Origin of the sequence: Halomonas sp. HG01 (assembly GCF_000968715.2) — a bacterium.
GTDB lineage: Bacteria > Pseudomonadota > Gammaproteobacteria > Pseudomonadales > Halomonadaceae > Halomonas > Halomonas halophila.
Map to the genome: position 1 here is coordinate 1,569,180 of NZ_CP022134.1, position 54,730 is coordinate 1,623,909.

Genomic DNA, 54,730 nt, shown 5'->3' on the forward strand with positions numbered 1-54,730 from the left:
TACAGTGTCGAGAGCCTGCTGCGCCTGGAGCTGCACCTCAACGAGGGTGGCGCCGACCTGGTGATCAAGAACGACCGCCAGCTGCTGGAGTCCTCCAGCCACGGCATGGCCTACCTGATCCTGTGCAAGTTCCTGCTGGCCTTCACCCGGCTGCTGCGCGGCCCGGCCGAGGTGGCCGTGCACTGGCCCATCGACGAGATCGGCACCCTGGCGTATCACAACGTCGAGAAGCTGTTCGACGCCTGCGACAACAACCGCATCCATATCGTCGGCGCCTTCCCCAACCCGGAGTCGGACGTGCTGATGCTGTTCCAGCACCGTTATCTGATCGACCGCGACGAAACCGCGCCCGACAAGCGCCGGCTCAAGCGCATCGAGCCGCGACTGAGCCGCCTGGCCCAGCGTCTGGAGGAGCGCCAGAGCGACTGTCAGGAGGCATCGGCATGAGCGAGGACATGATGTCAGAGCATTCGACCGCAGAGCGTTCCATGGTGGAACTGGGTCCGCTGCTGGAGCGCCTGCTGGCCGGGGATTTCCTGTGCGCGGTCAGCGACGATACGGCCTTCCGCCGCCTGCAGGACGAGGCGACCCGCGAGCGCCTCGACGCCTACCTGCGTCCGCTCAACCGGCGCCTGGCGAGCAACGAGGAGGGCAGCGTCTACTTCCTGGCCTGGCGCCAGCTGGACGACACCGCCCGCGACCAGCTCTCCCGCCAGCTGGCGGAGACCGTCGGCAGCCTGCTGCCGATGCTCGAATGGCTGCAGCTGGTGCAGGAGGCGCTCGGCCGCGACGGCCCGGTGTCGCCCGGCGACGTGCTCAAGCCGGCCGACTTCAGCTCGCGCTGCGAGGACAACCAGGGGCTGCGCGAGCGCCTCGAGCGCCTGGCCACGGATCCGTTCTTCGGCTCACAGAGCGAGCAGCTCGATGCCCAGATCAAGCAGGTCTTCAAGCGCCTGCGCGAGCGCGGCTACCTGAGCCAGCCCCATGCCGACCGCCACTATTTCATTGCCACCGCCAAGATCGACTACCTGATCGAGCTGGTGCGCTTCATCCGCGACGAGGAGCAGCTGCCCGTCGACGACCAGGCCCCGGAGGCCCAGGAGCGGCTGCTGTGAGCGCGAGCGACTCAGACGCCCTGGACAACCGCCTGCTCGGCACCGGCGCCGAGCGGCTGGCGCTGCTGGGCAAGCACGCCGAGGCGCTGATGGCCGGCTACGTGCGCGACGAGGTGCCGCTGGAGGGGCTTTCCACTACCGCGCTGAATCGGCTGCTGTCGGCGCGCATCCTGTGGCGGCCCGACGAGCAGGCCGGGGTGAAGCTCGCGCCCAAGGTGCGCGAGCTGATCGCCGAGATGCTGGCCGACGAGACCCGCCGCCACGTCAACGCCGACGTGGCCGAGACGCTTGAGCTGATGCGCGGCCTGGTGCAGAGCTATCGCGAGGCTCGTGACGGCGCCGAGTACTGGCGTCAGGAGCAGCAGCTGCTGCGCCTGCGCCAGGCGGTGGACGACCTCGACGGCCGCTTCGCCGACGCCATCGACAGCCTCTGGCGGCGCCTCAACAGCGATTTCGGCTTCGTCAGCCGGCTGGCCGACAAGATCCGCGAGAACGACCGCGCCCAGAAGCAGATCGTGCGCCTGCTCGACGGCCTGGCGCTGATCGACTTCGACGAGCTGATCGACCTGGTGGGCGCCGACGGGGCGCTGCGCAAGCTGCTGGTCAGCCAGCTCCAGCATCGCCTCAGCCAGCACTACACCAGCCTGCGCGAGGTGCAGCGCCGGCTGATCGAGCTGATGGCGCGCTTCCGCCAGCAGCAGTCGCGCAGCCGCCTGGTGGCGGGCATGGCCGCCTTCCTGCGCGAGCATCCCGGCTTCGTGCCCGGCAACTACGCCCGGCGCAGCGAGGTGCCGGCGCTGGTCAACCGCGCCGCGCCGCTGACCGCCGCCGGCGCGGTGGCGCTCGATCAGGCCCCGGATGCCCGGGTCGTCACCGAGCTGCTCCACGACCTGCCGCGGCCCGCCGCGGCGCCGGAGCCCGTCGCCGCCGCCGTGGCCGCCGAGCGTCACGAGGATTCGATGGTCGCCGCCCGCCAGCAGGCCTTGAGGGAGGACGTCGAACGCTTCTACCTGTCGGTGGTCGAGGGCGAGCCGCTGAGCGCGCTCGAGTACCTCGAGGCCGGCGGACTCGACTGGGGCCCCGAAATCTGGCTGTTCCAGGTGCTCGCTGAGTTCCAGGGCCTGCCAAGGCGCGAGCAGGCTGCGTTCCGGCTGCGACAGCAGGAGACCCGGGCGGCCGCCTTCAACGACGTGCGGCTGATTCACGACCTGCGCCTCGAACTCCGGGATAACGCATGACGACATCTCTCCATGGGGGTGAGGCCGCGCCGCGTGCCTGTTTTAATGGCAACAACGATGGAAAAAGAGACGACGCGCATGCGCAAACTGCTGCTGAACGCCGACATGGGCGAGAGCTTCGGCGCCTGGACCATGGGCATGGACGCCGAGGTGATGCCCCACGTGGACCTGGCCAACGTGGCCTGCGGCTTCCACGCCTCGGATCCCGATGTGATCCGCATGACGGTGCGCCTGGCGCGCAAGCACGGCGTCACCGTGGGCGCGCATCCGGCCTATCCGGACATGGTGGGCTTCGGGCGGCGGCACATGGCCTGCACGCCGGAGGAGATCGAGAATCTGGTGCTCTACCAGCTCGGGGCGCTGGCCGGCGTGTGCCGCGCCGAGGGCCTGTCGGTGGGCTACGTGAAGCCCCACGGGGCGCTCTACAACGACATGATGCGCGATCCCGAGATCCTGGCCGGGGTGATGCGCGCGCTCGTGGCCTTCGACGCCGAGCTGCCGCTGATGGTGATGGCCACCCGCGACGATTCCGCCGCCCGCGAGCTGGCCGAGCGCTTCGGCGTCACCCTGTGGTTCGAGGCCTTCGCCGACCGTGCCTACGACGGCGAGGGACGGCTGGTGTCGCGGCGCGAGCCCGGCAGCGTGCACCATGACCAGGCCACGATCGTCGACCAGGCGCGGCGCATCGCCCGCGGCGAGCCACTCGTCGCCCGCGATGGAAGCGCGCTGATCCTCGCGGCCGACACCCTCTGCGTGCACGGCGACAATGCCGAGTCGATCGCCGCCATCCAGGCCATTCGCCGTGCCCTCGACGAGGACGACGACGGCGATGAGGGGAACGCATGAGCGTCCCCGGCCTGCCGCGACTGGAGTCGGCGGGGATCGACGGCTGGCTGGTACGGCTGTTCGATGCCATCGACGAGGCCAACCTGCCCTGGATCACCGCCCTGGTGCGCGACTGCGAGGCGGCCTTCGGCAATGCCCTGGTGGACCTGGTGCCGTCCTATACCACTCTGCTGGTGATCTTCGATCCGATGCGGATGACGCCCGACGAGGCGCGAGAGCGGCTCGCCGAGACACTGGCCGCGCTGGCGCCCGACGACGAGGCCGCCACGGGCGAGGTCCACGAGCTTCCGACCTGGTACCACGAGAGCGTCGGCCCGGAGCTGCCGCACCTGGCCGAGCGGGCGGGGCTCGACGTGGCGGAGACCATCGCACGGCACGCCGAGGTGACCTATCGCGTCTATGCCCTGGGCTTCGCGCCGGGATTCGCCTTCATGGGCAGTGTCGACGAGCGCCTCGAGACGCCGCGCCTGGAGACGCCGCGCAAGCGGGTGCCCGCCGGCAGCGTGGGCATCGCCGGACGCCAGACCGCCGCCTATCCCGCCGTCTCGCCGGGGGGCTGGAACCTGATCGGCCGCACCGCCGCGCGGCTCTTCGATCGCGACCGTGACGGCTTCAGCCTGCTCAGGGTGGGTGACCGGGTGCGCTTCGTGCCGGTCTCGAAGGAGGAACTGGTGCGACGGGGCGCCGATGTCACGTATATGGAGGACACGCGATGACGGCGGCGATAGAGGATGCCGTGTCGGGTCTGCGGGTGACGCGCCCGGGGCCGCTGGCGCTGCTGCAGGATGCCGGGCGCTTCGGCGTGCGCCGGCTGGGCGTGACCCAGGGCGGCCCCGCCGATCTGCACGCCTGGGCCTGGGCCAACCGGCTGGCCGGCAACGCCTGGGGGGCGGCGGCGCTGGAAGTGACGCTCGGCGGCCTGGCACTGGAGGCCGAGCGTGAGTTGACGCTGGCGCTGGCCGGCGCGGATCTCGGGGCGACCCTCGACGACGCGCCGCTCTCGCCCTGGCAGCGGTTTCGCCTGCGACCCGGCCAGGTGCTGCGCTTCGCCCAGCCGGTCGGCGGGCTGCGCGCCTATCTGGCCGTGGCCGGCGGTTTTCGTGCCGAGCCGGTGCTCGGCAGCCTGGCCAGCGTGGTGCGCGAAGGGCTCGGCGGCCACGATGGCCATGGCCACGCGCTGGCCGAGTGCGATGTCCTCCACGTCGGCACCGAGGCGGGGGAGCACCCGATCGGCGACGAGCGGGAGGCGCCCGCGGAGGCGCGCCTGGACTACACGGCGATGCCGCGGCTGTCGCTGCTGCCGGGCGCCCAGATCGCCGAGTTCGAGGGCGCGAGCCTGGCCGTGGCGTTCAATACGGCCTGGCGGGTCGACGACCGCGCCGACCGCATGGGCGTGCGACTGCGGGGGCCGACGCTGCGCTGTCGGCTGACCAGCATGATCTCCGAGGGGCTCGGCCTCGGTGCCGTGCAGGTGCCGCCGGACGGCCAGCCCATCGCGCTGCTCAACGACCGTCAGACCATCGGCGGCTATCCGCGGCTGGGGGCACTGACGCCGCTCTCCTGCGCGCGGCTGGCGCAGTGCCTGCCGGGCCAGGAGGTGCGGCTCGCGGCGGTATCGGCCGAGCGGGCGCTGGCCGACTATCGTCGTTTTCGCCGTGCGTTCGCTTGACCCGGTTCAGATGCCGAGGCCGCTTTCGCGCAGCAACTGGTCGATGCTGCGCTCGGCCTTGCGCAGGCCGGCACCTTCGACCATCAGCTCGCTTTCGAGGTTGGCGATGCCTTCGCCGACGAGGCGGTTGAGCAACTCGTTGACGGGCAGGTCGCAGCGTTCGGCCAGGTGCTCGAGGCGCAGTGACTGGTCGCGGGTCAGGTGAAGCAGATGAGGTCGCGGCATGGTGAAGACTCCTCCGTGGGCTCGTGAGGAGTATCCCGCATGGGTCGTGACAGCACGATGACCGGGATCAAGGCGATCCTGCCGCCTCGGCTCATGCCAGGCCGTGGTTCATGCCAGGCCGCGGCGCTGCATCGCGTCGAGGATGATCGGCACCGGCGTCATCAGATGCTCACGCATCATCGTGCGGGCGCGCTCCACGTCGCGGGCCAGGGTGGCGTCGACCAGGGCGGCGTGTTCCTGGCGCTTGCGCGCCAGGGCCTCGTCGGAGAGCACGGTTTCCTGCAGCCACAGGTGGCGATAGCGCTCGACCTGGTCGAACAGCCCCTGGCGCGCCTGCATCAGGTGGGGGGAGTTGCAGCCGGCGACGATGGCCGTGTGGAAGGCCTGATGACGGGTGTCCCAGACGTCGAGCATCTCCTCGGGACTGTGCACCTCCATGACCTTGGCCAGGGTGTGCGCCTTGGCCAGCACGTCGGCTTCCCAGGCGTCGTCACCGCGCTGGATGGCCAGCTCCAGCATCAGTCCCTCCAGCTGGGCACGGGCATCGTAGAGGTCGGCCAGTTCCTCGCGCGACATCGGCGCGACCCGGTAGCCGCGCTGGCTGATCGCCACCACCAGTCGCTCGGCGACCAGCTGGGACAGGGCCTCGCGCAGCGGACCGATGCCGAGGTCGTAGCGTTCCTTGAGCCGGCTCATCAGCAGCTTCTCCCCGGGCGGATAAACGCCGCGGATGATGTCCTGCTTGAGCCAGCGGTAGGCGCTGATGCCGAGGTTCTGCTTGGGAGTGCTGTCCATGGTGCTGCCGTTCCCTGTGATGGTCGGCCATGATACCCGATCGGCGCCGCCGTCGAGAATCCGCCCTGGCCGGGTTCAGCAGCGATAGCCGGTCAGGAAACGCTCGTCCAGCCGGCGCTTCCAGTACCAGGCCAGCCGTCCGCCCCACCAGGCGCCGCCGCGCATTGCCAACGCCTGACGACGGCCCAGGTCGAGGATCGACAGCGCCCGGGACTGCGGGCGATAAGGGCGCAGCGCCTCGCCGTGCCACCAGGCGGCGAGGTTGTCGAGCAGCACCGGCGCCTGGCGCACGCCGTAGACGCCGAGCCGTGGCAGCTCGTGGTCGATCATGGCGGCGCAGTCGCCGGCGGCGAAGACCCAGGGGAGCGCCGGGCTCTGCAGGGTGTCGGTGACCGCCAGGCCCCGCCCGGGGATGATCGGCAGACCGAGCCGCTCGAGCAGCGTCGGTGGCGCCAGGCCGACGGCATGGATGACGTGATCGGCGGGTATGAAATGGGCGTTGTCCTCACTCGGCGGCTGATTCGGTGGCGTCGCCATGCTGCCACCGGGCAGATGGCCGACCAGCGCGAGCCCGGTCTCGACCGCGATGCGGCGTTGGACGAGCCGCCGATGCAGCCAGCGCACCGCGCCTCGCGGGGCGCCCGGCAGCAGGTCCGATGACCGGGTCAGCAGGCGAATGGTCGGATCGACGCCGTGGCGATCGGCCAGGGCCCGCAGCTGGCAGGCCACTTCGACGCCACTGGCGCCGCCGCCGGCCACCAGCAGGCGTGGGCACTTTCCCGCGGCGAAGTCGTGCGCCAGCCGATGTCGCAGCGCCACCAGTCGGGGAATCGGCTTGACCGGCCAGATATCGGGGCCCTCGGGATGAGCGGGCGGCGTGTTCACCGTTGAGCCCAGGTTGAGCGAGACGGCCGACACCGCCAGACGCCGGCCGTCGTCCAGCAGCGCCTCGTACCGGTCGGGATCGAGCCCGGCCAGACGGCCGCGCAGGCCCTCGAGCCCATGGCGGCGGGCCAGCGCCATGGGCTCCAGGCGGTCCGCGGCGGGCGAATGCTGGCCGCCCAGCACGCCGCCGGCCATGCCGGAGTACCAGAAGCCGCCGGGGTCGAGCAGCATTACCCGGGGCATGGGCAGACGGGCGCGCTGGCTGACCAGATGCAGGTGCGCATGCCCGGCCCCCACCAGCAGCAGCGGGGCGTCGGCGAGCGGAGTCGGTATCGACGCGGGCATGGAAAGGTCGGGGGATGCGTTGGTCGCCATGGAGCGCCGTCGGGTGGCCAGGGTACCGTCATCTTGGGCTGGTGAGCCCGCGTGCGCCACTCCTCTCGCGTACGCCATGTCGGAGAACCGGCACCAGGGCAGGCGGTGAGAATGAGACCGTCCGACACCGTGCGTTAGCACTTTCGGTTGACGTTTGGCATGACAAGGTCTCAGATAAAGCATTGAACAACAATGAGTCGGATGAACCCGATGTGGGTGCGAGCGCGGAGACCATACCTTACGTCATGCCTTGGGGCCTGCCTCGCAGGACTCGCCCTCTTGGCCGCCTCGCTTAGCTCCGCCGAGTCCGATCGCGGTGAAACGACGGAACGCCCTGACAATGTGGTGCCGCGCATTCAGGTGCTGGCGTCCTATCACCGCGGCAACCTGTGGACCGACGAGCTGCTGGCCCGCCTCGACGAGGCGGCCGAGCGGCTCGGCGTGCCGTCGCTCGACGTGGACTACCTGGATGCCCGGCGTCTGGGCCGCGAGCGGGCCTTCATGCTGCAGCGGGAGCGCCTGGAAGGGCGACAGGCGGTGACGCCCAGCGATCGCCTGCTGTTGATCGATGATGCGGCCCTGGCCTTCTACCTGGCCCGGCCCGAGGACTGGCAGTCGCCCTCCCGGGTGGTGGCGATCGGCATCAACGATCCCGACCTTCAGCGCCAGGCCCGGGCGCATGGCATCAAGCGCATCATGACCACCGGGGTGGCCGAGTCGTCGTTGGCTTTCCTCGGTGAGGCGTTCGGCGCGCCGGTGCCCTGGCTGGTGCTGGGGGACGAGACCGCCGTCGGCGAGGATCTGACCCGGGGCTTCGTGTCGCGCCTGCGGGCGTCGGCGTCGGGGCGCCTGGCCGGTGTGCTGTGGGACTGGACGCCCGAAGAGGTGGTCCGCACGCTGCAAACCCTGCCGGTCGACACCCGGGTGTACCTGGTCGAGGGGCAGACCACCGGCAGCGGCGACCTGGACCCGAGGCAGCGTCTTTGGCTCGAGACGCTGGAGGACCAGGGCGTGCCGGTGTTCTGCCATCTGCCGTACCAGCTGGACCTGGGCTGTGCCGGTGGCGTTCTGCTCGACACCCGGCGTGTGGCCACCCTGGCCATCGAGACGCTGCTGAGTCCGGTGTTCGAGCGCCAGCCCGAGCGCCAGGTCGTCATGGCGGGCCGTCGGGTGCTGGACGCCCGCTGGCATGCCCGGGTGCCGACGCCGTTGGCCGCCACCATCGAGTGGGTCGGCGTCGACGCTGCCATGCAGCAGGTCGAGGGGCAGCGCTCGTTGTTGCTGTGGGTTGGGATCGGCGTCAGTGGTGTGCTGGGCGCGGGCCTGCTGTTGCTGAGCCGGTCGCGGCGACGCATCGCGCGTCGCCAGCGCCGGCTGATGGTCGACCATGCGACCGGTCTGCCCAGCCAGCAGCTTTGGGAAGTCGAGGCGCCGCGTCGGGACGGCTGCCTGTTCGAACTTGCTTCTCCGCAGCTGCGTGAGGCCCGCGAACGCTTCGGGCTGGTCACCGCGCAGGCGATGCTGCGCGAACAGCTGCCGGCGATGCGCGAGGCGCTGCCCGCGGACTGGCACCTCTACGCGGGGACCGGCATGAACCTACTGGGCGCGGTGCCGGCATCGTCGCGGCCGGAGGACGTGGAGGCGCTGTTCGACAGCATCCTGGCGCACCTCGGTGAGCTCTCGCCCGGCGGTAGCGGCCAGCGGCTGACCTGGTACGCCAGCCTGCTGTGTCTCGATGAGCATAGCGGCGACATCACCCAGTGCCGCGACGCCCTCGATGAGGGCGTGAGGCATCTGGCGCGGCGCGGCTGGCCGCAGCCCCTGCGCCGCGTCTCGCCTCGTGCGCCCGGTGGGACGACCCGTTTCCGTCATCTGGCAGAGGCGCTGGAGGTCCTGATCGAGGCACCGCAGTCGCAGTGGCGCCTGGTCTTCCAGCCGCAGTTTTCCCGCCTCGATCATCGCCTGCTGGGCGCCGAGGCCCTGCTGCGCTGGCAGCATCCCGAGTTCGGCGAGGTGTCGCCCGGCGAGTTCCTGCCGGTGGTCGAGAGCCTCGGCCTGACCCGGCAGCTGGATCGCTGGGTCAGCCGCACGGCCATCGACTGGCTGTGCCGGCATCGGGAGCGGTTGGATGGCGACTTCCGACTGTCGATCAACGTCGGCCTGTCGAGCCTGGAAGACGTGGACTTCGTCGCGGCACTGGGGGATGCCCTGCACGAGCGGGCACTGCCGCCGAGCTGCCTGGAGATCGAGATCACCGAGCACGCCGACTTCGGGGAGCTGATACACATCGAGCAGGCGCTGATCGGCCTGCGTCGCCTCGGCGTGCGCGTCTCGCTGGACGACTTCGGCACCGGCTACACCGCCTTCCGGCTGCTGCAGCGGCTGCCCTTCGACGCCGTCAAGCTGGACCGCGAGCTGCTTGCGGCGGCCGAGCGCCACGAGCGGGCGGTCGAGGCCTATGCGGCGATGATACGCTTCTGTCGCCAGCTGGGCCTGGAGGTCGTGGCCGAAGGCGTGGAGAACGCGACCCAGGCCCGCTGGCTGGCATCGCTGGACGTGCAGCTGCTTCAGGGCTTCCATCTGGGGCGGCCGAGCGAATCCGAGACCTTCCTGTTTCGCTATGCCCCGGTGCGATCAGGCGCGGACCTCTGAGGCCGGGCGTCGCTGCCAGGCCGACCAGCTGTAGAGTGCCAGGCCGATCCAGATCAGCACGAAGGTTGCGAGCTGCGTTGGCTTCAGCGGCTCGTCGAACACGAACAGCGCGATCAGGAACTGCAGGCTGGGATTCAGGTACATCAGGAACCCCAGGGTGCCCAGGCGCAGGCGGCGGGCGGCGCCGGCGAAGGCCAGCAGGGGCAGGGCGGTGATCACCCCGCAGGCCAGCAGCAGCAGCGTGGTACGGCTGTCGCCGAGGAAATGCGACAGGCCGGCCTGACTGAGCGCCCCCAGGGCCACGAGCCCCAGCGGCATCAGCAGCAGGGTCTCGACCAGCAGTCCGGAGAGGCCGTCCAGCGGCACCTGCTTGCGCAACAGCCCGTAGGTGCCGAAGCTCAGCGCCAGCACCAGGCTGATCCAGGGCAAGGTGCCGATCAGCGCCAGCTGCAGGGCGATGGCCACCCCGGCCAGGCCCACCGCCAGGCCTTGCAGGCGGCTCATGCGCTCGCGCAGCACCAGCATGCCCAGGGCGATGTTGATCAGCGGCGTCAGGTAGTAGCCAAGGCTCGCCTGCAGCACCCGATGGGTCTCGACGGCGTAGATATACAGCCCCCAGTTGACGGCGATCAGCACCGCGCAGGCCAGCACCCGTCCCAGGCGCCGCGGCTGGGCCAGGGCCTCGCCGACCGGCTTCCAGCGCCGCAGTACGGTCGCCACGCCGGCCAGGAACACGCACGACCACAGCACCCGGTGTACCAGGATCTCGTAGGCGGGCACCTCGTCGAAGAGGGCAAAGAACAGCGGGAAGCAGCCCCACATCAGGTAGGCGGCCAGGCCATAGCCGACTCCCTGGGCGGCCCGGGTATCGCGATCGGTCGATGACATCTTTACTTTCCTAATCAATGAAACCAAAGCTTATCATGCGGGCGTCGACCGGTGCGTGGTGGCTGCGCCATCGGCCGCTGTCGTTTAGGCTATGGGGGCCGTTTCGATCCCCAATGGAGTCCTCGATGAGCGAACTCAGAACGACCCTGGTGCAGGCCGACCTGTGCTGGGAAGACCCCGAGGCGAACTGCCGGATGCTGGAGGCGTCGCTGGGCGAGCTCGACGGCGGCGATACCGACCTGATCGTGTTGCCGGAGATGTTCGCCACCGGCTTCACCATGAATTCCCGCGAGATGGCCGAGCCGATGGCAGAAAGTGCCACCGTGGCCTGGATGCGTGAGCAGGCGACCCGGCGCGGCTGCGTGGTCACCGGCAGCGTGGCGATAGTGGAAGACGGTGACTGCTTCAACCGTCTGATCTGGGCGCGCCCCGACGGCAGCCTGGTGCACTACGACAAGCGGCACCTGTTCCGCATGGCCGGCGAGCACGAGCGCTATGCCATGGGCCACGAGCGGGTGATCGTCGAGCTCAAGGGCTTCCGGATCCTGCTCAGCGTGTGTTACGACCTGCGCTTTCCGGTGTGGCTGCGCCAGCGGCCCGCGCCGGGCGAGCACTTCGAGTACGATGCCCTGCTGTGCGTGGCCAACTGGCCGGCACCGCGTCGCCACCCGTGGCGGGTGCTGTTGCAGGCCCGGGCCGTGGAGAACCTGTGCCCCGTGATCGGCGTCAACCGTGTCGGCGAGGATGCCAAGGGCCTGGCCTATGCCGGTGATTCGATGCTGGTGGACGCCAAGGGCGAGCCGCTGATCGACGAGCCCCGCGATACGACCTTCGTCAAGACCGGCACGCTGTCGCTGGATGAGCTGCACGCCTTCCGCGAGAAGTTTCCGGCCTGGCGCGATGCCGATCATTTCGGCCTGACCGACGGGGTGGGTGCCTGATGCGACTGGATCGATTCCTCTCCGAAAGTACCGAGATGACCCGCAGCCTGGCCAAGCGGGCGCTGCTGCGCGGCGAGGTCGAGGTCAACGGTGAGCGCGAAAAGAAGGCTGCCCGCCATCTCGCGTCCGATGACCGCGTGACCTGGAACGGCGAGCGCCTGGCGCTGGTCGGGCTGCGCTACGTGATGCTGCACAAGCCCGAAGGCGTGGAATGTACGGCGCGACGCGGCCTCTATCCGCGTGCGATGGATCTGATCGACCTGCCCAAGGCCGAGCGGCTGCAGACCGTGGGGCGCCTCGACGTGGAGACTACCGGGCTGCTGCTGCTCAGTGACGACGGCCAGTGGTCGCATCGCGTGACCTCGCCGAAGCGCGGCTGCGCCAAGGTTTATCTGGCGACCCTGGCGCGCCCCCTGGAAGGCGCCGAGGCCGAGCGCGCGGTGGCGGCCTTCGCCGAGGGCATCGAACTCGAGGGTGACGAGGCGCCGACGCGGCCGTCCGAGCTCGAGATGCTCGACCCGCTGCACGCGCGGCTGACCGTCCACGAGGGTCGTTACCATCAGGTGCGCCGCATGTTTGCCGCCATCGGCAATCACGTCGAGATACTGCATCGCGAGTCGGTCGGTGCACTGGCGCTGGACTCGGAGCTGGCGCCCGGTGAGTGGCGTGAGCTCACGGCCGACGAGGTCGCGCTTTTCTAGCGGCGCTTCTTCGTGAGGCCGATGCTCAGCTAGCAGTGATGATCCGGTTGCGGCCGGTTTCCTTGGCGCCGTACAACGCACGGTCAGCCAGATCGGGCAGCGTCATGGGATCGGCGGTGTGCGCTGGGTAGGCAGCGATACCGCAGGACAGGGTCACCGGGCCCAGCATGCGGCCGTCGTGCCAGTAGACGCGGTCGGCCAGGCTCGCCATCAGCGAGGCGGCGCGCTCTCTTGCCGTATCGGCGCCGGTGCCGGGCAGCAGTATCACGAATTCCTCGCCGCCGATGCGGCATATCTCATCATCGTCGCGGAAGTGTTCCCGGAGCGCCATCGCGATGCCCACCAGGACTCGGTCGCCCGCTGCATGGCCGTGACCATCGTTGATCCGCTTGAAGTGGTCGATGTCGAGCATCGCCATCGCCAGCGGCGTCTGCCGGGACCGGGCCCGGCGGGATTCCTGTCGCAGGCAATCGTCGAAGTGGCGGCGATTATGCAGGCCGGTCAACGGGTCGGTGGTGGAGTCGATCTCGAGGCGTTCCACCAGCTGCTGTAGCTGGTGCGTCCGTTCCTCGACTTCCTGTTCGAGCTGGTGGTTGAGGCGCCGGAGTTCCCTCTGTGTGTGGGCGTAGTCGATCAGCGAGATGCCACCGATGACCAGGGCAAAGGCCAGCGCGCCGGCGCTGGTGGGTACCCGCTGCCAGGGCAGCAGGCCATGGGCCACGGCCATGTCGACCAGCAACAGCGCCCCGAACAGAGCGAAGGCGGCCAGTATGGCCCTCTGGCGAGCGTCGAACCGGCCGAGATGGGGCGCGATAATCGCCAGCAGCAGACTGATGCTGAGCACCAGAAGTACATCGAAGACCGGAAAGGTGATCGAGAGATTGATCCAGCCGAGCCCGCTGGCCCCCAGCGCGCCCACCAGGTAGACAAGGTGGAACTGCCAGATACGCCGGATACGGCGTGATCGCGTATCGGCGAACCAGTGCTCCAGTAGGCGCCCCAGCGCGATAGGAAGGGTGAAGTAGCCTGCGGCGGCGAGGTTGTCCCACAGCAGGGGGCGGTCGATCAGCAACTGGTCGACCGGGCTTTCGGCAATGATCATGATGCCGGAGGCCAGCGCGAACAGACTGATGGGCATAAAACGGCGACGGTCGTCCTGGAACAGCGCGAAACCTACCGCGAAAAGCGCCAGGAGCAGGCACAGCGGGCCGACGATGAGTGCACCCAGAGCGTCGCGCAGAAGCTTGGGGAAGAGATCGGCGCGTTCGATCAGCATGATCTCGCCCCACAGGCCGATGGCGGTGTAGTCGGAGTAGACCCGCAGGGTCAGTTGTCGACCGCCGAAGCCCTCGGGGAGGCGGATCATGTGCCAGGGCCAGCCTGCGAAGCGGCCATTGCCATCATCATCGAAGGTGCCATGTTGGTAGAGGCGTTCGCCGTCCAAGTAGACGTCGGCGATCAGGTTGATGCTGGTAATGTAGAGTGCCGGATCTTGCCAATCACCCTCAGGGAGGGAGAGTCGGAACCAGGCCAGGGTTTGTCCTCGGCGTCCGGGCGGGTTGGCGGGGAAATCGATGGCGTTCCAAGCATCGTCGTCTCCTGGTTTCACCCAGGTTGGGACGCCATCGGCAGACACGGGGGAGTCGCCCCAGCGATACTCCCAGCCGGTTCCCAGATCCCGAGGTGCCGCCATCGCCGAGCCGAGCCAGAGGGCGGCCACACACAGGAGTACGGCGGTGGTCAGCCACGCCCTTGTCTGAGGCATCCCGGTTCCTCTCGTTCCTTCCCCTCGGCATTCGGCAAGTATAAACAGGTCCCGATTCGGTACCAGCAAAACCGTCGCGCCGGTCGCCGTGTTTTATACCGTTATCTTGCGTAACGGCTAAACCATCATCGATCCTGAAGCGTCCTGGTCATCAGGCCGTGGGGAGACGCCGGCGACGCTGACGACGACGTTCATGGCGACATTGGCGACAGCCCCGCGGCCTCGACCAGTGCTCGGGTGTAGTCGGTGGTCGGCTGGGTCAGCACGGCCTCGCAGTCGCCCTGTTCGACCACCTCGCCGTCCTTGAGCACCAGCAGGCGATGGGCCATGGCGCGCACCACGGCCAGGTCGTGGCTGATGAAGAGGTAGCTGAGCCCGCGCTTGCGCTGCAGCTCGCGCAGTAGGGTGACGAGCTGCTTCTGCACGGTGCGGTCCAGCGCCGAGGTCGGTTCGTCGAGCACCAGCAGCGACGGCTCGAGGATGATGGCCCGGGCTACGGCAATGCGCTGGCGCTGGCCGCCGGAGAACTCGTGGGGATAGCGGGCCCCGCATTCCTCGGGCAGGCCGACCTCGCGCAGGGTGTCGCGCACGCGGCGGTCGACCTCGGCGTCGTCCAGTTCGGGATGGTGGAAGCGAAGCCCCTCGCTGACGATGTCGGCCACCGGCATGCGCGGTGACAGCGAGCCGTAAGGGTCCTGGAACACCACCTGGAGTCGCCGCCGCTGGCGACGCAGGGCGTCGCCGTGGAGGCGGTCGAGACGCTCGCCGTTGAAGGTGATCTCGCCTTCGCTCTGCTGCAGGCGCAGAAGCGCCAGGGCCAGGGTGGTCTTGCCGGAGCCGGATTCGCCGACGATACCGAGGGTCTCGCCCGGCGCCACCGTCAGGTCCAGCGGCTTGACCGCCTCGAAGGCCGGCGGTCGGCGGCTGAACAGCTTCTTCGGCCGCTGGAAGCGAATGCCCAGCCCCTGGGCGCTGAGCAGCGGGGTGCGATGGGTGACCGGTTCGGGGCGTCCGGTGGGATCGGCGGCCAGCAGTTCTCGGGTGTAGGCGCTCTCGGGGGCCTCGAACACCCGCGACACCGGGCCGGTCTCCTGCACTCGGCCGTGGCGCATGACGCAGACCCGGTCGGCGTGACGGCGCACCAGATTGAGGTCGTGGGTGATGAACAGCATGCCCATGCCGTGGGTATCGCGCAGCTCGGCCAGCAGCGCCAGGATCTCCTGCTGCACGGTGACGTCCAGCGCGGTGGTCGGCTCGTCGGCGATCAGCAGCCGCGGGTTGTTGGCGATGGCCATGGCGATCATCACCCGCTGGCGCTGGCCGCCGGAGAGCTGGTGGGGCCAGGCGTCGAGCAGTTCCTCGGCGCGGGGCAGCTGGACCTGTTCGAGCAGCTCGCGGGCGCGCCGGCGCGCGGCCGCGCCGCGCAGCCCCTGGTGCAGGCGCAGGGTCTCGCCGATCTGGCGGGCCACGGTGTGCAGCGGGTTGAGCGAGGTCATCGGCTCCTGGAACACGAAGCCGACCCGGCCGCCGCGGATCGCCCGCCAGTCGCGGTCGGACAGGCGCGCGAGATCGGTGTCGTCGAGCCGGCGCGTACCGCTGACGCGGGCGCTGGGGGGAAGCAGGCCCAGGGCGCCGAGTGCCGACACCGACTTGCCGGAGCCGGACTCGCCGACCAGCGCCAGGGTCTCGCCGCGGCGCACTTCCAGCGACAGTCCCTCGACCACCGGGGCGTCGTCGAAGGCGATGGTCAGATCCTCGAGGCGAAGCAGGGTCTCGTCGCTCATCTGGCGCTCCCGGTGGCGGTCTGGCGCTCGCCGTCGGCCGGCTCGGACTTGCCGCTGGCGTGCTGGATGTGGCGCGGATCGAAGGCGTCGCGCAGGCCCTCGCCGATGAACACCAGCAGCGACAGCATCACCGCCAGGGTCAGGAAGGCGGTGATGCCGAGCCACGGCGCCTGGAGGTTGTTCTTGCCCTGGGCCACCAGCTCGCCCAGCGACGGCGAGCCCGGCGGCAGGCCGAAGCCGAGAAAGTCCAGGGCGGTGAGCGTGGTGATGGCGCCGGTGAACAGGAACGGAATGAAGGTCAGGGTGGCGACCATGGCGTTGGGCAGCACGTGGCGGCGCATGATGATTCGCGACGGCAGCCCCATGGCCTTGGCGGCGCGCACGTATTCCAGGTTGCGGGCGCGCAGGAACTCGGCGCGCACCACGTCGACCAGCCCCAGCCAGGAGAACAGCAGCATGATGCCGAGCAGCCACCACAGGTTCGGCTCGACCAGGCTGGCCAGGATGATCAGCAGGAACAGCACCGGCAGCCCGGACCAGATCTCGATCAGGCGCTGGCCGATCAGGTCGACCTTGCCGCCGAAGTAGCCCTGCACGCCGCCGATGATCACGCCCAGGGCCAGGGAGCCGGCGGTCAGCACCAGGGCGAACACCACCGACAGGCGGAAGCCGTAGATCACTCGAGCCAGCACGTCGCGGCCCTGATCGTCGGTGCCCAGCCAGTGGTGGGCGTCGGGGGGCGAGGGCGCCGGATGGTCGAGGTCCTGATCGAGGGTGTCGTAGGAGAACGGGATCGGGGGCCACAGCATCCAGCCGTCGGCCTCGATCGCCTCACGGGTGTAGGGATCGCGATAGTCGGCCGGCGTGGGCAGGAAACCGCCGAACTCGCTGTCCGGGTAGTCGACGACCAGCGGCGCGTACCAATGACCCTGGTAGTGGACCAGCAGCGGCCGGTCGTTGGCCACCAGCTCGGCGCCGAGGCTGATCACGAACATGGCCAGGAACAGCCACAGCGACAGGCGCGCGCGCGGGTTGCCGCGGAACACGGCCAGCCGGCGGCGGGTGATGGGGGAGAAACGCTCGCTCAGTGCCATGTTCAGGACTCCCGGGTCTCGAAGTCGATCCGCGGGTCGACCCATACGTAGGTCAGGTCGGAGATCAGCTTCAGGATCAGCCCGATCAGGGTATAGAGATACAGGGTGCCGAAGATCACCGGGTAATCGCGCTGCATCACCGCCTCGAAGCCCAGCAGTCCCAGGCCGTTGAGCGAGAAGATGACCTCGATCAGCAGCGAGCCGGTGAAGAAGATCGCCACCAGCGCCGAGGGCAGCCCGGCGATGATGATCAGCATGGCGTTGCGGAAGACATGGCCGTAGAGCACGCGACGGTCGCTGGCCCCCTTGGCCCGGGCGGTGAGCACGTACTGCTTGTGGATCTCGTCGAGGAAGCTGTTCTTTGTCAGCATGGTCAGGGTGGCGAAGCTGCCGATCGCCGAGGCCAGCACCGGTAGGCTGATGTGCCAGAAGTAGTCCTTGAGCTTGCCCCAGGCGGAGAGCTCACCGAAGTCCGGCGAGGTCAGGCCGCGCAGCGGGAAGACGTCCCAGTAGCTGCCGCCGGCGAACAGCACGATCAGCAGGATGGCGAACAGGAACCCCGGGATGGCGTAGCCGACGATCACCAGCCCCGAGCTCCAGACGTCGAAGCGCGAGCCGTGGTGCAGCGCCTTGCGGATGCCCAGCGGGATCGAGATCAGATACACCAGCAGGGTGGTCCAGAGGCCCAGCGAGATCGACACCGGCAGCCGCTCGAGCATCAGCTGGGTGACCGGCTCGCCACGGAAGAAGCTCTCACCGAGATCGAAGGTGGCGTAGTCGACCAGCATGTCGAAGAAGCGCTGGTAGGCCGGCTCGTCGAAGCCGAACTGGGTTTCGAGGCGGTCGATGTACTGCTGCGGCACGCCGCGGGCGCCGCGGGATTCACCGCCACCGCCGGCACTGTCGCCGCCGCCGCCCTCGAGGCGGGTGCTGGCCTGGGTCGAGAGGCCCTCGAAACGGGCCAGCATCTGGTCGATGGGGCCGCCCGGGGCGGCCTGCACGATGAGGAAGTTGAGCAGCATGATCCCCAGCAGGGTGGGGATCATCAACAGCAGGCGGCGCAGTACGTAGGCGGCCACGGCATGTCCTTGGCTAGTGACTATCCGGAGGTATCACGGGAGAGGTGAGGGGCAGGGCGTGAGGAGTGAGAAAACGCCTGCTCCATACGCTGGTGCGCCTCGCTCCTCACCCTTCACTCCTTACCCCTCACACCCATTCACCGATTGCGCTGTCGGGCCTCGATCTCGGCGCCGCGCTCGGGGTCGACCCACCAGGCGTCGAGGTCGAGATTGTACTCGGGGAAGGGCTCCTTCCAGCCGAACTTGTCCCAGACCGCGATGCGGGTGCTGTCCAGGTGCCACTGGGGAATGACGTAGAAGCCCCAGCGCAGCACTCGGTCGAGAGCCCGGGCGGCGGTGTCCAGCGCCTCGCGGCTGTCGGCGGCGATCAGGTCGTCGACCAGGGCGTCGATCGCCGGGTCGGCCAGGCCGATCAGGTTGCGGCTCTGCGGCGCGTCGGCGTACTCGCTGCCCCAGAACTCACGCTGTTCGTTACCCGGATTGGCGGATTGCGGAAAGCTCCCCACCACCACGTCGAAGTCGAAGCGGCGCAGTCGGTTGAGGTACTGATTGACGTCGACGATGCGGATGTCGCCCTGCACGCCGAGCCGTGAGAGGTTGCGCAGCAGCGGCTGCACGACGCGCTCGAACTGGGTGTCGTAGAGCAGCACTTCGAAGGACAGCGGCTCGCCGGTCTCCGTGTTCACCAGGGTACCGTCGTCGCGATTCTCGTAGCCGGCGGCATGGAGCAGCGCCAGCGCCTCGCGCAGGCGAGCACGCATGTCATCCGGCCGCTCCACGGGCAGCGGTTCGTCGAACACCCGCTCGGGCAGGTCGTCGCGCCAGGGCTCGAGCAGGGCCAGTTCGGCGTCGCTCGGCAGGCCCTCGGCGGCCATCTCGGAATTCTCGAAGTAGCTGTGGGTGCGTTCGTAGGCGCCGTAGAAGAGGTTTTGATTGAGCCACTCGAAGTCGAAGACCAGGTTCAGCGCCTCGCGCACCCGGGCGTCCTGGAATGTGTCGCGGCGAGTGTTCAGCACGTAGGCCTGCATGCCGGCCGGCTGGCCGTCGGGTACTTCCAGGCGCCGGACGAAGCCGCCTTCGGCGGCGGGGAAGTCGTAGGCGGTGGCCCAGTGGCGGGCGCTGGACTCGATGCGCATGTCGAGATTGCCGGCCTTGAAGGCCTCGAGCGCCACCGTCTGGTCGCGATAGTAGTCGTAGACCAGCCGGCCGATGTTGTGGCGGCCGCGATTGACCGGAAGAGCCTTCCCCCAGTAGTCGTCGACCCGTTCGTAGACGATGCGCCGGCCGGGATCGACCTCGGCGATGCGATAGGGGCCGGAGCCGAGCAGGGCGTCGCGAGTGGGTCGCTCGAAGTCTCGGTCTTCCCAGTAGTGGGCCGGCAGGATCGGCATCTGGCCGAGGATCAGCGGCAACTCGCGGGAATCGCTGTCGGCGAGGTCGAAGTGCACGGTGTTCTCGTCGACCACCCGCACGTCGCTGACGTCGGCGTAATAGGCGGCGTAGAACGGCTGGCCTTGCTCGGTGAGCGTCTCGAAGCTGAAGACCACGTCGGCGGCGTCGACCGGCTCGCCGTCATGAAAGCGGGCATCGGGGTCGAGGTCGAATTCGATCCACCGGCGGTCCGGGTCGAGGCGGATGCCTTCGGCTAGCAGCCCGTACATGGTGAAGGGTTCGTCCGGATTGGCCACCATCAGGGTGTCGTAGATGGCGTTCAGGCCCGAGGCCGGCGTGCCCTGAATGATGAAGGGGTTGGTGGAATCGAAGCTGCCGTTGGCGCTGCGGGTCAGGGTGCCGCCGACCGGGGCATCGGGATCGGCGTGAGGGAAGTGGTCGAAATCCGCCGGCAGCGCCGGGTCGCCGTAGAGGGCCAGGCCGTGGCGCGTGGGCACGTCGGCCGGGGCCGCGGCCAGGGCGGGCGTCGCCGCCAGGGCCGTCGTCAGCAGGACGATCGATCGCATCGGTCAGCATCCTTGTACCAGGTCGGGGAGCGACGGCCCCCCTGATCATCTACCGGAAAGTGTCAGCTGCTGGCCGGGTTGTAAAGCGTTGGGGCTGTCGAGGCCGTTCCAGCGGGCCAGGTCGGCGACCGCCACGGCGTGTCGGGAGGCGATGGCGGAGAGGGTGTCGCCGCGCTGTACCACATGGACCTCTTCAGCGCTGCCAGCGCTCGGGGCGGTGCGCTCCAGGGCGACCAGCAGCGGTTCGGCCCGGTCGGCGGGCACCAGCAGCTCGCTGACCTGGCCGGGGCGGGCGGTGTCGCCGCGCAGGCCGGGGTTGAGGGCCGCCAGCTCGCCGGTCGGCACGTCGGCCAGCTTCGCGGCCTCGCCGAGGCGCACGGTGCGCGTCACCGGCACGCGCTCGAAGGCCGGCGTGCCCTCGATATCGGGCAGCGTCACGCCGTAGCGCTCCGGTTCGCCGACGATGGCGGCGATGGCCAGCAGCTTGGGTACATAGTCCATGGTCTCGTTGGGCAGGTCGAGATCCCAGTAGTCGCCCTGCTTGCCCTGGGCCAGGGCGCGTCGTTGGGCACGGTTCACGGTGCCGGCGCCGGCGTTGTAGGCGGCCAGCGAGAGCTCGATGTCGCCCTCGTACCACTGGTCGGCCTGGTACTCGATGTAGTCCAGGGCGGCCTGGGTCGAGCGCACCACGTCCAGGCGGCCGTCCCAGCCGCGCGAGCGGTTCAGGCCCAAGGCATCGCCCGTGCGCGGCATGATCTGCCACAGGCCGGCGGCGCCGAAGTGGCTGCGCGCCTCGGGGTCGAAGGAGCTCTCGACGAAGGGCACCAGGGCGATCTCGCCGGGCAGGCCACGGTCCTCGACCCGCTCGAGGATCCACGCCAGCCAGGGGCGGGCGCGCTCGGCGATCTCGGCGACGTTGTGCGGCTTGGCGCTGTATTCGTCGATCCAGTGCTGAACGCGGGCGTGGCCGGCGCCGCTCTGCCACTGATCCTGCCACTGGAAGGTGTCGCGCAGGCGCGACCAGGCGTCGGCCGGCTGCAGTTGCAGGTGGCTCCAGAAGGTGCGCTGGCCTTCCGGCTCGCCGCGATGCACCGGGGCGAAGCTCGGGGTGTCGGCGCCCAGCTGTCCGGCGGGCAGGGTCGATGCCTTGGTGTAGGCGCCGGCGATCAGGGCGCCGGTCATGGCGATCGTGCTGGCGAATCCGAGGAGTCGCCGGCGCGATGTGTGATAGGTCATTCAGGGGCCTCCGGGGCGGGCGTTGCCGTCCGTGAATCAGGCGGGCAACGCGAGTTGCCGGGTGGGTCTCAGAAGTCGTCTTTCCAGGCGCGCAGCGTGGCGAAGGTGGTCACGGCGTCGGCGGTGTCGCCCTGGGGGGCGGCCGCCCGACGCACGCCGGCGTCCTCGCAGCGCAGGAAAGGGTTGATGCGCCGTTCCCGCCCGATGGTGCTGGGCAGGGTGGGGCGCTCGAGCTCCCGGGCCCGCCGGCACTCCTGCTCGGCGGCGTCGATGTCGGGGTTGTCCGGGTCGGCGGCCTTGGCGAAGGCGAGGTTCGCCAGGGTGTACTCGTGGGCCGCGAAGACCAGGGTGTCCTCGGGCAGCGCGGTGAGGCGCGCCAGCGAGGCATGCATCTGTTCGGGGGTTCCTTCGAACAGACGTCCGCAGCCGGCACTGAACAGGGTGTCGCCGCAGAACAGCAGCGGCGGAATGCCGGCGGTGAAGAACGCGATATGATCCAGGGTGTGGCCCGGAACCTCGAGGACCTCGAACAGGCGTCCGATCACCCGCACCTCGTCGCCGGCGCCGACGCGCTCGTCGATGCCTTCGATGGCGGGGTTGTGCGGGCCGATCACCCGCGGCGAATAGCGCTGGATCAGCTCGGGCAGGCCGCCGACGTGATCCGCGTGATGATGGGTGACGAGAATGCTGCCCAGGGTCAGGCCCTCGCGTTCCAGGGTCTCGATCACCGGGGTGGCGTCACCGGGATCCACCACGCAGACCTCGGGGCTCGTGTCCTGCCGCAGCATCCAGATATAGTTGTCGCGAAAGGCGGGAATCGGTGTCACGCTCAACATGGGCTCGGGGTCCTCGCGCCGGGGCCGGTATCAACCGGGCCGGTGGCGCCTTGAATCGGATCTTTGCAAAATCGAGTACTCTGGAGAGATGAACGGATCATGTCAAATTCGCAGGATGCGATGAGCCTGGCGCGACTGGTGCGAGAGGGGCGCCGTTTTTGGGCGAGCCCTCCGGGCCAGGCCGTGTGGCAGGCCCAGCGCGCCTGTCTGGGGCCGTTGTGCGAGCGCTGGTTCGGGGCCCACGGGCTGGAACTCGGGCTGGCGCCGAGCCTGGCCGACATGTGTCCGGTGCGTCACGCGCTGTGCTGGGCGCCGACACCTGAGCTGGCCTCGCACGAATCCACCCTGGTGTGTCCCCTGGACGCGCTGCCGCTACCCGATGGTTGTCTGAGCCTGGTGGTGGTGCATCACCTGCTCGAGATCGCCCCCGACCCCCACCACCTGCTCCAGGAAGCGGCTCGCGTCACCGCCGACGACGGTCACCTGATCCTGTTCGGCTGGCACCCCTTCGGCCCGAGCGGCTGGCGGCGCTGCCGACCGGCCCGACGCCGCCAGCTGCCCGGGCGCGGCCGCTGGCGCACGCCGGGGCGTCTTGCCGACTGGCTGGCGTTTGTCGATTTCGAGGCCCAGCGGGTAGACTACTGCGGCTTTCGCCTGCCCGGCGGCCTGGCCCGCAATGCCCGGCTCGAGACGCTCGGGCGCCGGCACAACCTGCCGTTGGGCGACAGCTACATGATTCATGCGCGGCGCCGGTCCCAGCTGGTCCAGCCCGGGCGCGGCAGGGTGGTCTTTCCGACGCCGCTGGCCGGCTCGGCGCTGGGCAATGTGTCTGGCCGGTCCGCCACCGACGAAGGTGATCGAGGGTGACAGACCAACCACCATCAGGGGCGTTGCCCGAAGTGACGATCTATACCGACGGCGCCTGCCGCGGCAATCCGGGGCCGGGTGGCTGGGGCGCGCTGCTGTGCAGTGGCCCCCACGAGAAGCCGCTCAAGGGCGCCGAGCAGAAGACCACCAACAACCGCATGGAACTGATGGCCGCCATCATGGCGCTGAAGGCGCTGACCCGGCCGTGCCGTGTCGAGCTGTGGACCGACTCCGAATACCTGCGTCGCGGCATCACCGAGTGGATTCACGGCTGGATCAAGCGCGGCTGGAAGACCGCCTCCAAGCAGCCGGTCAAGAACGCCGAGCTGTGGCGGGCCCTCCACGAAGAGGCGCAACGGCATCGCGTCGAGTGGCATTGGGTCAAGGGCCACAGCGGACATCCCGGCAACGAGCGCGCCGACAGCCTGGCCAACGAGGCCATCGACGAGATGCAGGCCAAGGCCTGATTCACGCATCAATACCGCCGATCACCACAGGTAACGCCCCATGCGCCAGATCATCCTGGATACCGAGACCACCGGCATCGACCCCCGTGACGGCCATCGCCTGATCGAGATCGGCGCCGTGGAGATGGTCAATCGCCGGCTGACCGGCAACACCTATCACCAGTTCATCAATCCGCAGCGAACCATCGACGCCGAGGCGGTGGCGGTGCATGGCATCACCGACGAGCGGGTCGCCGACGAGCCGCTGTTCGCCGAGATCGCCGACGAGTTCTGGGCCTTCATCGAGGGGGCGGAGCTGGTGATCCACAACGCGCCTTTCGACGTGGGCTTCATCGACCATGAGCTGGGCATGCTGAACCAGGACCGCGGCGAGCCTCGTCTGGGCCCGGTGGCCGATCACTGCCGCATCCTCGACACCCTGCAGATGGCCCGGGACAAGCACCCGGGCCAGCGCAACAATCTCGATGCCCTGTGCAAGCGCTACGACATCGAGAACGGCCACCGGGTCCTTCACGGCGCCCTGCTCGATGCCGAGATCCTGGCCGACGTCTACCTGGCGATGACCGGCGGCCAGACGGCGCTGTCGCTGGATGCCAGCGCCGGTGAGGGCAATGAGTCCGCGGCCAGCGGCGGGCTGAACGTGCGCCGGGTCTCGCTGACGCCGGGCACGCTCAAGGTGCAGGCACCGGACGAGGCCGAATGGCAGGCCCATCGCGACAAGCTGGCGACCGTGCGCGAGGCCGGCGGCGAGTGCCGTTGGGACACGCTGGAGGGCTGGCCCGGCCGGGAGACGTCCTGATGCTGCGTCGCGAACTGCCCCATGAGGAAACCGCCGGGCGGGTGATTCGCCTGGCCCAGGGCCGCATCGCTCCGGCCGGCGACGGAGGGCCCTTGCAGTCCTGGCAGCCCTGGGCCCCGGCCATGCAGCCCCTGTGCTGGTGGCATGACGCGCCGGTGGCCCTGTCGGTGGAAGACGCTCCTGGCGATGACTGGATCGAGGGCCGGGAGTGGCTGGCGCGACTACCGGAATCCTGGTTCGCGCTGGTGTCCACGGCGTTGCAGGTCGGTGCCTGGCTGCGCCATCACCGTTTCTGCGGCAGCTGTGGGGCGCCGGCCTCGCGGCTCGATCACGAGTTCGCTATGCACTGTGAACGCTGCGGCCATCGCAACTATCCGCGTATCTCGCCGTGCATCATCACCCTGGTGACGCACGGCGAGTCGCTGCTGCTGGCCCGCAGTCCGCGTTTTCCGCCGGGGCGCTACTCGACGCTGGCCGGCTTCATCGAGCCGGGGGAGTCCGCCGAGGAGGCGGTGCGCCGTGAGGTGTTCGAGGAGGTGGGATTGACGGTGGGGCGGCTGCGCTACTTCCAGAGCCAGGCCTGGCCTTTCCCGCACTCGCTGATGCTCGGCTACTTCGCCGAGGCGGCCAGCCGGCGCATTCGCATCGACGGCCACGAGATCAGCGATGCCGCCTGGTTCTCGCCGCGCCGGCTGCCCCAGCTGCCGCCGCCCTATTCGATCTCGCGGGCGCTGATCGAGACGCACCTGGCCGAGGTGGGGGCCAGGTAAGGCACTTGGTCACTCGGGGCCACTTGGGGTCAGACCCTTCAGCGGGCTTAGGATCTCCGATCCTAAGCCCGCTGAAGGGTCTGACCCCGGTCGGGATAATCGGCCGAAGAGTCTGACCCCGGTCGGGATACCGATCGTCAGGGCAAATCAGCCGCGGCGGGGAAACAGGCTGCCAAGCTTGGTGGCCAGCATGACGTTGCCGGTGGCCTTGAGCCGGCCGCTCATCACGGCGCTCATGCCACTGATCTCGCCGCTCATCACGCCCTTGAGGGTCTCGGTACTCAGGCTCAGGCTGACCGACGGCTCCTCGTGTACGCCTTCCTGAACGTCCAGCTCGCCGTCCTGCACCACCAGGTGATAGTCGCCGGCGTCGCTGAAGTGGAACTGGAAGACCTCGTCCATGCCGCGGGCGGCCTCGGGATCGAAGCGGGCATGGAGCTTGTCGAGGGTGCTGTCGGACATCGGGGGTCTCCGGAGACGGTGAAGGATCGATCCGCGAGAGTAGGGAAAAGCGCCGGTGCCATCAAGTCGGCCGGCTTGTGGCCGGGCCCGCGGCTGGGCAGGATGGTAGCCCTGCCTCGGGCGAACGACGCCGCGAAGGATTGACCCCACGAAGGAGAGACACGGTGAACGAGTGGCTGACGGATTTCGGCATGTTCCTGGCCCAGCTGGTGGCGTTGGTGGTCATCGTGACCCTGGGCGTGATGGTGGTGATGCGTGCCCGCGGCGGTGAGGGCGAGCAGGCCCGGCTGCGGGTCGAGGAGCTCAACGGCGATCGCCGCCGTCGCCGGTTGCAGCTGGCCGCCAGCGAGCCCGGCGCGCGCAAGCGGCTGCAGAAGGCCTTTCGGCGCGACGACAAGGCGCGCGGCAAGCAGAAGGGCGAGGCCACCGAGGCCGCCGGCACGGTCTGGGTGCTGGATTTCCATGGCGACCTGAAGGCCAGCGCCACCGGGCGCTTCGCCGAGGAAGTTTCGGCGGTGCTGGACGTGGCCGGCGAGCAGGACGAGGTCGTGGTGCGCCTCGAGTCGCCCGGCGGGCTGGTGCATGCCTATGGTCTCGCCGCTGCCGAGCTGGATCGGCTGCGCCAGGCGGGGCTTTCCACCACCGTGTGCGTCGACAAGGTGGCGGCCAGCGGTGGCTACCTGATGGCCTGCTGCGCCGACCGGTTGCGGGTCGCGCCCTTCGCGGTGCTGGGCTCGATCGGCGTGGTCGCTCAGGTGCCCAACCTGCATCGCCTGCTCAAGCGCCATGACGTCGACGTGGAGGTGCTGACCGCGGGTCGCTACAAGCGCACCCTGACGGTGTTCGGCGAGAATACCGAAGAAGGGCGCGAGAAGTTCCTGGAAGATCTCGAGAACGTGCACGGGCTGTTCAAGCACTACGTCGCCGAACGCCGCCCCGACCTGGACATCGAGGCGGTGGCCACCGGCGAGAGCTGGTACGGGCAGCAGGCGCTGCCCCGGGGACTGGCCGACGAGATCGGCACCAGCGAGGCCTATCTCGTCGAGCGCATGAATGAGGCGCGGGTGGTATCGCTGCGCCTGGAGCGTCGTCAGTCGCTGGCCGGACGACTGGGGCTGGCGGTGTCGCACGGCGTGGAATGCGGGATCGAGCGGGTTGTCGAGGGCCTGGAGGCGCGGGGCTGGCAGAAGCGCTGAGCGGCTCAGTCGCCGCCCAGCTCCATCTGGGCGAGGGCCGACAGCAGGGTTCTCGCCCGATCGCCGTTGAGCGAATAGTAGATGGTCTGCGACGCGCGCCGGGTACTGACCAGGTGCTCGCGTCGCAGGATGGCCAGATGCTGGGAAAGGGCGGACTGGCTAAGCGCCAGCTGGTGGTTGAGTTCGGTGACCGACAGCTCCTGTCCGTCCAGCAGGCACAGGATTCGCAGCCGGTTGTCGTTGGCCATCGCCTTGAGCAGGGCGCTGGCCTGATCGATGACGTCATCCCCGTCGTGCAGCAGGCGTGCGGCCTGACGTTGCGAAGTGCTCATGATGTCTCACCCCTCATGCTGCCGATGCAGCCGATGGTGGTCGTCCCTGCCCGGTTGGCAAGCTTCTGGACGGTGTCGTGATCCGTCACATCTTTCCTGATTCAGTCATTGCTCAATTATAGTTCAGGGTCGGCACCGCGACCCTGTTGTCACGCCTGACGACGCTGTTTGTCGACAACTAGATGGCTAGTATCGTCCATTTGTCGAATTTCGCCCTTGGTATGAGGGTCTGTGGGCCTCTTCTGTTCTAGTGTGTCAACAATCATGGTGACATTCATCGAACAGGCAGGCCTCCATGTCCAGCTATCGCAGCGAATTCCAGCGTTCCATCCAGCACCCCGAGGCCTTCTGGGCCGAGCAGGCCGAGCGCCTGCCCTGGGTTGCCCCGCCCACGCGCATCCTCGAGTACGACGAACAGGGCCACGCCCGCTGGTACGCCGACGGCGAGCTCAACCTGTGCCACGCGGCCCTCGATCACCACATCGAGCAGGGGCGAGGCGAGCAGGCCGCGCTGCTGTGGGACTCGCCGGTCAGCGGGGGCAAGCTTCGCCTCAGCTATGCCGAGCTGCGTGACCGGGTGGCGCGTTTCGCCGGGGCGCTGCGTGATCTCGGTGTCGAGCAGGGCGACCGGGTGGTCATCTATCTGCCGATGGTGCCGGAGGCGCCGATCGCCATGCTGGCCTGCGCGCGGTTGGGAGCGGTTCACTCGGTGGTCTTCGGCGGCTTCGCGCCCCACGAGCTGGCGGTGCGTATCGAGGACGCCGAGCCCAAGGTGGTGGTGGCCGCGTCCTGCGGCATCGAAGTCGACCGGGTGCTGCCCTACCCGCCGATCGTGCGGGCGGCGCTGGAACAGAGCGCCCACCGGCCCGAGGCCTGCGTGATCCTGCAGCGCGAGCAGTGCCTGGCCGAACTCGGCGAGGGCGAGCATGACTGGGCGACGCTGGAGGCCGCGGCGGCGCCGGCCGACTGCGTGTCGGTGAAGGCCACCGATCCGCTTTACGTGCTGTATACCTCCGGCACCACCGGCAAGCCCAAGGGTGTGGTGCGCGACACCGGCGGCTATGGCGTGGCGCTGCACTATTCCATGGAGGCGGTCTACGACATGGCGCCGGGCGAGGTGTTCTTCTCGGCCTCGGACGTGGGCTGGGTCGTGGGGCACTCCTATATCGTCTACGGGCCGTTGCTGCGCGGCTGTACCACCGTCGTGTATGAGGGCAAGCCGGTGCGGACCCCGGATGTCGGGGCCTTCTGGCGGCTGATCGCCGAGTATCGGGTCAAGGCCTTCTTCACCGCGCCGACCGCCTTCCGGGCGATCAAGAAGGAGGACCCAGAGGGGCTGCACCTGAAGGACCACGACATCTCGTGTCTCAAGGCGTTGTTCCTGGCCGGGGAGCGGCTGGACCCGCCGACCTTCCACTGGCTGAAGGGGATGCTGGACGTGCCGGTGGTCGATCACTGGTGGCAGACCGAAACCGGCTGGCCCATCGCCGCCAATCTGCTGGGGGTGGAGCCGATGCCGGCCAAGGCGGGCTCGGCCACGGTGCCGGTGCCGGGCTTCGACGTACGCATCCTCGATCGCAGCGGCCACGACGCGCCGTCGCTGGAGCAGGGCAGCGTGATGATCAAGCAGCCGTTGCCGCCGGGCTGCCTGTCCGGTATCTGGCGCGATCCAGAGCGCTTCCAGGCGGCCTACATGGCGGCCTTTCCGGGCTACTACCTGACCGGCGACGCGGGCTATCTCGACGAGGACGGCTACCTGTTCATCATGGGGCGCACCGATGACGTCATCAACGTGGCCGGCCACCGGCTTTCCACCGGTGAGATGGAAGAGGTGGTGGGCGGACATCCGGCGGTGGCCGAGTGCACGGTGATCGGCATCCACGATGCCTTGAAGGGGCAGGTGCCGGTAGGGCTGGTGATTCCCAAGGACGGTTTCGACGGCGACGAGGCGACCCTGGAGCGTGAGCTGGTCGCGCGGGTGCGCGAGATGATCGGCCCGGTGGCCTGTCTCAAGCAGGTGCTGGTGGTCGACCGCCTGCCCAAGACCCGCTCCGGCAAGATCCTGCGCAAGCTGTTGCGCCATATCGCCGACGGCGAGGCCTTCGGGGTGCCGTCGACCATCGACGATCCGGCCAGCCTGAATGACGTACACGAGGCGATGGTCGCGCGTTCGCTGGGCAGCGCCGAACGGGCACGCCAGCAGTAGGGCGCGGTTTGCCTGAGGCGGGTTTGGCCCCCGGCAGGCGGGCGCGTATAATTCGCGCTCGTTCGCCGGGGTGCCGGCTGTCATTCGACGAGGGTTCCCTCACCCCTCCCGCCAAAAAGGTGCTCGATGTTCGCGCTTACCGCCGCCCAGACCCGCCGTTGCCTCGCGTGGCTGGTCGCCTTTCACATCCTCGTCATCACCGCCAGCAACTATCTGGTCCAGCTGCCCTTCAGCCTGTTCGGGCTGCATACCACCTGGGGCGCCTTCAGCTTTCCCTTCATCTTCCTGGCCACCGACCTGACCGTGCGGCTGTTCGGCAAGGAGCCGGCTCGGGCCATCATCCTGCGGGTGATGTTCCCGGCACTGGTGATCTCCTATGTCGTCTCGGTGGTATTTCCGCGCGGTGGCTTCGCCGGGCTTGAGGCGCTGGGCGACTGGAACCTGTTCGTGGCGCGCATCGCCCTGGCCAGCTTCATGGCCTATGTGCTGGGGCAGCTGCTCGACGTCACGGTCTTCGACCGCCTGCGCCGGCTCAAGGCCTGGTGGGTGGCGCCGGCGCTGTCGACGCTGTTCGGCAACCTGGCCGATACCTTCGCCTTCTTCTCGATCGCCTTCCACCGCGGCCCCGATGCCTTCATGGCCACTCACTGGCCGGAGATCGCCTGGGTGGACTACGGCATCAAGCTGGGCATCAGCCTGGCCTTCTTCCTGCCGCTCTACGGCGTGCTGCTGGGCTGGCTGACGCGTCGCCTGGTGACGCTGACCGGCGACCGCGATCTGGCGCCCGAGCAGTTCCGCTAACCCGACAAGGAGTTCACGATGACTCTCGCTCTCCATCATATCGACACCGGCGGCGACGGCACGCCGCTGGTGGTGATCCACGGCCTGCTGGGCAGCGCCGACAACTGGCGCTCGCACATCAAGAAGTGGCAGGAGCAGCGCCGGGTGATCGCGGTGGACCTGCGCAACCACGGCCGCTCGCCCCATGCGTCCGGCATGGGCTACGCCGACATGGCCCGCGACGTGCTGGCGCTGCTGGATGAGCTGAACGTGGCCAAGGCGCACGTGCTGGGGCATTCCATGGGCGGCAAGGTGGCGATCACCCTGGCGCGGCTGGCGCCCGAGCGGCTGGCCTCGCTGGTCGTTGCCGACGTTGCGCCCCAGGCCTACGGGCACGGCCACGACAGGGAGCTCGGCGCGCTGCGGCGCGTGCGCGACGAGCGGCCCGCCGATCGCCGCCAGGCCGACGCGCTGATGGCGGACCATATCGACGAGCGTGCCACGCGACTGTTCCTGGCCACCAACCTGGTGCGCGGCGAGGATGGCATGACGGTGCGTGTCGGGCTGGATCAGATCGCCGAGGACTACGCGTCGATCAGCGGCGAACCGGACGGCGAGGGCGCCTTCGAGGGCCCGACCCTGTTGGTGCGCGGCAGTCGTTCGCCCTACGTGACCGATGCCATGCTGCCGGCGCTGCGCGAGGTGCTGCCGACCGTCGAGCTCGAGACCCTGGAGGCCGGCCACTGGCTGCATGCCGAGCAGCCCGAGGCGTTCCAGGCCGTGGTCAACGACTTTCTGGCACGCCAGGCGGACTGAGCCGCGCCGGGACAGGCGTCGGCGTCAACGGTTGGGGTCGATGGCCAGGCGCTCGACCGGCGTGGTCTCCGACACCAGATGTCGCTGGTTGAGGAAGCGCTCGAAGTCGGCATAGCGGCGTTCGTGAAGCGCCGCGGGCGTGAGGGTCAGTCGGCGCATGGCCTCGGGCCAGGCCGCCCGGTTGGCCGGGGTATCGATGGCCGGCTCGGCCTCGGCGAGCAGCTCCCAGCTGGCACTGGGGTGCTCGACGATCCAGGCCGTGGCTTCCTCCAGGGCCTCCACCAGCTGGACGATGGCCTTGCGCTGCGTGGCGAGCTCATCGCGGTTGGCCATCAGGATCAGGCCGTCATAGCGCGGCACGCCGATGTCTTCGGTGGTGTAGGTGCGTGTCGCCAGGCCGTCGTCGGCCAGGGCGCGGGGCAGCAGGTAGCGCACCGCGCCGATCACCCCGTCCACGCGCCCCTCGCGCATGGCCTGCTCCAGCCGGAAATGCAGGTCGGGGCTGTCCAGGGCGTCGCGGGTGAGGGCCTGGTGCGTCAGCAGACTGGCCAGCAGTACCTGCTCGGCGTCCGGGGCGACGTGGCCGATGCGCTTGCCGGCCAGCGACTCGAGGGCGATGGCATCGTCGAGGACCAGCGACGCGAGCGGCAGGCCGACCAGGGTCGCCACGCGGACCACCGGCTGGCCCTGGTCGACCAGCAGGTGCAGCAGCGGCTGGCGGGTCAGGGCCAGGTCCACGCGGGAGGTCGCCAGCAGCTTGGCGGGCACGTTGGGGTCGGCGGGCGTGCGGATCTCCACCTCGAGACCGCGTTCACTGAACAGGTCGAGTTCTCGGGCCACGAACAGCGCCGCGTGGCGCGGACTGGGATACCAGTCGAGCATCAGCGAGAGCCGCGTGACCGGTGGTGGCGCGATGGGCTCGACGGGCCCCACCGCCACGGCCGGCGCGATGGGGCGTGTGGGCGTGTCCACGGCGGGGCCGCCGGAACGCCCCTCGAAGGCCGCCAGCGGATCCTCGGTGGCCTCCGATGGCGTGTTCCGCCCCAGGTCGGGGACCATGACCTCGGTGCCGAGCGGCGGGTAGCCGCCTTCGGGCGCTTCCGGGGCGGCATGGCCGAGCGCGGGTAATGCCGGCAGGCCGAGCGCCAGGGTCAGGGTGGCCCAGGTGCGGGGGCGCGCCGGGCAGCGGATGAATGACAGCATGTGAGCGGCTCCAGCGATGCCCGGGCGCTGCGATGAGGCGCTCGGGCAAGGGGATGATCGCGGCTAGTCTATCGGCGTCCGGTCCCGCCTGACCAGCGTGGCGGTCAACGTGGCGCCATCGTCGCGACCACCGGCGCGCCATGAGATACTTGGATGACCTTCTGGGGCAGGATGCCATGGATACGATCAATACCCTCTTTCTGCTCAGCGGCTTCCTGATCGCGCTGAGCGTGCTGGCCAGCCGGCTCTCGACCCTGGTCGGCGTTCCCCTGCTGTTGCTCTTCCTCGGTCTCGGCATGCTGGCGGGCGAGGAGGGCGTGCTCGGCATCCAGTTCGACGACTACCCGCTGGCGTTCCTGATCGGGCACCTGGCGCTGGCGATGATCCTGCTCGACGGCGGGCTGCGCACCCGACTCAAGACCTTCCGGGTCGGCTTCCGGCCGGCGCTGTCGCTGGCGACCCTCGGGGTGTTCGTGACCAGCGCGCTGGTCGGTCTGATCGCCATGTGGGTGTTCGGGCTGAGCCTGGTCCAGGGCCTGCTGGTGGGGGCCATCGTCGGTTCCACCGACGCCGCAGCGGTGTTCTCGATGCTCGGCGGGCGCGGCATCAACCTCAACGAGCGGGTCGGGGCGACGCTGGAGATCGAGTCCGGTACCAACGATCCGATGGCGATCTTCCTGACCCTGATGCTGGTGGAGGTTCTGGTCGGCGAGATCGGCGGCTGGCTCGATACCGCGCTGTTCTTCCTGCAGCAGTTCGGCGTCGGCATCGCGCTGGGGCTGGGCGCCGGCTGGCTGATCGCGCGTCTCATCAGCTGGGTGGATCTGGCGCCGGGGCTCTATTCGCTGCTGGCGCTGGCGCTGGGCTTCTGCGTGTTCGGTGCGACCAGCGCGCTGGGCGGCAGCGGCTTTCTGGCCATCTACCTGACCGGCCTGATGATCGGCAATCGACCCGGGCGCCATCTCAACTTCATTCTGCCGGTTCACGATGGCCTGGCCTGGCTCAGCCAGATCGGCCTGTTCCTGGTACTGGGCCTGCTGGTCAATCCCAGCGAGATGATGGTCTATGCACTGCCGGCCGCGGTCGTGGCGCTGGCGCTGATCTTCGTTGCTCGCCCGCTGGCAGTGGTGATCGCCATCAAGCCCTTCTTCCGCTTCCGTTGGCGTGAGGTCGGCTTCATCGCCTGGGTCGGGCTGCGCGGTGCGGTGCCGATCGTGCTGGCGATCTTCCCGGTCATCGGTGGCGTCGAGAATGCCGCGCTCTACTTCAACGTCGCCTTCGCGGTGGTGCTGCTGTCGCTGCTGATCCAGGGCGGCTCGCTGCCATGGGTGGCGAAGACGCTCAGGGTCGAACTGCCGCCCAGCGTGACGCCGAAACGGCGCGGGCCGCTGGGGATCCAGCACGACAACGACTTCGAGATGTTCGTCTATCACGTGGAGAGCACCGACCTCGAGGAGGTGCCGATCCGGCTGCTGCGCTTCCCTTCGGGGGCGATCATCGCCGCCCTGTTCCGCGATGGCGTGATGGTCCACCCCAAGGGCAGCACCCAGCTGCAGCGTGGGGACGTGCTGTGCGTGATCGGCCGCAGCGACGACCTGCCGGCCCTCAACCGGCTGTTCAATGGTGACGCGACGCTCCGTCGCCAGAGCGCGTTCTTCGGTGCCTTCAACTTCAATGGCGATGCACGCCTGGGTGATATCGCCGAGGCCTATGGCCTGACGCTGAGCCCGGGCGAGCACGACATGACGCTCGCCGACTTCATCTCGCTGCGCGTCGGTGGGCATCCGGTGGTCGGTGACGACGTGGACTGGCACGGCATCCACTGGGTCGTCAACGAGATGGATGGCAACCGGGTGACGCGGGTGGGGCTGCGGCTCTATTGAGTGCCGGACCGGCATGCGGGCGTCTTCGGCAGGCGAGGACTGGGCGGCCGGTCGGGTTCAGGGGAAAGGGCGGGTCGGGGTTATTCCTTGGCTTTGGCGATGCGCCAGACCACGATGGCGCCGATCAGTGATGCGGCGCTGGCGATCCACATGCCATACTCGGTGGGGAACGACAAGATACCTCCCAGGCGTCGAGGGGTTGCGATGGATGTCGTTTATCTATCGGCCGCCGGTTCGGGGAGTTGAACGTTTTTTCACGACAGCAAGCGTGGTCGCGACCTCGGCGATGCGCAGTGACCGACACAAGGAGTGCTCCGATGGATCTGATTCGTATACTGCTGGCGATTCTGTTGCCCCCGGTGGGGGTCTTTCTTCAGGTCGGCTTCGGCCTGCATTTCTGGGTCAACATCCTGCTGACCCTGCTGGGCTACATTCCCGGCATCGTGCATGCGGTATGGATCATCGCCAGGCGGTGATCTGCACAAAGGTATCTAGCGGGGGCGGCGTTGGCCGCCCCTTTCGGTTTCCGGTGGCTGCCTTGGATCCCTGGCGTTCGTCCTCTCTCGTCACTCTTCTCGGTGCCAATAAAGGTGATGTCCGACTTGGTGATACCGGATTTCCCGCTTATGATTGGTATCACTAAATAAGCGTTATATGACTCCAGTCTTGCGGGTCGTGAATCGGTGGCGCCAGGGATCGGGAGCAGCATGGGAAGAACTTTCGCGTATTGTCGTGTCGGGTCCGGGGAGTCGGCTCTTGATGATCAGCTCTCGGTCATCGCGGCCGCCGGTTATTCCGTTGTGCCTTATCGGGCGGTCGGTGAGTCGGTTGGCGCCTTGGTGCCGGCCAGCGAGCGTCCGGCCTTCCGGACCCTGGTCGAGCACAAGCTGGAGCCCGGTGACACCCTGGTGGTGTTGAAGCTGGATCGGCTCGGGTGCGACAGCATCGACGTTCAGCAGAGCATCGCCCGTCTTTCCGAGATCGGTGCGTCCGTGGTGTCGCTGGATTTGCCGATGCATGACCTGGCAAGCCGCGGGGGCCATCCGCTGCATTGCATGTTCGAGGCCTTCGCCGAGCTCGAGCGTGGCCGGCGCCGCGAGCGAACCCGGGAAGGGCTGGCTCGGGCCAGGCGCCAGGGCAAGAAGCTCGGTCGGCCCGTGGCGACCGATACCACCGAGAGGGTGCAGGCGCTCAAGGACCAGGGGGTCAGCCAGTCGGCGGCAGCGGCGCGTTCCGGGTTGAGCATCGCGACCGTCAAGCGGCACTGGAACCGGCGTCTCGCCGACACCGAGTGAGTCTGGTGCCCTCGTCCCGCCAGCTTCAGCGCGTCGGGGGAGTGCGATAACACATTGATCGCATGAAACTCTTGACCAAAACGGAAAGATTGGTAATATATGCGCCGTGAGCCGGAGGGATGGCAGAGCGGTTGAATGCACCGGTCTTGAAAACCGGCGTAGGTGAGAGCCTACCCAGGGTTCGAATCCCTGTCCCTCCGCCACCTTATTCTTAAGAATCAAGCGCCTACGGGCGCTTTTTTCGTTTGTGCAGCCCCTCCATACGCTAGGCCGGTGTTTCACTGTCACAGGATTGTGAGCATGGCGTTTGCCCGGTCACGTTATCTGCCTCATGCCCTGCCTTCCTCAAAGATGCCGGTGGTGGGTCGCCCGACTCGCCGCTGCTGTCGCCGTGCTAGCCTTCGAGGATCAGGAGAAGCGACGTCCATGGCCTTTCACCATCCAGATCCGAAGATGCGAGAGATCGAGCGCCGCAATGCTGCAGCGCGCGCTGCGGCGTTCGCGAGGGTGTATCGCGCGATCGGCCTGCTTCTCCGCTGCCCCGTGAGGGCGCTCAGGCGGCGCGCTTCACGCGCCTCCGCCTGTGATGAGTGTTGCCGTAGACGCCGCTAGCCTGCCTCGGGCTCGTTACCGGCGGGTCGTCGCGCCTCGCTCATAACGCCACAGGGGGACACGCGTGTCGGGTCGAAACTTGCGTCCCCACCGTCCAGGCGGCATCCTGTGAGGTATCTATTGCCAAGATCAACCACACGGAGCTTTGGATCGATGGCTTACCAAGACACGCAAATGACGACGCAACAGACGAGTGCCGTCAGTGCCAACAAGGTCCTGCGCAACACCTATGGCCTGCTGGCGATGACCCTGCTGTTCTCCGCCGTCACGGCGGGTGCCGCCATGGCGCTCGGCGTTCAGCAGATGAACATCTTCGTCTTCTTCATCGGCGCCTACGGGCTGATGTTCCTGGTCCACAAGACCGCCAACTCCGCCATGGGCCTGCTGGCGACCTTCGCCTTCACCGGCTTCATGGGTTTCACCCTGGGGCCGATCCTCAGCGCCTATCTGACGCTGCCCAACGGCGCCCAGCTGATCATGACCGCGCTGGGCTTGACCGGCCTGACCTTCTTCGGCCTCTCCGCCGTGGCGCTGGTGACCCGCAAGGACTTCAGCTTCCTGGCCAACTTCCTGATGGCGGGTGCCATCGTGCTGGTGCTGGCCATGGTCGCCGGGCTGATCTTCCAGATTCCGGCGCTGTCGCTGATGGTGTCCGCCGGCTTCGTGCTGTTCGCCTCCGCGGCCATCCTCTATCAGACCAGCGAGATCGTGCACCGGGCCGGCGAGACCAACTACATCCTCGCCACGATCACCCTGTACGTGTCGATCTACAATCTCTTCGTCAGCCTGCTGTCCCTGCTCGGCATCATGAGCCAGGATTGACGCCAGCCACGGCGATGCGAGAATTGCTGGCCCCGCTTCGGCGGGGCCAGCCTGTTTCTGAGAGGATGATATGCGCTACGCGATCCTGCTGATGGGGTCCCCCTACAGCGATCAGGCCAGCCACTCGGCGCTGCGATTCGCCCGGGCGCTGCTGGCGCGAGGACACCGCCTGGAGGCGGTGTTCTTCTACCACGACGGGGTCTACAACGCCGCGCGGCTGTCGGCGCCGCCCCAGGACGAACCGCATCTGACCGACGGCTGGGTGGAACTGCACGAGGCGCACGGCGTGGCGCTGCAGGTGTGCATCGCCGCGGCGCTGCGGCGTGGGCTGATGGACGAGCGCGAGGCGGCCCGCCACGGCAAGACGGGGCACAGCGTCGAGGCGCCCTTCGAGCTGACCGGCGTCGGCCAGCTGGTCGACCTGAGCCAGCGCTGCGACCGTCTGGTGACCTTCGGGGCCTGAGGGAGAGTGTGACATGAGTGACCAACACGAACCGCTTGCCGGCGATCTGCTGGTGATCCTGCGCCATGCGCCTCACGGCAGCAGCTGGCTGCGCGAGGGCCTGGATGTCGCCCTGGTGGCCGCGGCCTTCGGCACCGACGTCTCGCTTCTGTTCATGGGCGAGGGCGTCACGGCCTTGGTCGAGGGTCAGACGTCGGGAGCGCTGGGCCAGAAGGGCACCGCGCCCACGCTCGAGATGCTGGAGATGTATGATATCGAGACGCTGTGGGTCGAGGCCGAAGCGCTGACGCGGTTCGGCCTGACGGCCGACGAGCTGATGCTCGCTCCCCGCGCCCTCGAGGCCGGAGCGATCGCCGAGGCGGTCCAGAATCACCCGCGTGTGCTCACCTTCTAGCCTGGCCCGGGAGCCGAAACCATGAAACTCCATATCCTGAACCGTTCGCCGGCCAGTCATCGCGTTCACGAACAGGCGCTGGCCGCCATGGGACCCGAGGATCGCCTGCTGCTGATCGAGGACGGTGTGCAGGGCGGACTGCCGCAGCTGGTGCGTCACTTCGAGGCGATTGCCGGGCGACTCTATGCGCTGCGCGAGGACCTCGAGGCGCGCGGGCTGCTGGGTCGCTGCGACGGCTCGGTGCAGGTGGTCGACGTCGATGGCTTCGTTCAGCTGACCGAGGAAGCCGAACACACCCTGAGCTGGTACTGAGCATGGCAAGCACCGAAATCACCCGTTATCTCACCGTCTCCGAGACCGAGATCGGCCTCGACCCGGAGGGCTATCTGGTCGATCTCGATCAGTGGTCGCCGGCGGTGGCCGAGGCGTTGGCCGAGGAAGAAGGCATCGAGCTGGGCGCCGAGCACTGGGAGGTGCTCGAGGTGCTGCGCGCGTTCTACGTGAAATACGAGATGGCCCCGGCGATGCGCCCGCTGGTCAAGGCGGTGGGGCGCGAGCTGGGCCCCGACAAGGGGCGTTCGATGCACCTGATGCGGCTGTTTCCCGACAGCCCCGCCAAGCGGGCGGCGCGACTGGCTGGTCTGCCCAAGCCGAGCAACTGCCTGTGAAGGCCTCGCCATGAACTTTCTGGCCCACGGCTGGCTCGCCCGCGGCGGCAACGACGACTTCCTTTACGGCAACCTGATCGCCGACGGGGTCAAGGGCGTCGATCTCGACACCTGGGGATCCGGCGTGGCGGCGGGCATCCGCCATCATCGGCGAGTCGATGCCTACATCGATCGCCATCCGGTGCTGCTCGAGGTCAAGGCACGGGCACCGCGCGACGGACGTCGCGTGGCCGGCATCGCCCTGGATCTGATGTGGGATCATTGCCTGGCGCGCCGCTTGACCGTGGTCGAACGCGACTGGCTGGTGTCGCGCTGCTATCGGCTGCTGGAAACGCGGCCGGCACCGGCGCGACTGGCGACCATGATGCCGGCCCTGGTGCGCCAGGACTGGCTGCGCGGCTATGCCGATTTCCGCTTCACCTGTCGCGCCGTGGCGGGGCTGGGGCGCCGGCTCTCGGGCCCCAACCGTCTCGCCGCGCTGCTGCCGTGGCTCGAACGCGACTATCTGGCGCTGGACGAGGCCTTCACCCGGCTGTGGCCGGACATCGAGGCCCATCTCGATGTGCCGTTCGATCCGGACGACTCGGGCTCAGTCGGCACGCAGCCACAGGCAGCGGACCGCATCGCCGGGCGCCACTGACGCCTCGGGCGGGATCACCGCCAGGGCGTCGGCGCCGACGCAGGACGAGAGCACCCCGGAGTTCTGATCCGCGAACGCATGGGCCTCGATGCCGTCGGCGCCGAAGTCCAGCGTCACGCGCATGTAGTGCTGGCGAGGCCCGGTGCGAGTGGCGAAGGCGGCGCGGGCGCTCAGCGCCGGCAGCGAGCCCATGGCGGGGCAGCCCAGCAGCGCGCCCATCAGCGGGCGCAGGAACAGCCAGGCGCCCACATAGCCCGAGACCGGGTTGCCCGGCAGGCCGACGAAGCGCGCCTCACCGCTGGCACCCGAGCCGGGCAGCCGGCCCAGCGCCAGCGGCTTGCCGGGACGCAACGCCAGCCGCCACAGGTCGAGCCGCCCCAGGGCCTCGACCGCACCGCGCACGTGATCCTCTTCCCCCACGCTGACCCCGCCGGTGGTGATCACCACGTCGGCGACCTCGGCCGCTTCGCCGAGCAGGTGTCGCGTGCTCGGCGCATCGTCCGGCACCGCGGCGGTCATGACCACGTCGGCGCCGAAGCGCTGGAGCAGCGTCGTCAGCATCGGCCGGTTGGAGTTGTAGATCTGTCCCGGCCCCAGCGGCTGGCCGGGGTCGACGATCTCGTCGCCGGTGGAGAGCAGGGCAATCCTCGGGCGGCGTCGCACCATCATCTCGGTGATGCCCTGGCCGGCCAGGTGCCCGAGCGCGGCGGCATCGAGCCGGCTGCCGGCATCGAGCAGCACGCTGCCGGCCGTCACGTCGCGGCCTCGGCGGCGCAGGTTGTCGCCTTCCGGCACGTCCTTGGGCATCCGGGCTCGCTCGCCCTCCACCTCGACCTTCTCCTGCATCACCACGCAGTCGGCCCCGGGCGGGATCTCGCCGCCGGTGAAGATGCGCGCGCAGTGACCGCGTTCCAGCGCTTCGGCCGTGTGGCCGGCGGCGATGCGCTGACGGACCGGCAGCCAGCGCCCGGCATCGGCATGATGCAGGGCATAGCCGTCCATGGCGCTGTTGTCGAAGGGCGGCACGTCGAGCCGGGCGGTGACCGCCTCGGCCAGCACGCGCCCCGAGGCTGCATCGATCGCCGCGCGTTCGGCCTCAAGCGGAGCGACGCCTTCCAGCAGCGCCGACAGTGCCGTCTCGACGGGCTGGAGATCAGCCATGCTGGCCCCTCTCGGGTATCACCAGGTTGGCGAAGTTGCACGGCCTGTGCCGACTGTCGAGCTGTTCGGCGAGGATGCCGTCCCAGCCGGTGAGGCAGGCGCCGGTGGAGCCGGGCAGGCAGAACACCACCGTGGCGTTGGCCAGACCGCCCAGGCAGCGGCTCTGCACCGTGGAGCTGCCGATCTCCTGCCAGGACAGCTGGCGGAACAGCTCGCCGAAGCCTTCGATGCGCTTGTCCAGCAGCGCCGAGACCGCTTCGGGGGTGGAATCCCGGCCGGTGAAGCCGGTGCCACCGGTGGTCAGCACCACCTGTACCTCGGCATCGGCGATCCAGTCGGCGACCACGGCGCGGATGCGATAGACGTCGTCGGGCACGATGCGCTTGTCGGCCAGCCGGTGGCCGGCGGCGGTGAGTCGCTCGACCAGCGCCTGGCCGCTGCGATCGGTGTCCTCGGTGCGGGTGTCCGAGATCGTCAGCACCGCCACCGACAGCGGGATCATGGCCTCGCTCATGATTGACCGTCCGACTGGCCGTCCTGCTTCTCCGCTTTCTCTGCCTGGCGGGCCTCGAAGGCGGCCAGCTGCTCCGGCGTGGCCTTGGGTTGATACAGCGACTTCCACTCGCTGTAGGGCATGCCATAGACGTATTCGCGGGCGGCCTCGTAGTCCAGCGTTTCGCCGCGTTCCTCGGCGGCGGCCACCAGCCACTTGGAGAGGCAGTTGCGGCAGAAGTCGGCGAGGATCATCAGGTCGATGTTCTGGACGTCCTTGTGCTCGTCCAGGTGGCTCAGCAGCCGACGGAAGGCGGCGGCTTCGAGCTCGGTGCGGGTGCTGTCGTCCAGGTGTTGCATGGGGCGGGCTCCATTGTCGTTCCGGTCCATGGGATGGCGTCCAGCTTATCAAAAGTCGGCCGGGCTTAGCGCGCGTGCTGGCGTGCGTGGCGGAGAGGAAGCCGGGCGGGCTACTGGGATTCGCGGGGCGTGCACACGGAGAGCACCGTGGCGTCTTCCTCGCTCACCGAGACCAGGGCGTGGCCCATGTCGCTGTCGAAGTAGATGCTGTCGCCCTTGACCAGGTGCAGCGGTTCGTAGAACTCGGAGTAGAGCTGGATCTCGCCCTCGAGCACCATCAGGAATTCCTCGCCGTCGTGGCGCACCCACTGACAGAACTCGTCGAAGCTACGTGCCCGCACGATGGTCTTGAACGGGATCATGCGCTTCTGTGCCATCTCGCAGCTGAGCAGCTCGTGCTCGTAGGTCGGCGTCGGGTGCTGCTGGCCGTCGCCACGGCGCGTCAGGTCGCGTCGGCCCATGGTGCGGGCCTGGGGGCGCGGTTGTGACAGCAGCTGCGGCAGGTCGATGTCCAGGCCGCTGATCAGCTTCTGTACCGCGGTGAAGGTCGGCGAGATCTGGTCGTTCTCGATCTTGGACAGGGTGGAGCGGGCCAGGCCGGTACGCTCGCTGACGTCGCCGAGGGTCCACTGGTTGGCCAGGCGGATCTCCTTGAGGCGCTCGCCGAGCCGCAGCGGCTCGACGAAGGCCTTGCGCCCGGAGGCGATGCGCAGGGCGGCGTCTTGATCGTTGTTGGCGGGCATGCGGGTTCACTATCGGAAACGTGGTTTCCTCCAGACTATCATATCGCCGATGGCCTGCGGACTCGGGTGCGACCCGTGGCAGGTGGGCTGCGACATGTCGTGGGTCGTCGGTTGCCCGGGTGGTCCGTTTCCCGGGGGCGGGAAACTCGCCGTGTTCAGTCGGAGGGCTGGCCCATCAGCGCCTTGAGATGGGCTTCGACGCCGCGGCCCAGGATATCGAGGTCGTAGCCGCCCTCGAGCACCGAGACCAGACGATGCTCGGCATGGCGTTCGGCGATGTCCATCGCCAGGCGGGTGATCCAGTAGTAGTCCTCGTCCTCCAGGCAGAGATCGGCCAGCGGGTCCTGACGGTGGGCGTCGAACCCGGCCGAGAGTAGCACGAGCTCCGGGGCGAAGTCGTTCAGGGCGGGTAGCCAGTCCCGCTCGATGGCTCGGCGGAAGGCAGCACCGTCGGTGCCGGCGGGCAGCGGCGTATGGACGACGTTCGACGCCTCGGTCTCGAGGTGGCGCCAGGGATAGAAGGGCGACTGGAAGCTGGTGCAGATCAGCACCTCGGGGTCGTCGCGGAAGATGTCGATGGTGCCGTTGCACTGGTGGACGTCGAAGTCGAGGATCGCCACCCGTTTCGCGCCGTATCGGGCGCGAGCGTGGGCCGCGCCGACCGCCACGTTGTTGAAGAAGCAGAACCCCATGGCCTGGTCGCGTTCGGCGTGATGCCCCGGGGGCCGCACCGCGCAGAAGACGTTGTGGGCCTGGTGGCGAAAGACGCGGTCGACCCCGCGCACCACGGCGCCCGCCGCGTGACGCGCGGCCTGCAGGCTGTGGGGGTTCATCAGGGTGTCGTCATCGATCAGGATCAGCCCGTGCTCGGGGACGCAGGCCTCGAGGCTCTTCAGATGGCTGGCGGGGTGGACCCGCGTGAGCTGTTCGTCGCTGGCGGCGGGGGCGTCGCCCTGCATGGTCTGCTGAAGAAGTCCGGCGCGCATCAGTCGCGCGTGAATGGCGTCGAGGCGTTTCGGGCTCTCGGGATGTTCCGGCCCCATGTGGTGGCGATGGCACTCGGGGTGGGTCAGATAGGCCGTGATCATGCAGGGGCTCCAGGTGCGACAAGGTTACCCTAAGCGTGATGGGGCCTTGCGTGACAGTGGCCATAAGTCGTACACAGGAGGCTGAGCCGATTCGCCACGGAGCCCCGGATGAGCACACGCTTCCTGCACCACTTCTTCTCGCCGCGCAGCGTCGCCGTGATCGGGGCGTCGGAAAAGCCGCACTCCATGGGCGGTATCGTGATCCGCAATCTTCTCGAGGGGCGTTTCCCGGGCACGCTGTGGGCGGTCAACCCCAAGGGCTATGACAGCGTGCACGGGGTCGACGCCGTGGCCAGGGTGCACCAGCTGCCTCGGGTGCCGGACCTGGCCGTGGTCTGTGCGCCGATCGTTCGCGTGCCGAGGGTGATCGCCGAGCTCGGGCGATTCGGGGTGCGGGCGGCCCTGGTGCTGTCCGGTGGGGCGAACCTGGACGAGGCGCGCGACGGTGAGGCCTCGATCCGGGCGCGCATGCTCGCGGCGGCGCGGGAATCCGGTATCCGGGTGCTGGGGCCGGGCTGCATGGGGCTGATCGTTCCCGGTCGGCGGCTCAACGCTTCCTACGCCAGTCAGCCGGTCCAGAAGGGGCGGGTCGCCTATCTCGGCCAGTCGGGCATGTTGGGCAATGCCATGATCGACTGGGCCGCGGGGCGCGACATCGGTTTCTCGCATCTGCTGACCGTCGGCGACAGCGTCGATGTGCTGCTGCCGGACATGATCGACTTCCTGAACCAGTTCGCGCCGACCCAGGCACTGATGCTGCACCTGGAGCACATCCACGACGCCCAGCACTTCATGACCGCGGTACGTGAGGCCTCGCGGCATCGCCTGGTGTTGGCGATCAAGAGTGGCCGCACGGCGGCCTCGGACATCGCCAACCTGCCGCCCACGCCGGGCATCGCCCATCGCGACCAGATCTTCGATGCGGCCTTCGCCAGGGCCGGCGTGGTGCGCGTCGACGATTCCGACGAGCTGTTCGACGCCCTGGAGACGCTGTCGCGCATGCGCCCGCTCAAGCGCGACCGGCTGGCGGTGGTGTCCAACGGCCTGGGGCCGGCGATGCTGGCCATCGACAAGCTGATCAGCGCCGGCGGTCGGCTGGCGACGTTCAGCGAGGCGACCCACGATGCGCTGTGTCGCGACGACATGGACATCAGCAAGCCGGGGGAGAATCCGGTGGACATCGGCGGCAACGCCACCCCCGAACGGTTCACCGAGATCATTGAGCTGGTGGCCGCCGACCCGGGGGTGGATGCGGTGCTGGTGGTGCATGCGCCGACACGAATGGCGCCGTCCCTGGACACCGCCCAGGCGCTGATTGCCGCGCGACAGCGCTTCCGGCGCAACCTGCTGACCAGCTGGATGGGCCTCGGCGAGGCACTGGCCGCCCGACAGGCCTGTCACGAGGCCGGCATCCCCACCTATCTCTCGCCGGAGAAGGCGGTCAAGGCCTTCATGCTCATGGTCAACTACCAGCGGGTCCAGAAGCTGCTGCAGGAGACGCCGCCGAGCCTGCCGTTCGCCACCACCCGGGAGAGCCGGGCCGCCTGTCGGACGCTGATCGAGCGCGTGAAGAACGAGCAACGCGAGTGTCTCTCGCACTCCGAGACCGCCCGGGTGCTGGCCGCCTACGGCATCCCGGTGGCCGAGAGCCGCTACGTGACGACCCCCGAGCAGGCGGCCGAGGCGTCGTGCACGCTCGCCGGGCCGCTGGCGCTCAAGGTGGTGCATGACGGCAACTGTCGGCCGTTCCGCTATCGTCAGCATCCCCACAAGCTGTCCGCCGGCCTGCTGCAGGACCTGGAAGGCCCTGAGCGGGTCGCCGAGGGCGTGACCCGGCTGGGCGACAAGGTGGCCGAGAAGTTTCCCGCCTTCACGGTGCGCGAGTACTGCCTGCAGCCCATGCAGCGCGGCAAGCACTCCATGCAGCTATGCGCCGGCATCACCCGCGACCCGGTGTTCGGGCCGCTGATCGTGTTCGGTATCGGCGGGTACAAGGTGAACATCCTCGCCGACCGTCAGGTGGCGCTGCCGCCGCTGAACATGAGCCTGGCCGCCGACCTGGTCGGGCGGACCCATGCCGCGCGGCTGATCCGTGAGCATTCCAGCGACCCCGAGCGGGATCTCACCCGCATCGGCGAGCTGCTGGTGACGCTCTCGCAGATCGCCAGCGATCTCACCGAGCTGCGCGGCCTCGAGCTCAACCCGCTGGTGCTCAACCGCGACGGCATGCTGGCGGTGGACTTCGCGATGGACCTGGGCGCCCCGGCGCGCTTCGCTATCATGCCCTACCCGGAAGAGCTGCGTGAGTGGGTGACCCTGAACAACGGTTGGGAAGTGGAGGTGAGGCCGATCCGCGCCGAGGATGCGCCGTTGATCACCGGCTTTCACCAGCGGCTGTCCGAGGAGAGCATTCGCTTCCGCTACTTTCACCACAAGGCCGATCTCACCCAGCGGGACCTGTCGCTGCTCTCGCACATCAACTACGACCGTCAGATGGCCTTCATCGCCGAGCACCCGCTGCCCGAGGGGGGCAAGGAGATGCTCGGGGTGGTGCGGGTATGGAACGACGCCGACAACATCCGCACCGAGTTCTCGATCATCGTGCGCGACGACCTGCAGGGGCTGGGCATCGGCAGCCTGCTGATGGACAAGATGATCCGTTACTGCCGCAGCGTGGGGACGCTGGAGATGATCGGCAAGATCATGGTCGATAACCGACCGATGCGCGCGCTGATGGCGCATCTCGGCTTCCGGCTCAGCTACAACATGGAGGAGGAGGTCATGGACGCGGTGCTCAGACTCAACGAGCCCGAGAGCGACTGGCAGCGCCTGCGGCTGGAGAGTCCGGTAGCAGGCTGAGGACGCAAGCCGAGGAGGAAAGGCCCGACCCCGCGCGATGGCGGGGTCGGAAGGTCCTGCTGGCGCTGGCCTGGGGGATCAGGGCGCCAGGCGGAAGCGATGCCAGCGATCGTCGCGGCGTTCGAAGCGGATGCGGTCGTGCAGACGGCTGGGCTGTCCCTGCCAGAACTCGATCATCTCGGGAATCAGGCGATAGCCGCCCCAGTGCACCGGGCGCGGAATGTCCTGTCCCTCGTAGGCCTGCTCGAAGCGGGTCTCACGCTCCTGGAGCCACTGACGGCCGGGAATCACCACGCTCTGAGTGGCGACCCAGGCGCCCAGCTGGCTGGCGCGGGGGCGGCGGGCGAAGTAGGCATCGGATTCCTGTTCGCTGACCTGCTCGACGGCGCCTTCCACGCGAACCTGGCGGGCCAGCGACGGCCACCAGAACACCAGCGCGGCATGGGGAACGTTGGCGAGCTCGCTGCCCTTGTGGCTGTGGTAGTTGCTGAAGAACTGGAACCCCTGCTCGTCGGCGCCCTTGAGCAGCACCACCCGGGCGTGGGGCAGGCCCTGGCTGTCCACCGTGGCCAGGGTCATGGCGTTGGCGTCCTGGGTTTCGGCGTCCAGCGCCAGGGCCATCCATTCTTCGAACAGCGGCATGGGCTGCTCGGGCAGCTGGGCCTCGTCCAGGCGGCCGCCCTCGTAGTCGCGCCGGATATCGGCGATATCACGTGTCATGGTGTTCTCCTCGAATGTGCCCCCATGGTCGCCGCTTGCCGCGCCAAGCTCAACCTCGTGCCGTCGACTCTGGGCAGGCGGACGGGTCGACCATGGCTATCATACGCCATGTGAGCGGGATTCCATTGAGCTGGATCATCGCTGCCACGGGGTCGGCAGCCAGGACAGGAGAGCGTGAACCGCCTCGCAAGAGGCGGTTCCAGCCGCTCGGGCGGTCGGTTTACTGCCGGGGCTTGAGCTGGCGGCTGCGAAAACGGGCATAGCCCATGCAGCCGGTGAACAGTGAAAGGGCCGTCAAAGCGATCAGCAGACCCAGCCCACCGACCTTGGGCACCATGACGACGTTCACCCCAATCATGAAATACAGCAGGCTGACGAAGGCTAGCCAGGCGTGGCCGCGGGCCCGCCGGGCGAGGATCGACGGCAGGAACAGCACCAGCGGCAGCACGAAGACCAGGGTCGGTACCAGGCTGCCGACGTTCTCGCTCAACAGCCAGCCCCATCCCAGCATGGCGGCGATTAATACGGTGTAGCTGCCGATGACCAGCTGCCGCGACCGCGCGGTCAGTTGGTCGAGCCCCTGGCGGGTTTCCAGGTCTTCCAGCCAGCGCCTCATGAGCGATCCCCCACACCCTCGAGCGCCAGGGCCAGCCGCGCCAGGCGCTTGCCTTGGGCGTAGGCGAGCTGGCGCTCGGTCTCGTCGAGGGGGCGGTCGCTGCGCTTGCCGGCCAGATGGCTGGCGCCGTAGGGCGTGCCGCCGCTCCGGGTCTCGGTCAGCTCGGTCTCGCTGTAGGGCAGGCCGGCGTAGACCATGCCGTGGTGCAGCAGCGGCAACAGCATCGAGATCAGGGTGGTCTCCTGGCCGCCGTGGAGGCTCGCGGTGGAGGTGAAGGCGGTGGCGGGCTTGTCCACCAGGGCGCCGCCCAGCCACAGTTCGCTGGTGGTGTCGACGAAGTGCTTGAGCGGCGCGGCCATGTTGCCGAAGCGCGTGGGGCTGCCCAGCGCCAGGCCGGCACAGTGACGCAGGTCATCGAGCTCGGCGTAGATGGCGCCCTCGGCGGGGATCTCGGGATCGACCGCCTCGCAGGTGGGCGACACCGGGGGCACGGTGCGCAGTCGCGCCTCGATGCCGCGACAGGACTCGACGCCGGCGGCCAGGCGCTCGGCCATGGCGCGGGTCGCACCAGAGCGGGAATAGTAGAGGATCAGCACATAGGGCAGGGCGGACATGGAGCTTCCTGATACCGGGGAGGAAAGAGTGTCAGTCGAGCAGGGCGAGGATGTCTTCCGGTGGACGGCCGATGATCGCCCGCTGGCCGTCGTCGGCGATGGGGCGCTGCAGGATTTTGGGATGAGCGACGATGGCCTCGATCACCTGTTCGGGGTCGTCACGATCCGCTCCCAGCGCCTTCCACTCGGCCTCGCCGGTACGCACCAGATCCCGCGGCTCGGCCGTCACGCGCGCCATCAGCGCACGCAGTTCGGCGCCGTCGAGCGGGTCGTCCAGGTAGCGACGAACCTGAACGGCGACGCCACGCTCTTCCAGCAGCGACAGGGCCTGGCGTGACTTCGAGCAGCGCGGGTTATGCAGCAGGGTGATCATGGGCGAGGGTCCTTGGTGTTGTCCGAAACGTCGTATCGCAGGTCAGAAACGCGGCTCATTGTAGGCCGCGGCCGAATGCCGTCACAACTGCCGGCCCGGATCAGTCGCCACCGCGTCGGCGGTTGTGCGGCAAGGTGCGTTCGATGCCACCCAGCACCACCATGATCACCAGCGCCATCAGGGTGACCATGCCCGCCAGCGGGAAGTTGCGCACCCCGGCCGCGATGCCGATGGCGCCGGCCAGCCAGATGGAGGCGCCGGTGGTGATGCCCTGGACGCTGGTACCGCTGCGGATGATGCTGCCGGCGCCGAGGAAGCCGATGCCGCCGATCACGCCCTCGACGATGCGGGTCGGATCGATGCGGGCGGAGGGGTCACCTTCGGCGGTGGCATACAGGATCTCGAGGCCGACGATCAGGAAGGAGGCGGCGCCCAGTGCCACCAGCATGTGGGAGCGCAGCCCGGCCGGCTTGCCGCGTAGCTCGCGTTCGAGGCCCAGCACCAGTGCCAGGCCGGCGGCCACGCCCAGGCGAGTGAACATGTCGAGCAGGGTGATTCCGGCGTCCATGGTGATGCCTCCGTGTCGCGTCCTCTCGTCTCGATAGTGCGGCATCGTGCCGTTGGAGGAAACACGAAGGCGATACGCGCCAAAAATTTATACCGTTATCTATTCATTAGAAACCATCCTGAGGATCGCGAAAAAGCCGGGATCAATCGGCGTCAGGCAGTCGGCGGTAGACCCAGGCGGTGCTGCCGTCGGATATCTCGGCCCGGATCCGCCGGTAGCGTATGCCGAGCCGCTCGTAGCGGTCGAGGCGGGCCAGTTCCTCGGCGCTGACCGTCAGCGCCAGGCCTTCCACCGTGCAGTCGGCACAGGCTTTCAGATCCAGTCCGGTGCGCCGGTATCCCGGGAGTGAGGCGGGCTCGGGATCGCCCGCGCGGCCATAGACCACCCAGCGTATCGGCGCATGGGTCAGGGTGCCGTAGACGAACAGCGCATGCGGGCCCTCGCCGATGGGCGCCAGATGTTCGGGGCGCTCGTAGGTCCAGGGGCTGAGCATCGTCAGCCACAGCCAGGCGGCGATCGCCAGCGGGGTGGCGAGCAGCGGCAGACCGATCAGCAGGCGCGGGGAGGGCATGGGGAGACTCCGGGGCGGCAGAACGGGGGCCATGCTGCCATAGCCGCCACCGGCGCAACAGCACGGCGGGGCGTCGCGGCTCAGGCCAGGAAGTCCGCCAGTCTCGATGCCTGCTGGAGGACGCCTTCGAGGATGGGGTCGCTGGTCGCCGCCGGGAAGTCGGCGGGCAGGTCGGCGGCGAGGTCACCGACGATCCGCTCGGCGGAGCCGGCGATCTCCTCCATCAGCGCGGTGACGCGTTCGGGCGAATAATCGACCTGCTCGGCGGTGGCGATGAAGTGCCGGGGCGCCATCCGCGACCAGCGGTAGTGGCGATTCTTGCCCTTCAGGGCCATGGCCATCTTGGCGCGCTCGGCGGCCATGCTGCCCTGGCGCATGAGCGGGTAGGCCGAGATGACGTCATACATCGGCGTCATTCGATAGGCGCTTCCCGGCTCGAGGAACAGGCTGAAGTTCTTGGCATGCCCGTCGATGGCGGCCAGCAGCCAGAACAGGATCTGGGCCTTGAAGAAGCGCTCCCGGTCCACGCCGGCCTGCTGGGAGCCGCGCAGCAGGCGCATGGCCTGGGCGATTCCCGGGCCGCCGTCGCTCTCGTACTTGAGCGCCGGGGCAATTCCCAGCGCCTGGCAGAAGTCTTCCTGGGGCAGGCGCATGAGCCAGGACCCGTCCCGCGACCAGCGGCGGTCGAAGCGTTCGACTACCAGCACCTCCTGGTCGCCGAAGCGGGCGAGCGCGGTCTTCGCCGCCGGCAGGCCGAAGGCCTCCAGCAGGCGCAGGCACAGCCACTCGTTGGCGTTGCTCTGGCGCAGATCGATGTTGCTGTGTTCGAGAAAGCCGATCGGCAGCTTGAAGATGTGACTGGTGGGTGTGCTGCCGGTGGGGCGCTGCCAGCGGCCCTGATGCCAGAGTAGCGCCGTCTTTTCCTGGGCGCCGGCCAGCGAGATGCGAAAATCCTGGCCCTCGGCCATGCCCAGCGGAGCGTCCTGGTAGCCGGACAGCAGCGCCTCGATGGCGTGATCATCGAGCGGCTCGGCGGTGACGCCGTGGACGTCGCCACTCGGGGCATCCTCGGGGGTGAGCTGGATGGCGCCGACGCAGTCTCGGCCGATGCTCGCCAGCAGGTCGAAGGGGTGGCGCGTCGGCACTCGGAAGCGGGCCTGCATGCGGGCGCGGATCGCCTCCGAGTCCGGCAGCAGGTTGTCGAAGAAGTTGTAGACTCGCTCGCCGCGGTACGCCGCCGTGGAGAGCGGCAGCGAGAGCGAGACGGCCCGGGCGCCGGGGCGCTCGATCCATTCACGACGGTACTGGAAGGCCATGGCGCCGGAGCGCGCCAGGCTCAGGGTGCCGACCTCGATGCCGTTCATCGCGACGGTGAGATTCGCCATGGCCTACCACTCCTGGTCCCAGCACGCCTCGGGGCTTGCCGATTCCTCGGTGCTGTCGCGTTCGGTGACGTGAAGCTCCAGCTCGAGGGCCGACAGCAGCTTGAACAGCGTCTCGAGCCGGCTGCGCTCCGGGTGGTGCTCGAAGCCGGAGACGGTCGCCTGCTTGATGCCGATCTGCTCGGCGGTGGCCTGCTGCGTCAGCTGGCGGCGCTTGCGCGCGTTCTTCAGCGAGTGCGCGAGCATCTCGGGTGAGGTGATCTTCATGGTATCCCCTGTAGAGGATAAAAAGACGTTTATCCGCTATAGAGGATATTAGCACAATATCCTCTATAGCGGATATTACGGCGTCATCTCGACATGCGATGGCACTGAGCCATTTGCTAGGATGAGCGTTCTACTCAAGCTGGCCAGGAGGTGTGCCATGACGGACCTTCACGACGATGCCGATTTCCAGGCCCTGATGGGCGATGTGAAACCCCTGTCGCGCGGCCAGGGCCGGGCGCATACCGGCCAGACCCGCCGCGTGCCCACCGAGGCGCAGCTCGCCAAGCGCGAAAGCGCGGCCGGTGACGGCGCGGGTCGCGATATCCTCTCCGACGACTTCGTCGATCTGGTGCCGCCCTTCGATCCGCTGGACTTTCGCCGCGACGGCATCCAGCGCGGCGTGGCGGAGCGCCTGCGCCAGGGCGGCTATCCGATGCAGGCCAGCCTGCACCTGCTGCGCCGCCCGGTGGAGGAGGCCCGACAGGCGCTGCCGGCCTTCCTGCGCGAGGCCGTGGAGCACGACCTGCGCTCGGTGATGATCGTCCACGGACGAGGCCGCGAGATCGACAGCCCCGCCAACGTGCTGCGCTCCTACCTGGCCAAGTGGCTGCCGGCCTTCGACGAGGTCCAGGCCTTTGCCTCGGCGAGCCAGGCCGACGGCGGCCTGGGCGCCACCTGGGTGATGCTGCGCAAGAGCGAACGGGCGAGGGCGGCCAACCGGGAGCGTCAGCAGAAGCGCCGGGGTTGATGCCGGAGGCGCGACTCAGAAACGACGAAGCCGGCCAAATGGCCGGCTTCGTGCGTTCTGGCGAGGCGATCGCGTCAGGCGACTTCGCCCTTGTGAGCCTCGCGCAGGCGACGGCGGAACAGCGGTTCCGGATCGTCGGTGCCGGGCTGGTAGCTGCGGCTGAAGGTGCTCAGGGCGTTGAGGGCATCCTCGACGATCTGATCCTCGCGCAGCAAGAAGGCGTCGAAACCGCAGCGCGACATGTAGAACAGCTGGTCGATCAGCACGTCGCCGATGGCGCGGATCTGGCCCTGGTAGCCGTGCCGCTCGCGCAGCAGCCGGGCAATGCTGTAACCGCGGCCGTCGGTGAACTTCGGGAAGTCGATGGCCACCAGCGGCGCGGCGTCGAGCTCACGCGCCAGCGCGTCGGTCATCTCGGTGTCGCTGGGCAGCCAGGGGGCGACGTCGTCGCCCTTGCTGGAGGCCTGCCAGTCGGCCAGCGGCAGCAGGGCCGGCTGGCCCTCGGGGCGCTGGGTGGCGTCCTCGCAGAGGACCCACTCATCGGTCACGACGCGGCGGTCGGCGATCAGGGGGCGAGAGGTCTGCTCAGGCATAGACACGCTCCTTGAAGGGTTTGAGGCCGATGCGGCGATAGGTGTCGAGGAAGGTCTCGTCGGGGGTGCGCTCGCCGACATAGACCTGCAGCAGCTTGTCGATCACGCCCGGCACGTCCTCGCGGTAGAAGGAGGGGCCGAGGATCTTGCCGAGCGAGGACTCGTTGCCCTGGCTGCCGCCCAGCGAGATCTGATAGTACTCCTCGCCCTTCTTGTCGACGCCGAGGATGCCGATGTGGCCGACGTGGTGGTGGCCGCAGGCGTTCATGCAGCCGGAAATGTTGAGCTCCAGCGGGCCGAGGTCGTAGAGGAAATCCAGGTCCTCGAAGCGCTCCTGAATGGACTGAGCCACCGGGATCGACTTGGCGTTGGCCAGACTGCAGTAGTCGCCGCCGGGGCAGCAGATCAGATCGGCCAGGGTGCCCACGGTGGGGTTGGCCAGGCCGAGCTCGTCGAGGCGCTGCCAGAGTTCTTCGATGCGGTCCACGGCCACGTCGGTGAGCACCAGGTTCTGCTCGTGGGTCACGCGCAGTTCGCCGTAGCTGAATTCGTCGGCCAGGTCGGCGATGGCGGCCATCTGCTCGGAGGTGACGTCGCCCGGCGAATGCTCGCGGCGCTTCAGCGACAGGGTCACGGCCTTGTAGCCGGGGACCTTGTGGTCGGTGACGTTGTTGGTCACGAAGCGACCGAAGGCACGGTTCTCGGCGCGCAGGGTCTCGTAGGCCTCGATCGCCTCGGTGCCGATCTCGCGACGTTCGGGATCGACGAAGTGCTCGGCCACGGCCGCCACGGCCTCGTCGGTGAGGGTCTGGGGGCCGTCCTTGAGGTGCGCCCACTCTTCCTCGACGCGGCGACGGAATTCGTCGATGCCGAGTGCCTTGACCAGGATCTTGATGCGCGCCTTGAACTTGTTGTCGCGGCGGCCAAACTGGTTGTAGACCCGCAGGATCGCCTCGAGGTAGGTCAGCAGGTGCTGCCAGGGCAGGTCCTCGCAGACCGTGTTACCGATCATCGGGGTACGGCCCAGACCGCCACCGGCCAGCACCTTGACCCGCACCTCGCCGGCGTCGTCGCGCCAGAAGCGCAGGCCCACGTCATGGACCTGGATCGCCGCGCGATCCTCTTCGGCGCCGGTCACCGCGATCTTGAACTTGCGTGGCAGGTAGGCGAACTCGGGGTGGAAGGTCGACCACTGACGGATCAGTTCGCACCACGGGCGCGGGTCGACCTGCTCGTCGGCAGCGATGCCGGAGAACTGATCGGTGGAGGTGTTGCGGATATCGTTGCCGCTGGTCTGGATGGCGTGCATCTGCACGCTAGCCAGGTCGGCGAGGATGTCCGGCACGTCCTCCATCTTGGGCCAGTTCAGCTGCAGGTTGGTGCGCGTGGTGAAGTGGCCGTAGCCGCGGTCGTAGCGTGCGGCGATCTCGCCCAGCTTGCGCAGCTGGTAGGCGGCCAGCATGCCGTAGGGAATGGCGATACGCAGCATGGGCGCATAGCGCTGCACATAGAGGCCGTTCTGCACGCGCAGCGGCAGGAATTCCTCGTCGCTGATCTTGCCCTCGAGGTAGCGACGCATCTGGTCGCGGAACTGGGCGACGCGTTCGTCGACCAGGGTCTGATCATGGGTGTCGTAGCGATACATTCAGCGCTTACCTGAAACGGGGAAGTGGCGAAGCTTGGCGACTACCTTAACGGGTCGCAATTATTCTATAAAAGAATAAATCTTCATAGTTTATATTCGAAACGGAATGAGTACTGGGCCTGTTCATCGGCACTTTTCGCTCATACCGCCAACCGCTGCCAACCCCGGTGCTGCCAGATCAGCATGAAACCGAGGGAGTTGAGGCAGCGATAGCCGAGCTGGATCCACCAGATACCGAGCAGCCCGGCCTCCTGATGCACGCCGACCCACCAGGCCAGCGGCAGGAATATCATCCATTGTAGCGTCAGGGTGAGGGTCATCACCGTACGCTGGGCGCCGGCGCCGAGCAGCGCCTGGGCGAAGACCAGGGCCGCGGCGTCGAGCACGATCATCGCTGCCGTGAGCTGCAGCGGCAAGCGGCCCAGCGCGATCAGCGCCTGGTCGTGCAGGAACAGCCCCAGCACGGCGTCGGGCAGCACCACCATCGGCAGGGCGATCAGCGCCAGGCAGGGAAAGGCCAGGCGCACCACGTCCCAGCCCCAGCGGTGGGCGTCGCGATGGTCGTGACGGCCCAGCGACTCGCCGACCAGGCTCATCGCCGCCATGCCCAGCCCCACGCCGGGCAGGATCAGCAACAGCGACAGGTTCACCAGCACGTGGCCGACCGCCACGCTGGCGGTGTCGATCCGTCCGAGTATCCAGAACAGCACCGCATAGCCGGCGGCGAACCATATCTGCTGGAAGGAGTGTGGCACGGTCAGGCGCAGCGTGGTGGTGAAGGTGACGGCGCAGGGGCGGCGCGTCAAGAAGCCGCTCGAGCGCGCGTGACGCAGGCTATGCCATGCCCACAGGCCGAGGCCGGCGAACAGCGACAGGGTGGTCCCGGCACCGGCCCCGGCACTGCCCATGGCGGGCAGGCCGGCCAGGCCGAAGATCAGTCCCACGCTCGCCACCACGTTGATCAGGTGCATGGCCAGGATGATACGCAGATAGAGGCCGGTCTGCTGGATGCCGTTCCAATAGCCGCGAAAGCAGAAGATCATCGCCACCGGCACCAGCGACGCGACACGCCACTGGAAGTAGCCGGCCGCCTCGGCGTTCACTGCCGGGTCCTGATTGATCAGCGCCAGCAACGCCGGCGCCTGCCACAGGCACAGCAGGGTCAGCGGGCCG

At 68.4% G+C, this 54,730-nt stretch carries 58 protein-coding genes and 1 tRNA gene (2 of these 59 only partly in view); 29 read left to right on the plus strand and 30 right to left on the minus strand.

All coding sequences use genetic code 11. The features are described from left to right. From UN84_RS07420 to UN84_RS07445, 6 genes are all read left to right on the plus strand, one after another. Positions 1-447, plus strand: the end of a protein-coding gene (locus UN84_RS07420) for an ATP-binding protein (RefSeq protein ID WP_173834981.1). It extends 3,234 nt beyond the left edge of the window; the window shows 447 of its 3,681 coding nt (coding positions 3,235-3,681); its start codon lies beyond the left edge, outside the window; its stop codon occupies positions 445-447. Between the two features lie 41 nt (positions 448-488). Then, positions 489-1,115: a condensin complex protein MksE gene (locus tag UN84_RS07425; RefSeq protein ID WP_046078775.1), complete on the plus strand. Its 627-nt coding sequence runs from the start codon at positions 489-491 to the stop codon at positions 1,113-1,115. Then, a complete protein-coding gene (locus tag UN84_RS07430) occupies positions 1,112-2,353 on the plus strand; it encodes a hypothetical protein (RefSeq protein ID WP_173834982.1) in 1,242 nt (413 codons plus the stop codon). The genes UN84_RS07425 and UN84_RS07430 overlap by 4 nt, the downstream gene beginning before the upstream one ends. 78 nt (positions 2,354-2,431) lie before the next feature. Next, a complete protein-coding gene (locus UN84_RS07435) occupies positions 2,432-3,199 on the plus strand; it encodes a 5-oxoprolinase subunit PxpA (protein WP_046078618.1) in 768 nt (255 codons plus the stop codon). After that, positions 3,196-3,915: a 5-oxoprolinase subunit PxpB gene (gene pxpB, locus UN84_RS07440; protein ID WP_046078619.1), complete on the plus strand. Its 720-nt coding sequence runs from the start codon at positions 3,196-3,198 to the stop codon at positions 3,913-3,915. The genes UN84_RS07435 and pxpB overlap by 4 nt, the downstream gene beginning before the upstream one ends. Further along, positions 3,912-4,868, plus strand: a complete 957-nt coding sequence (locus tag UN84_RS07445) for a biotin-dependent carboxyltransferase family protein (protein WP_046078620.1) — start codon at positions 3,912-3,914, stop codon at positions 4,866-4,868. Before pxpB ends, UN84_RS07445 begins: the two co-directional genes overlap by 4 nt. A gap of 6 nt (positions 4,869-4,874) precedes the next feature. Here the strand turns inward: UN84_RS07445 and UN84_RS07450 are convergent, their stop codons facing one another. The 3 genes from UN84_RS07450 to UN84_RS07460 all read right to left on the minus strand — a co-directional run bounded on the left by UN84_RS07450 (position 4,875) and on the right by UN84_RS07460 (position 7,148). Then, a complete protein-coding gene (locus tag UN84_RS07450) occupies positions 4,875-5,093 on the minus strand; it encodes a hypothetical protein (protein ID WP_046078621.1) in 219 nt (72 codons plus the stop codon). Between the two features lie 108 nt (positions 5,094-5,201). Continuing rightward, entirely contained in the window at positions 5,202-5,888 is a 687-nt protein-coding gene (csiR, locus tag UN84_RS07455) for a DNA-binding transcriptional regulator CsiR (protein ID WP_035593369.1), read from the minus strand. Between the two features lie 75 nt (positions 5,889-5,963). Further along, entirely contained in the window at positions 5,964-7,148 is a 1,185-nt protein-coding gene (locus tag UN84_RS07460) for an NAD(P)/FAD-dependent oxidoreductase (protein ID WP_237022382.1), read from the minus strand. 345 nt (positions 7,149-7,493) lie between these two features. Between UN84_RS07460 and UN84_RS07465 the strand changes: the two genes are divergently transcribed. Continuing rightward, the gene (locus tag UN84_RS07465; RefSeq protein WP_152662846.1) at positions 7,494-9,800 is read left to right on the plus strand and encodes an EAL domain-containing protein; all 2,307 of its coding nucleotides are present in this window, start codon (positions 7,494-7,496) and stop codon (positions 9,798-9,800) included. Here UN84_RS07465 and rarD read toward each other — a convergent pair. Next, entirely contained in the window at positions 9,783-10,688 is a 906-nt protein-coding gene (gene rarD / locus UN84_RS07470) for an EamA family transporter RarD (RefSeq protein ID WP_035593360.1), read from the minus strand. The genes UN84_RS07465 and rarD overlap by 18 nt on opposite strands. Before the next feature lie 125 nt (positions 10,689-10,813). Here rarD and UN84_RS07475 point away from each other — a divergent pair, with 125 nt between their 5' ends. Together UN84_RS07475 and UN84_RS07480 are read left to right on the plus strand one after the other, a co-directional pair. After that, positions 10,814-11,629 carry an amidohydrolase gene (locus UN84_RS07475; protein ID WP_046078624.1) on the plus strand — a complete coding sequence of 272 codons (816 nt, stop codon included), beginning with the start codon at positions 10,814-10,816 and terminating at the stop codon, positions 11,627-11,629. Then, the gene (locus tag UN84_RS07480) at positions 11,629-12,330 is read left to right on the plus strand and encodes a pseudouridine synthase (RefSeq protein ID WP_046078625.1); all 702 of its coding nucleotides are present in this window, start codon (positions 11,629-11,631) and stop codon (positions 12,328-12,330) included. The genes UN84_RS07475 and UN84_RS07480 overlap by 1 nt, the downstream gene beginning before the upstream one ends. A 25-nt stretch (positions 12,331-12,355) precedes the next feature. Here the strand turns inward: UN84_RS07480 and UN84_RS07485 are convergent, their stop codons facing one another. From UN84_RS07485 to gloB, 7 genes are all read right to left on the minus strand, one after another. Next, positions 12,356-14,095, minus strand: a complete 1,740-nt coding sequence (locus tag UN84_RS07485; protein ID WP_046078626.1) for a GGDEF domain-containing protein — start codon at positions 14,093-14,095, stop codon at positions 12,356-12,358. Positions 14,096-14,286: 191 nt separating this feature from the next. Beyond that, positions 14,287-15,879 carry an ABC transporter ATP-binding protein gene (locus UN84_RS07490; RefSeq protein WP_046078627.1) on the minus strand — a complete coding sequence of 531 codons (1,593 nt, stop codon included), beginning with the start codon at positions 15,877-15,879 and terminating at the stop codon, positions 14,287-14,289. Continuing rightward, a complete protein-coding gene (locus UN84_RS07495) occupies positions 15,876-16,973 on the minus strand; it encodes an ABC transporter permease (RefSeq protein WP_046078628.1) in 1,098 nt (365 codons plus the stop codon). The genes UN84_RS07490 and UN84_RS07495 overlap by 4 nt, the downstream gene beginning before the upstream one ends. Before the next feature lie 2 nt (positions 16,974-16,975). Continuing rightward, positions 16,976-18,052 (minus strand): microcin C ABC transporter permease YejB, encoded by a 1,077-nt coding sequence (locus tag UN84_RS07500; protein WP_046078629.1) that lies wholly within the window; start codon positions 18,050-18,052, stop codon positions 16,976-16,978. Positions 18,053-18,189: 137 nt separating this feature from the next. Next, entirely contained in the window at positions 18,190-20,010 is a 1,821-nt protein-coding gene (locus tag UN84_RS07505) for an extracellular solute-binding protein (RefSeq protein WP_046078630.1), read from the minus strand. 45 nt (positions 20,011-20,055) lie between these two features. Next, entirely contained in the window at positions 20,056-21,246 is a 1,191-nt protein-coding gene (locus tag UN84_RS07510) for a transglycosylase SLT domain-containing protein (protein WP_107181870.1), read from the minus strand. Positions 21,247-21,314: 68 nt separating this feature from the next. Continuing rightward, positions 21,315-22,082, minus strand: coding sequence for a hydroxyacylglutathione hydrolase (gene gloB, locus UN84_RS07515; protein WP_046078633.1), 768 nt, complete (start codon positions 22,080-22,082; stop codon positions 21,315-21,317). A 99-nt stretch (positions 22,083-22,181) separates the two neighbouring features. Between gloB and UN84_RS07520 the strand changes: the two genes are divergently transcribed. The 4 genes from UN84_RS07520 to nudC are packed head-to-tail and all read left to right on the plus strand — an operon-like array spanning position 22,182 to position 24,985. Next, entirely contained in the window at positions 22,182-22,949 is a 768-nt protein-coding gene (locus tag UN84_RS07520; RefSeq protein WP_046078634.1) for a methyltransferase domain-containing protein, read from the plus strand. 23 nt (positions 22,950-22,972) lie between these two features. Beyond that, complete coding sequence (rnhA, locus tag UN84_RS07525) at positions 22,973-23,416, plus strand: ribonuclease HI (protein WP_375700486.1); 444 nt, start codon at positions 22,973-22,975, stop codon at positions 23,414-23,416. A 40-nt stretch (positions 23,417-23,456) separates the two neighbouring features. Beyond that, positions 23,457-24,215, plus strand: coding sequence for a DNA polymerase III subunit epsilon (gene dnaQ, locus UN84_RS07530; RefSeq protein WP_046078636.1), 759 nt, complete (start codon positions 23,457-23,459; stop codon positions 24,213-24,215). Beyond that, positions 24,215-24,985 (plus strand): NAD(+) diphosphatase, encoded by a 771-nt coding sequence (nudC, locus tag UN84_RS07535; protein ID WP_046078637.1) that lies wholly within the window; start codon positions 24,215-24,217, stop codon positions 24,983-24,985. Before dnaQ ends, nudC begins: the two co-directional genes overlap by 1 nt. Positions 24,986-25,132: 147 nt before the next feature. On the opposite strand, the gene UN84_RS07540 is transcribed toward nudC, so the two are convergent. Continuing rightward, the gene (locus UN84_RS07540) at positions 25,133-25,447 is read right to left on the minus strand and encodes an SCP2 sterol-binding domain-containing protein (protein WP_046078638.1); all 315 of its coding nucleotides are present in this window, start codon (positions 25,445-25,447) and stop codon (positions 25,133-25,135) included. Positions 25,448-25,611: 164 nt separating this feature from the next. Between UN84_RS07540 and sohB the strand changes: the two genes are divergently transcribed. Continuing rightward, positions 25,612-26,643 (plus strand): protease SohB, encoded by a 1,032-nt coding sequence (sohB, locus tag UN84_RS07545; RefSeq protein ID WP_173834983.1) that lies wholly within the window; start codon positions 25,612-25,614, stop codon positions 26,641-26,643. A 5-nt stretch (positions 26,644-26,648) separates the two neighbouring features. Here sohB and UN84_RS07550 read toward each other — a convergent pair whose 3' ends face one another. Beyond that, positions 26,649-26,975, minus strand: a complete 327-nt coding sequence (locus UN84_RS07550; RefSeq protein WP_035593326.1) for an ArsR/SmtB family transcription factor — start codon at positions 26,973-26,975, stop codon at positions 26,649-26,651. Between the two features lie 295 nt (positions 26,976-27,270). On the opposite strand from UN84_RS07550, the gene UN84_RS07555 reads away from it, so the two are divergent. From UN84_RS07555 to UN84_RS07565, 3 genes are all read left to right on the plus strand, one after another. Continuing rightward, positions 27,271-29,181, plus strand: coding sequence for a propionyl-CoA synthetase (locus UN84_RS07555; RefSeq protein WP_046078641.1), 1,911 nt, complete (start codon positions 27,271-27,273; stop codon positions 29,179-29,181). Between the two features lie 126 nt (positions 29,182-29,307). Further along, positions 29,308-29,982, plus strand: a complete 675-nt coding sequence (locus UN84_RS07560; RefSeq protein ID WP_035593322.1) for a 7-cyano-7-deazaguanine/7-aminomethyl-7-deazaguanine transporter — start codon at positions 29,308-29,310, stop codon at positions 29,980-29,982. 18 nt (positions 29,983-30,000) lie between these two features. Continuing rightward, entirely contained in the window at positions 30,001-30,777 is a 777-nt protein-coding gene (locus UN84_RS07565; RefSeq protein ID WP_046078642.1) for an alpha/beta fold hydrolase, read from the plus strand. A gap of 24 nt (positions 30,778-30,801) precedes the next feature. Here the strand turns inward: UN84_RS07565 and UN84_RS07570 are convergent, their stop codons facing one another. Then, positions 30,802-31,980: an ABC transporter substrate-binding protein gene (locus UN84_RS07570; protein WP_046078643.1), complete on the minus strand. Its 1,179-nt coding sequence runs from the start codon at positions 31,978-31,980 to the stop codon at positions 30,802-30,804. Between the two features lie 176 nt (positions 31,981-32,156). On the opposite strand from UN84_RS07570, the gene UN84_RS07575 reads away from it, so the two are divergent. The 10 genes from UN84_RS07575 (at position 32,157) to UN84_RS07620 (ending at position 38,757) form a co-directional block, all read left to right on the plus strand. Beyond that, positions 32,157-33,863, plus strand: coding sequence for a potassium/proton antiporter (locus UN84_RS07575; protein ID WP_035593314.1), 1,707 nt, complete (start codon positions 32,157-32,159; stop codon positions 33,861-33,863). A gap of 317 nt (positions 33,864-34,180) precedes the next feature. Further along, positions 34,181-34,339: a YqaE/Pmp3 family membrane protein gene (locus UN84_RS07580; RefSeq protein WP_035593311.1), complete on the plus strand. Its 159-nt coding sequence runs from the start codon at positions 34,181-34,183 to the stop codon at positions 34,337-34,339. A 231-nt stretch (positions 34,340-34,570) separates the two neighbouring features. Further along, positions 34,571-35,158 (plus strand): recombinase family protein, encoded by a 588-nt coding sequence (locus UN84_RS07585; protein ID WP_046078644.1) that lies wholly within the window; start codon positions 34,571-34,573, stop codon positions 35,156-35,158. 113 nt (positions 35,159-35,271) lie between these two features. Then, positions 35,272-35,361: transfer RNA gene (locus UN84_RS07590), tRNA-Ser, on the plus strand. Between the two features lie 562 nt (positions 35,362-35,923). Continuing rightward, a complete protein-coding gene (locus UN84_RS07595; RefSeq protein ID WP_046078645.1) occupies positions 35,924-36,592 on the plus strand; it encodes a Bax inhibitor-1/YccA family protein in 669 nt (222 codons plus the stop codon). 70 nt (positions 36,593-36,662) lie between these two features. Beyond that, positions 36,663-37,055, plus strand: coding sequence for a sulfurtransferase complex subunit TusD (gene tusD / locus UN84_RS07600; protein WP_046078646.1), 393 nt, complete (start codon positions 36,663-36,665; stop codon positions 37,053-37,055). 13 nt (positions 37,056-37,068) lie between these two features. Then, the gene (gene tusC, locus UN84_RS07605; RefSeq protein ID WP_046078647.1) at positions 37,069-37,449 is read left to right on the plus strand and encodes a sulfurtransferase complex subunit TusC; all 381 of its coding nucleotides are present in this window, start codon (positions 37,069-37,071) and stop codon (positions 37,447-37,449) included. A gap of 21 nt (positions 37,450-37,470) precedes the next feature. Beyond that, a complete protein-coding gene (gene tusB / locus UN84_RS07610; protein WP_035593303.1) occupies positions 37,471-37,761 on the plus strand; it encodes a sulfurtransferase complex subunit TusB in 291 nt (96 codons plus the stop codon). A 2-nt stretch (positions 37,762-37,763) separates the two neighbouring features. Beyond that, positions 37,764-38,117 (plus strand): TusE/DsrC/DsvC family sulfur relay protein, encoded by a 354-nt coding sequence (locus tag UN84_RS07615; RefSeq protein WP_046078648.1) that lies wholly within the window; start codon positions 37,764-37,766, stop codon positions 38,115-38,117. A 10-nt stretch (positions 38,118-38,127) separates the two neighbouring features. After that, entirely contained in the window at positions 38,128-38,757 is a 630-nt protein-coding gene (locus tag UN84_RS07620; RefSeq protein ID WP_046078649.1) for an acyl carrier protein phosphodiesterase, read from the plus strand. On the opposite strand, the gene UN84_RS07625 is transcribed toward UN84_RS07620, so the two are convergent. The 5 genes from UN84_RS07625 to UN84_RS07645 form a co-directional block, all read right to left on the minus strand. Next, positions 38,707-39,918, minus strand: coding sequence for a molybdopterin molybdotransferase MoeA (locus UN84_RS07625; protein ID WP_046078650.1), 1,212 nt, complete (start codon positions 39,916-39,918; stop codon positions 38,707-38,709). The genes UN84_RS07620 and UN84_RS07625 overlap by 51 nt on opposite strands. Continuing rightward, entirely contained in the window at positions 39,911-40,432 is a 522-nt protein-coding gene (moaB, locus tag UN84_RS07630; RefSeq protein ID WP_035593292.1) for a molybdenum cofactor biosynthesis protein B, read from the minus strand. The genes UN84_RS07625 and moaB overlap by 8 nt, the downstream gene beginning before the upstream one ends. Next, the gene (locus UN84_RS07635) at positions 40,429-40,770 is read right to left on the minus strand and encodes a DUF1244 domain-containing protein (protein WP_046078651.1); all 342 of its coding nucleotides are present in this window, start codon (positions 40,768-40,770) and stop codon (positions 40,429-40,431) included. The genes moaB and UN84_RS07635 overlap by 4 nt, the downstream gene beginning before the upstream one ends. A gap of 110 nt (positions 40,771-40,880) precedes the next feature. Next, positions 40,881-41,513, minus strand: a complete 633-nt coding sequence (locus tag UN84_RS07640) for a helix-turn-helix domain-containing protein (protein ID WP_046078652.1) — start codon at positions 41,511-41,513, stop codon at positions 40,881-40,883. Between the two features lie 155 nt (positions 41,514-41,668). Continuing rightward, entirely contained in the window at positions 41,669-42,601 is a 933-nt protein-coding gene (locus tag UN84_RS07645; protein ID WP_046078653.1) for a histone deacetylase family protein, read from the minus strand. 108 nt (positions 42,602-42,709) lie between these two features. On the opposite strand from UN84_RS07645, the gene UN84_RS07650 reads away from it, so the two are divergent. After that, positions 42,710-45,460, plus strand: a complete 2,751-nt coding sequence (locus UN84_RS07650) for a bifunctional acetate--CoA ligase family protein/GNAT family N-acetyltransferase (protein WP_107181887.1) — start codon at positions 42,710-42,712, stop codon at positions 45,458-45,460. 78 nt (positions 45,461-45,538) lie between these two features. On the opposite strand, the gene pdxH is transcribed toward UN84_RS07650, so the two are convergent. The 8 genes from pdxH to UN84_RS07690 form a co-directional block, all read right to left on the minus strand. Beyond that, complete coding sequence (gene pdxH / locus UN84_RS07655; protein ID WP_035593279.1) at positions 45,539-46,180, minus strand: pyridoxamine 5'-phosphate oxidase; 642 nt, start codon at positions 46,178-46,180, stop codon at positions 45,539-45,541. A 220-nt stretch (positions 46,181-46,400) separates the two neighbouring features. Continuing rightward, positions 46,401-46,796: a DUF2069 domain-containing protein gene (locus UN84_RS07660; RefSeq protein ID WP_046078656.1), complete on the minus strand. Its 396-nt coding sequence runs from the start codon at positions 46,794-46,796 to the stop codon at positions 46,401-46,403. Then, complete coding sequence (gene wrbA / locus UN84_RS07665) at positions 46,793-47,410, minus strand: NAD(P)H:quinone oxidoreductase (RefSeq protein WP_046078657.1); 618 nt, start codon at positions 47,408-47,410, stop codon at positions 46,793-46,795. Before wrbA ends, UN84_RS07660 begins: the two co-directional genes overlap by 4 nt. 31 nt (positions 47,411-47,441) lie before the next feature. Continuing rightward, the gene (arsC, locus tag UN84_RS07670; RefSeq protein ID WP_046078658.1) at positions 47,442-47,783 is read right to left on the minus strand and encodes an arsenate reductase (glutaredoxin); all 342 of its coding nucleotides are present in this window, start codon (positions 47,781-47,783) and stop codon (positions 47,442-47,444) included. A 100-nt stretch (positions 47,784-47,883) separates the two neighbouring features. Next, on the minus strand, positions 47,884-48,351 hold the full coding sequence (locus UN84_RS07675) for an MgtC/SapB family protein (RefSeq protein ID WP_046078659.1): 468 nt from the start codon (positions 48,349-48,351) through the stop codon (positions 47,884-47,886). A 142-nt stretch (positions 48,352-48,493) separates the two neighbouring features. Continuing rightward, the gene (locus tag UN84_RS07680) at positions 48,494-48,922 is read right to left on the minus strand and encodes a gamma-glutamylcyclotransferase family protein (RefSeq protein WP_046078660.1); all 429 of its coding nucleotides are present in this window, start codon (positions 48,920-48,922) and stop codon (positions 48,494-48,496) included. A gap of 80 nt (positions 48,923-49,002) precedes the next feature. Beyond that, positions 49,003-50,307: a type II toxin-antitoxin system HipA family toxin gene (locus UN84_RS07685; protein ID WP_046078661.1), complete on the minus strand. Its 1,305-nt coding sequence runs from the start codon at positions 50,305-50,307 to the stop codon at positions 49,003-49,005. 3 nt (positions 50,308-50,310) lie between these two features. Beyond that, positions 50,311-50,571, minus strand: a complete 261-nt coding sequence (locus UN84_RS07690) for a helix-turn-helix domain-containing protein (RefSeq protein WP_046078662.1) — start codon at positions 50,569-50,571, stop codon at positions 50,311-50,313. Positions 50,572-50,728: 157 nt separating this feature from the next. On the opposite strand from UN84_RS07690, the gene smrA reads away from it, so the two are divergent. Then, positions 50,729-51,319: a DNA endonuclease SmrA gene (gene smrA, locus UN84_RS07695; RefSeq protein ID WP_035593255.1), complete on the plus strand. Its 591-nt coding sequence runs from the start codon at positions 50,729-50,731 to the stop codon at positions 51,317-51,319. A gap of 74 nt (positions 51,320-51,393) precedes the next feature. Here the strand turns inward: smrA and UN84_RS07700 are convergent, their stop codons facing one another. The 3 genes from UN84_RS07700 to UN84_RS07710 form a co-directional block, all read right to left on the minus strand. Beyond that, positions 51,394-51,912 (minus strand): DUF934 domain-containing protein, encoded by a 519-nt coding sequence (locus tag UN84_RS07700; protein ID WP_046078663.1) that lies wholly within the window; start codon positions 51,910-51,912, stop codon positions 51,394-51,396. Further along, a complete protein-coding gene (locus tag UN84_RS07705; RefSeq protein ID WP_046078664.1) occupies positions 51,905-53,557 on the minus strand; it encodes a nitrite/sulfite reductase in 1,653 nt (550 codons plus the stop codon). Before UN84_RS07705 ends, UN84_RS07700 begins: the two co-directional genes overlap by 8 nt. 140 nt (positions 53,558-53,697) lie before the next feature. Next, a protein-coding gene (locus UN84_RS07710; RefSeq protein ID WP_046078665.1) for an MATE family efflux transporter crosses the window boundary here: on the minus strand, positions 53,698-54,730 show its 3' portion. The gene runs 296 nt beyond the window's last position; 1,033 of the gene's 1,329 nt are visible here — the last part of the coding sequence; its start codon lies beyond the right edge, outside the window — the gene reads right to left on this strand; the stop codon is at positions 53,698-53,700.

Excerpts from the sequence above, each read along its gene's own strand:
- csiR (WP_035593369.1), bottom strand. The coding sequence starts at position 5,888 with ATGGACAGCACTCCCAAGCAGAACCTCGGCATCAGCGCCTACCGCTGG.
- gloB (WP_046078633.1), bottom strand. The coding sequence starts at position 22,082 with ATGTTGAGCGTGACACCGATTCCCGCCTTTCGCGACAACTATATCTGG.
- UN84_RS07450 (WP_046078621.1), bottom strand. The coding sequence starts at position 5,093 with ATGCCGCGACCTCATCTGCTTCACCTGACCCGCGACCAGTCACTGCGC.
- UN84_RS07660 (WP_046078656.1), bottom strand. The coding sequence starts at position 46,796 with ATGAGGCGCTGGCTGGAAGACCTGGAAACCCGCCAGGGGCTCGACCAA.
- tusC (WP_046078647.1), top strand. The coding sequence starts at position 37,069 with ATGAGTGACCAACACGAACCGCTTGCCGGCGATCTGCTGGTGATCCTG.
- UN84_RS07435 (WP_046078618.1), top strand. The coding sequence starts at position 2,432 with ATGCGCAAACTGCTGCTGAACGCCGACATGGGCGAGAGCTTCGGCGCC.
- UN84_RS07690 (WP_046078662.1), bottom strand. The coding sequence starts at position 50,571 with ATGAAGATCACCTCACCCGAGATGCTCGCGCACTCGCTGAAGAACGCG.
- dnaQ (WP_046078636.1), top strand. The coding sequence starts at position 23,457 with ATGCGCCAGATCATCCTGGATACCGAGACCACCGGCATCGACCCCCGT.
- UN84_RS07555 (WP_046078641.1), top strand. The coding sequence starts at position 27,271 with ATGTCCAGCTATCGCAGCGAATTCCAGCGTTCCATCCAGCACCCCGAG.
- UN84_RS07510 (WP_107181870.1), bottom strand. The coding sequence starts at position 21,246 with ATGACCTATCACACATCGCGCCGGCGACTCCTCGGATTCGCCAGCACG.
- UN84_RS07445 (WP_046078620.1), top strand. The coding sequence starts at position 3,912 with ATGACGGCGGCGATAGAGGATGCCGTGTCGGGTCTGCGGGTGACGCGC.
- UN84_RS07640 (WP_046078652.1), bottom strand. The coding sequence starts at position 41,513 with ATGCCCGCCAACAACGATCAAGACGCCGCCCTGCGCATCGCCTCCGGG.
- UN84_RS07460 (WP_237022382.1), bottom strand. The coding sequence starts at position 7,148 with ATGGCGACCAACGCATCCCCCGACCTTTCCATGCCCGCGTCGATACCG.
- wrbA (WP_046078657.1), bottom strand. The coding sequence starts at position 47,410 with ATGTCCGCCCTGCCCTATGTGCTGATCCTCTACTATTCCCGCTCTGGT.
- UN84_RS07565 (WP_046078642.1), top strand. The coding sequence starts at position 30,001 with ATGACTCTCGCTCTCCATCATATCGACACCGGCGGCGACGGCACGCCG.
- UN84_RS07615 (WP_046078648.1), top strand. The coding sequence starts at position 37,764 with ATGGCAAGCACCGAAATCACCCGTTATCTCACCGTCTCCGAGACCGAG.
- tusD (WP_046078646.1), top strand. The coding sequence starts at position 36,663 with ATGCGCTACGCGATCCTGCTGATGGGGTCCCCCTACAGCGATCAGGCC.
- rarD (WP_035593360.1), bottom strand. The coding sequence starts at position 10,688 with ATGTCATCGACCGATCGCGATACCCGGGCCGCCCAGGGAGTCGGCTAT.
- UN84_RS07585 (WP_046078644.1), top strand. The coding sequence starts at position 34,571 with ATGGGAAGAACTTTCGCGTATTGTCGTGTCGGGTCCGGGGAGTCGGCT.
- UN84_RS07635 (WP_046078651.1), bottom strand. The coding sequence starts at position 40,770 with ATGCAACACCTGGACGACAGCACCCGCACCGAGCTCGAAGCCGCCGCC.
- UN84_RS07685 (WP_046078661.1), bottom strand. The coding sequence starts at position 50,307 with ATGGCGAATCTCACCGTCGCGATGAACGGCATCGAGGTCGGCACCCTG.
- UN84_RS07620 (WP_046078649.1), top strand. The coding sequence starts at position 38,128 with ATGAACTTTCTGGCCCACGGCTGGCTCGCCCGCGGCGGCAACGACGAC.
- arsC (WP_046078658.1), bottom strand. The coding sequence starts at position 47,783 with ATGATCACCCTGCTGCATAACCCGCGCTGCTCGAAGTCACGCCAGGCC.
- UN84_RS07425 (WP_046078775.1), top strand. The coding sequence starts at position 489 with ATGGTGGAACTGGGTCCGCTGCTGGAGCGCCTGCTGGCCGGGGATTTC.
- UN84_RS07580 (WP_035593311.1), top strand. The coding sequence starts at position 34,181 with ATGGATCTGATTCGTATACTGCTGGCGATTCTGTTGCCCCCGGTGGGG.
- UN84_RS07705 (WP_046078664.1), bottom strand. The coding sequence starts at position 53,557 with ATGTATCGCTACGACACCCATGATCAGACCCTGGTCGACGAACGCGTC.
- UN84_RS07650 (WP_107181887.1), top strand. The coding sequence starts at position 42,710 with ATGAGCACACGCTTCCTGCACCACTTCTTCTCGCCGCGCAGCGTCGCC.
- pdxH (WP_035593279.1), bottom strand. The coding sequence starts at position 46,180 with ATGACACGTGATATCGCCGATATCCGGCGCGACTACGAGGGCGGCCGC.
- UN84_RS07480 (WP_046078625.1), top strand. The coding sequence starts at position 11,629 with ATGCGACTGGATCGATTCCTCTCCGAAAGTACCGAGATGACCCGCAGC.
- UN84_RS07645 (WP_046078653.1), bottom strand. The coding sequence starts at position 42,601 with ATGATCACGGCCTATCTGACCCACCCCGAGTGCCATCGCCACCACATG.
- UN84_RS07485 (WP_046078626.1), bottom strand. The coding sequence starts at position 14,095 with ATGCCTCAGACAAGGGCGTGGCTGACCACCGCCGTACTCCTGTGTGTG.
- smrA (WP_035593255.1), top strand. The coding sequence starts at position 50,729 with ATGACGGACCTTCACGACGATGCCGATTTCCAGGCCCTGATGGGCGAT.
- UN84_RS07595 (WP_046078645.1), top strand. The coding sequence starts at position 35,924 with ATGGCTTACCAAGACACGCAAATGACGACGCAACAGACGAGTGCCGTC.
- nudC (WP_046078637.1), top strand. The coding sequence starts at position 24,215 with ATGCTGCGTCGCGAACTGCCCCATGAGGAAACCGCCGGGCGGGTGATT.
- UN84_RS07520 (WP_046078634.1), top strand. The coding sequence starts at position 22,182 with ATGTCAAATTCGCAGGATGCGATGAGCCTGGCGCGACTGGTGCGAGAG.
- tusB (WP_035593303.1), top strand. The coding sequence starts at position 37,471 with ATGAAACTCCATATCCTGAACCGTTCGCCGGCCAGTCATCGCGTTCAC.
- UN84_RS07495 (WP_046078628.1), bottom strand. The coding sequence starts at position 16,973 with ATGGCACTGAGCGAGCGTTTCTCCCCCATCACCCGCCGCCGGCTGGCC.
- UN84_RS07540 (WP_046078638.1), bottom strand. The coding sequence starts at position 25,447 with ATGTCCGACAGCACCCTCGACAAGCTCCATGCCCGCTTCGATCCCGAG.
- UN84_RS07680 (WP_046078660.1), bottom strand. The coding sequence starts at position 48,922 with ATGCCCTCCCCGCGCCTGCTGATCGGTCTGCCGCTGCTCGCCACCCCG.
- pxpB (WP_046078619.1), top strand. The coding sequence starts at position 3,196 with ATGAGCGTCCCCGGCCTGCCGCGACTGGAGTCGGCGGGGATCGACGGC.
- UN84_RS07560 (WP_035593322.1), top strand. The coding sequence starts at position 29,308 with ATGTTCGCGCTTACCGCCGCCCAGACCCGCCGTTGCCTCGCGTGGCTG.
- UN84_RS07625 (WP_046078650.1), bottom strand. The coding sequence starts at position 39,918 with ATGGCTGATCTCCAGCCCGTCGAGACGGCACTGTCGGCGCTGCTGGAA.
- UN84_RS07475 (WP_046078624.1), top strand. The coding sequence starts at position 10,814 with ATGAGCGAACTCAGAACGACCCTGGTGCAGGCCGACCTGTGCTGGGAA.
- UN84_RS07675 (WP_046078659.1), bottom strand. The coding sequence starts at position 48,351 with ATGGACGCCGGAATCACCCTGCTCGACATGTTCACTCGCCTGGGCGTG.
- UN84_RS07490 (WP_046078627.1), bottom strand. The coding sequence starts at position 15,879 with ATGAGCGACGAGACCCTGCTTCGCCTCGAGGATCTGACCATCGCCTTC.
- UN84_RS07575 (WP_035593314.1), top strand. The coding sequence starts at position 32,157 with ATGGATACGATCAATACCCTCTTTCTGCTCAGCGGCTTCCTGATCGCG.
- UN84_RS07505 (WP_046078630.1), bottom strand. The coding sequence starts at position 20,010 with ATGCGATCGATCGTCCTGCTGACGACGGCCCTGGCGGCGACGCCCGCC.
- moaB (WP_035593292.1), bottom strand. The coding sequence starts at position 40,432 with ATGAGCGAGGCCATGATCCCGCTGTCGGTGGCGGTGCTGACGATCTCG.
- UN84_RS07700 (WP_046078663.1), bottom strand. The coding sequence starts at position 51,912 with ATGCCTGAGCAGACCTCTCGCCCCCTGATCGCCGACCGCCGCGTCGTG.
- UN84_RS07550 (WP_035593326.1), bottom strand. The coding sequence starts at position 26,975 with ATGAGCACTTCGCAACGTCAGGCCGCACGCCTGCTGCACGACGGGGAT.
- UN84_RS07570 (WP_046078643.1), bottom strand. The coding sequence starts at position 31,980 with ATGCTGTCATTCATCCGCTGCCCGGCGCGCCCCCGCACCTGGGCCACC.